The organism is Streptomyces colwelliae (genome assembly GCF_048158785.1).
Classification (GTDB): Bacteria; Actinomycetota; Actinomycetes; order Streptomycetales; family Streptomycetaceae; genus Streptomyces.
Genome location: NZ_JBLTJC010000042.1, coordinates 1 through 44699 on the forward strand (window position 1 = coordinate 1; position 44699 = coordinate 44699).

General features: G+C 70.9%; 33 protein-coding genes and 2 pseudogenes. 8 read left to right on the top strand and 27 right to left on the bottom strand.

The annotated features are described in order from the left end of the window. The 4 genes from ACNFOC_RS11835 to ACNFOC_RS11850 form a co-directional block, all read right to left on the bottom strand. Window positions 1-932 (bottom strand): family 1 glycosylhydrolase (locus ACNFOC_RS11835; protein ID WP_416959058.1); only part of this gene is annotated, 932 nt, incomplete at its 3' end. Window positions 933-970: 38 nt separating this feature from the next. Then, window positions 971-1831, bottom strand: a complete 861-nt coding sequence (locus tag ACNFOC_RS11840) for a carbohydrate ABC transporter permease (RefSeq protein ID WP_416959059.1) — start codon at window positions 1829-1831, stop codon at window positions 971-973. Continuing rightward, window positions 1824-2819: a carbohydrate ABC transporter permease gene (locus tag ACNFOC_RS11845; RefSeq protein ID WP_416959060.1), complete on the bottom strand. Its 996-nt coding sequence runs from the start codon at window positions 2817-2819 to the stop codon at window positions 1824-1826. The genes ACNFOC_RS11840 and ACNFOC_RS11845 overlap by 8 nt, the downstream gene beginning before the upstream one ends. A gap of 8 nt (window positions 2820-2827) precedes the next feature. Beyond that, on the bottom strand, window positions 2828-4144 hold the full coding sequence (locus ACNFOC_RS11850) for an ABC transporter substrate-binding protein (RefSeq protein ID WP_416959061.1): 1317 nt from the start codon (window positions 4142-4144) through the stop codon (window positions 2828-2830). Window positions 4145-4354: 210 nt separating this feature from the next. Between ACNFOC_RS11850 and ACNFOC_RS11855 the strand changes: the two genes are divergently transcribed. Beyond that, window positions 4355-6121: a pectate lyase-like domain-containing protein gene (locus ACNFOC_RS11855; RefSeq protein ID WP_416959062.1), complete on the top strand. Its 1767-nt coding sequence runs from the start codon at window positions 4355-4357 to the stop codon at window positions 6119-6121. Window positions 6122-6248: 127 nt separating this feature from the next. Here ACNFOC_RS11855 and fusA read toward each other — a convergent pair whose 3' ends face one another. The 15 genes and pseudogenes from fusA to ACNFOC_RS11930 all read right to left on the bottom strand — a co-directional run bounded on the left by fusA (window position 6249) and on the right by ACNFOC_RS11930 (window position 24595). After that, window positions 6249-8303 carry an elongation factor G gene (fusA, locus tag ACNFOC_RS11860; protein WP_416959063.1) on the bottom strand — a complete coding sequence of 685 codons (2055 nt, stop codon included), beginning with the start codon at window positions 8301-8303 and terminating at the stop codon, window positions 6249-6251. Between the two features lie 284 nt (window positions 8304-8587). After that, on the bottom strand, window positions 8588-9457 hold the full coding sequence (locus ACNFOC_RS11865) for an NlpC/P60 family protein (protein ID WP_416959064.1): 870 nt from the start codon (window positions 9455-9457) through the stop codon (window positions 8588-8590). A gap of 155 nt (window positions 9458-9612) precedes the next feature. Beyond that, entirely contained in the window at window positions 9613-13476 is a 3864-nt protein-coding gene (locus ACNFOC_RS11870; protein WP_416959065.1) for an nSTAND1 domain-containing NTPase, read from the bottom strand. A 168-nt stretch (window positions 13477-13644) separates the two neighbouring features. Next, complete coding sequence (locus ACNFOC_RS11875; RefSeq protein WP_416959066.1) at window positions 13645-14022, bottom strand: hypothetical protein; 378 nt, start codon at window positions 14020-14022, stop codon at window positions 13645-13647. Window positions 14023-14182: 160 nt separating this feature from the next. Further along, entirely contained in the window at window positions 14183-15088 is a 906-nt protein-coding gene (locus ACNFOC_RS11880) for an ABC transporter permease (protein ID WP_416959067.1), read from the bottom strand. Next, window positions 15085-16128 carry an ABC transporter substrate-binding protein gene (locus ACNFOC_RS11885; RefSeq protein WP_416959068.1) on the bottom strand — a complete coding sequence of 348 codons (1044 nt, stop codon included), beginning with the start codon at window positions 16126-16128 and terminating at the stop codon, window positions 15085-15087. Before ACNFOC_RS11885 ends, ACNFOC_RS11880 begins: the two co-directional genes overlap by 4 nt. An 11-nt stretch (window positions 16129-16139) precedes the next feature. Next, a complete protein-coding gene (locus ACNFOC_RS11890; RefSeq protein ID WP_416959069.1) occupies window positions 16140-17729 on the bottom strand; it encodes a carboxylesterase/lipase family protein in 1590 nt (529 codons plus the stop codon). A gap of 33 nt (window positions 17730-17762) precedes the next feature. After that, complete coding sequence (locus ACNFOC_RS11895) at window positions 17763-18467, bottom strand: GntR family transcriptional regulator (protein WP_416959070.1); 705 nt, start codon at window positions 18465-18467, stop codon at window positions 17763-17765. Between the two features lie 70 nt (window positions 18468-18537). Beyond that, on the bottom strand, window positions 18538-18921 hold the full coding sequence (locus ACNFOC_RS11900; protein WP_416959071.1) for an amidohydrolase family protein: 384 nt from the start codon (window positions 18919-18921) through the stop codon (window positions 18538-18540). Window positions 18922-18950: 29 nt separating this feature from the next. After that, window positions 18951-19343, bottom strand: a pseudogene (locus ACNFOC_RS11905) (ATP-binding cassette domain-containing protein); the annotation flags it as partial. A gap of 37 nt (window positions 19344-19380) precedes the next feature. Next, a complete protein-coding gene (locus ACNFOC_RS11910) occupies window positions 19381-20517 on the bottom strand; it encodes a lactonase family protein (protein WP_416959072.1) in 1137 nt (378 codons plus the stop codon). Window positions 20518-20671: 154 nt separating this feature from the next. Beyond that, window positions 20672-21364: a response regulator gene (locus tag ACNFOC_RS11915; RefSeq protein ID WP_416959073.1), complete on the bottom strand. Its 693-nt coding sequence runs from the start codon at window positions 21362-21364 to the stop codon at window positions 20672-20674. After that, window positions 21361-22725 (bottom strand): sensor histidine kinase, encoded by a 1365-nt coding sequence (locus ACNFOC_RS11920; RefSeq protein ID WP_416959074.1) that lies wholly within the window; start codon window positions 22723-22725, stop codon window positions 21361-21363. Before ACNFOC_RS11920 ends, ACNFOC_RS11915 begins: the two co-directional genes overlap by 4 nt. Before the next feature lie 92 nt (window positions 22726-22817). Further along, on the bottom strand, window positions 22818-23663 hold the full coding sequence (locus tag ACNFOC_RS11925) for an ABC transporter permease (protein ID WP_416959075.1): 846 nt from the start codon (window positions 23661-23663) through the stop codon (window positions 22818-22820). Continuing rightward, on the bottom strand, window positions 23660-24595 hold the full coding sequence (locus ACNFOC_RS11930; protein WP_416959076.1) for an ABC transporter ATP-binding protein: 936 nt from the start codon (window positions 24593-24595) through the stop codon (window positions 23660-23662). The genes ACNFOC_RS11925 and ACNFOC_RS11930 overlap by 4 nt, the downstream gene beginning before the upstream one ends. Before the next feature lie 305 nt (window positions 24596-24900). Between ACNFOC_RS11930 and ACNFOC_RS11935 the strand changes: the two genes are divergently transcribed. After that, window positions 24901-26013 carry a glycoside hydrolase family 53 protein gene (locus tag ACNFOC_RS11935; protein ID WP_416959077.1) on the top strand — a complete coding sequence of 371 codons (1113 nt, stop codon included), beginning with the start codon at window positions 24901-24903 and terminating at the stop codon, window positions 26011-26013. A gap of 99 nt (window positions 26014-26112) precedes the next feature. Here the strand turns inward: ACNFOC_RS11935 and ACNFOC_RS11940 are convergent, their stop codons facing one another. Continuing rightward, a complete protein-coding gene (locus ACNFOC_RS11940) occupies window positions 26113-27126 on the bottom strand; it encodes a glycoside hydrolase family 26 protein (protein WP_416959078.1) in 1014 nt (337 codons plus the stop codon). Window positions 27127-27391: 265 nt separating this feature from the next. Between ACNFOC_RS11940 and ACNFOC_RS11945 the strand changes: the two genes are divergently transcribed. Together ACNFOC_RS11945 and ACNFOC_RS11950 are read left to right on the top strand one after the other, a co-directional pair. After that, window positions 27392-28093 (top strand): alpha/beta fold hydrolase, encoded by a 702-nt coding sequence (locus ACNFOC_RS11945; RefSeq protein ID WP_416959079.1) that lies wholly within the window; start codon window positions 27392-27394, stop codon window positions 28091-28093. A gap of 78 nt (window positions 28094-28171) precedes the next feature. After that, on the top strand, window positions 28172-29176 hold the full coding sequence (locus ACNFOC_RS11950) for a phosphotriesterase family protein (protein ID WP_416959080.1): 1005 nt from the start codon (window positions 28172-28174) through the stop codon (window positions 29174-29176). Window positions 29177-29302: 126 nt separating this feature from the next. Here ACNFOC_RS11950 and ACNFOC_RS11955 read toward each other — a convergent pair whose 3' ends face one another. Beyond that, window positions 29303-30247: a helix-turn-helix transcriptional regulator gene (locus tag ACNFOC_RS11955; protein WP_416959081.1), complete on the bottom strand. Its 945-nt coding sequence runs from the start codon at window positions 30245-30247 to the stop codon at window positions 29303-29305. 158 nt (window positions 30248-30405) lie between these two features. Between ACNFOC_RS11955 and ACNFOC_RS11960 the strand changes: the two genes are divergently transcribed. Both ACNFOC_RS11960 and ACNFOC_RS11965 read left to right on the top strand, forming a co-directional pair. After that, the gene (locus tag ACNFOC_RS11960) at window positions 30406-31722 is read left to right on the top strand and encodes an amidohydrolase family protein (RefSeq protein ID WP_416959082.1); all 1317 of its coding nucleotides are present in this window, start codon (window positions 30406-30408) and stop codon (window positions 31720-31722) included. Between the two features lie 82 nt (window positions 31723-31804). Next, entirely contained in the window at window positions 31805-34603 is a 2799-nt protein-coding gene (locus tag ACNFOC_RS11965; protein WP_416959083.1) for a helix-turn-helix transcriptional regulator, read from the top strand. Window positions 34604-34613: 10 nt separating this feature from the next. Here ACNFOC_RS11965 and ACNFOC_RS11970 read toward each other — a convergent pair whose 3' ends face one another. The 6 genes from ACNFOC_RS11970 to ACNFOC_RS11995 form a co-directional block, all read right to left on the bottom strand. Continuing rightward, complete coding sequence (locus tag ACNFOC_RS11970; RefSeq protein WP_416959084.1) at window positions 34614-35465, bottom strand: GNAT family N-acetyltransferase; 852 nt, start codon at window positions 35463-35465, stop codon at window positions 34614-34616. Window positions 35466-35577: 112 nt separating this feature from the next. Further along, on the bottom strand, window positions 35578-36267 hold the full coding sequence (locus ACNFOC_RS11975) for an alpha/beta fold hydrolase (RefSeq protein WP_416959085.1): 690 nt from the start codon (window positions 36265-36267) through the stop codon (window positions 35578-35580). 97 nt (window positions 36268-36364) lie between these two features. Further along, on the bottom strand, window positions 36365-37288 hold the full coding sequence (locus ACNFOC_RS11980; protein WP_416959086.1) for an alpha/beta fold hydrolase: 924 nt from the start codon (window positions 37286-37288) through the stop codon (window positions 36365-36367). An 85-nt stretch (window positions 37289-37373) separates the two neighbouring features. Then, entirely contained in the window at window positions 37374-38342 is a 969-nt protein-coding gene (locus ACNFOC_RS11985) for an RNA polymerase sigma factor (RefSeq protein WP_416959087.1), read from the bottom strand. A gap of 248 nt (window positions 38343-38590) precedes the next feature. Further along, entirely contained in the window at window positions 38591-39973 is a 1383-nt protein-coding gene (locus tag ACNFOC_RS11990; protein WP_416959088.1) for an MATE family efflux transporter, read from the bottom strand. 65 nt (window positions 39974-40038) lie between these two features. Continuing rightward, window positions 40039-41052 (bottom strand): LacI family DNA-binding transcriptional regulator, encoded by a 1014-nt coding sequence (locus ACNFOC_RS11995; protein WP_416959089.1) that lies wholly within the window; start codon window positions 41050-41052, stop codon window positions 40039-40041. Window positions 41053-41189: 137 nt separating this feature from the next. On the opposite strand from ACNFOC_RS11995, the gene ACNFOC_RS12000 reads away from it, so the two are divergent. Together ACNFOC_RS12000 and ACNFOC_RS12005 are read left to right on the top strand one after the other, a co-directional pair. Further along, on the top strand, window positions 41190-42344 hold the full coding sequence (locus tag ACNFOC_RS12000; protein ID WP_416959090.1) for a Gfo/Idh/MocA family protein: 1155 nt from the start codon (window positions 41190-41192) through the stop codon (window positions 42342-42344). Between the two features lie 142 nt (window positions 42345-42486). Further along, a pseudogene (locus ACNFOC_RS12005) lies at window positions 42487-44595 on the top strand (ATP-binding protein); the annotation flags it as partial. Between the last annotated feature and the right edge of the window lie 104 nt (window positions 44596-44699).

The window sequence follows — 44699 nt, forward strand, 5'->3', positions numbered from 1 at the left end:
GTGTAGGGGGCGGGGCCGGTGGGGTCGTCGGCCACGGTCGCCGGGAAGTAGTAGTTCAGGCCGAGCCAGTCGAGCGGGGCCGCAATGGTCGCCAAGTCGCCCGGCTGTTCCGGGAGTTCGACGCCGTATGTCTCGACCATGTCGGCCGGGAAGCCCCGGCCGTGGACCGGGTCGAGCCACCAGCGGTTGACGTGGCCGTCCTGCCGGCGGGCTGCCCGCACGTCCTCGTCGCGGTCGGAGGCGGGGTACACCGTGGAGAGGTTGTTGACGATGCCGACCTGGGCGTTCGGGACGGCGGCGCGGATCGCCTGGGCGGCGAGGCCGTGGCCGAGCAGCAGGTGGTACGAGGCGCGGACGGCGGCGGTTAGATCGGTCCAACCCGGGGCCATCTTGCCTTCGAGGTGGCCGATCCAGGCCGAGCAGGACGGCTCGTTGAGGGTCGTCCAGTGGGTGACACGGTCGCCGAGGCGTTCGGCCATGACCGAGGCGTACGCGGCGAAGTGCTCGGCGGTGGCGCGCTCGGGCCAGCCGCCGCGGTCCTGGAGCGCCTGGGGCAGGTCCCAGTGGTAGAGGGTGACGGAGGGGGTGATGCCCGCCTCCAGGAGTCCGTCCACCAACTCGTCGTAGAACGCGAGGCCCTTGGGGTTGGTCGGGCCGTCGCCGCCGGGGATGACGCGGGGCCAGGCGATGGACAACCGGTAGGCGTTGGCGCCGAGTTGGCGCATCAGGCCGAGGTCCTCGCGCCAGCGATGGTAGTGGTCGCAGGCGACGTCGCCGTTGTCGTCGTTCGCGATCTTTCCGGGAGTGTGCGAGAAGGTGTCCCAGATCGACGGCGCGCGTCCGTCCTCGGCGACGGCTCCCTCGATCTGGTACGCCGCTGTGGCCGTGCCCCACAGGAAGTCGTGCGGGAGTGCGGCGAAGTCGATGGTCACTGAAGTCCCTTTACGGTCAGCGGAGTTGGTCGGGTCGGTCACTTGACGGCGCCCGCCGTCAGCCCGGCGACGAGATAGCGCTGCAGCAGCAGGAAGCCGGCGACCACGGGCACGCTGACGACCAGCGAGGCGGCCATGATCTGGTTCCAGTACACGTCGTTGAGCGTGGAGTAGCCCTGGAGTCCGACGGCCAGCGTGCGGGTCGCGTCGTTCGTCATGACGGAGGCGAAGAGCACTTCTCCCCACGCGGTCATGAAGGCGTAGACGGCGACCGCGACGATGCCGGGGATCGCGGCCGGTACGACGACACGCAGCAGTGCGCCGAGCGGTCCGCAGCCGTCGACCAGCGCCGCTTCGTCCAAGTCCCGTGGCACGGAGTCGAAGTAGCCGATCAGCATCCAGATGGAGAAGGGCAGGGAGAAGGTGAGATACGTCAGGATCAGGCCGCCGCGCGAGCCGAACAGGGCGATGCCCGTGGCGTTGCCGATGTTGACGTAGAGGAGGAAGAGGGGGAGCAGGAAGAGGATGCCCGGGAACATCTGCGTCGACAGGACGGTGACCGTGAAGACGCGCTTGCCGCGGAACTCGTAGCGGCTGACGCCGTACGCGGCGAAGACCGCGATCACCACCGAGCAGAGGGTCGCGGCGACGGACACGATCAGCGAGTTCATGAAGTACTTCGCGAGCGGGACCGTCGACCAGATGTCGATGTACGGGCGGATCGTCAAACCGCTCGGCAGCCAGCGGAACTTGCCCGTGACGTCCGAGAGCGGTTTCAGGGAGCTGGAGAGCATGACGTATACCGGCACCAGGACGAAGCCGGCGAGCAGGGTGAGGAAGATCCGCCGCGACCAGATGAAGGAGCGGGGCGGGGCCATGGGTGAGGTGGGGCTAGACATCGGCCGTTTTCCGTCCGCGTGAGGTGAACACGAGATACACGCCGGTGACGACGAGCAGGAACAGGAGCAGCAGGACCGACATCGCCGAGCCGGTGCCGAAGTTCCAGGTGACGAACGAGGCTTGGTAGATGTGCACCGAGATGAGGTCGGCCGCCTCGGGTGCCGCCCTGCCGAACAGGACGTACGGCGTGTTGAAGTCGTTGAACGTCCACAGGAACAGGACGAGGACCAGCACCTGGTTGACGGGGCGCAGCGACGGCAGGGTGATGCGGCGGATCTGCTGCACCATGCCCGCGCCGTCGATCGACGCGGCCTCGTACAGCTCCTTGGGGATGTTCTGCAGGCCGGCCATGACGATGAGGAAGGCGAACGGCCAGCCCTTCCACACGTGCACGATGAGCAGCGCGTAGAAGCTGTTGTCGCCGATCAGCCAGAACGACGGCTTGCTGGTGATGTGCAGCTGGTCGTGCAGGACGTGGTTCACCAGGCCGTTGTCGTGCTGGAACATGAACACCCAGGTGATGACGGCCGCGTAGACCGGCAGCGCGTAGGGGATCAGAAAGAGCGCTCTCAGGAAACCCCGGCCGCGGAAGTTGTCCTGCATGTAGATCGCGGTGACCGTGCCGAGCAGCCAGCAGAAGGCGACCGACAGCAGGGTGAAGCCGACGGTGACGAAGAAGGAGTGGAGCAGCGACTTGCCGACGGGGGCGCTGAAATCCACCGAGACCTTGTAGTTGCCGAAACCGGTCCAAGGCGCGGTGCCCCAGTCTCGGATGTAGAACTGGGTGAGTTCCTTGAAGCTCATGACGATGCCGATGACCATCGGCACCAGGTGGACCAGGAGTTCAAGGATCAGGGCGGGCAGAAGGAGCAGGTAGGGCAGTCCGATACGGCGGATCCGTTCGCCGCGCCGCCGGCGCGGGCCGGGGGCCGCCGGGTCGGAAGGGTTCTTCCGCACGGCGGCCTCCGGGGTGACAGTGCTCGTCACAGTCGCACTCACTTCGCCGGCATCTGCTGCTGAGCCTTTTCGAGCTCCGCCTTGACCGACGCCGTCGTGACCGCGCGGCCCGCGGCGGCGTCGGCGAACAGGTTCTTGACGGCCGTACCGACCGCCGTCTCGAACTGCGACTCGTCGGCGACCTGCGGCAGCGCGGCGGCGCTCTTGGCGAGGGTGTCCTTGAGGACGGCGTTCGCGGGGGTGTTGAACGCGGTGTCCTCCTGCGCGGTCTTCACCGGCGGGATGGAGCTGTAGGCGGTGTTGAGGATCTTCTGCTCGGCGTCGCTCGTCATGAACTTCACGAACTTGGTGGAACCGTCCAAGTTGTTCGTGTTCTTGAAGACGGCGAGGTTGATGCCGGCCACCATCGAGTTGGTCTGCGCGCCGGTGCCCGGGGTGCCGGACTGCACGGGGATCGGGGCGATGCCGTACGAACTCTCGCTCATGCCCTGGGACTTGAGGTTGGCGGAGGCCGACTGCCACATCAGCATCGCCGTCTTGCCCTTGGCGAAGTCGCTGACGGACTGGTTCTGCGCGTACTCGGCGTTGCCGACCGGGATGACCTTGTCCTTGGCCATCAGGTCGACGTACTGCTTGACGGCGGTCACGACACCGTCGTTGGTGAAGTCGGCCTTGCCGTCGGCGGTGAAGAACTCGGCGTTGTGCTGCTTGGCGAAGACGAAGGTGTGGTGGATGTTCTCGGAGACGTTGGCGCCCTCGGCACCGAGCGCCTGCTTGCCCTTCGCCTCTATCTTCTTGCCGTCGGCGACCAACTCGGCCCAGGTGGTGGGCGGTTGCGATATGCCCGCGTCGGCGAAGATCTGCTTGTTGTAGTAGAGCGCGTACGCCATCGAGTACAGCGGGACGGACGCCGGGTCCTTGCCGGTGGCGCCGGTGGAGCCGAGCGCGGAGTCGACGAAGCGGTCCTTGCCGCCGATCTTCGCGAAGTTGGCCGTGCTCCACGGGAGGAAGGCGCCGGTGGCCTGGAGGGAGGCGCTCCAGGTGTTGCCGATGTTCAGGACGTCGGGGCCCTGGCCTGAAGTCGTCGCCGTGAGGATGCGGTTGAGGAGGTCGGACCAGGGCACGACCTCCAGCTTCACCGTGATGCCGGTCTGCTGCTTGAACTTGTCGAGCTCGGGCTGGAGGACCTTCTTGTCGATCGCGATGCTGGCGCCCTGGTTGGAGGCCCAGTAGGTGAGCGTCTTGGGCGAGTCGTTGGATCCCCCACCCGTGGACGAACCGCCTCCGCAGGCCGTGGCCGCGAGGGCGAGTGACATGGTGACGGCGCCTACGGCCGCGGCTCGGATGCTGCGCATACTCCGGGTGTCCCTTCAGGGAATGCACTCACGACTTAATTTAGGACGTGAGTTAAACCTCGGAAGCCAAAGGCGTCAAGAGTTTGGACGCCACTCGTCGAACTCGGTCGTACCTCTTGACGGCCGCGTTCACGGACCTGAAGCATTCCCCCGCGAGAGAGCGCTCCCAACCCCACCGGCGTTCATTTCATGAACAAGGAGAGCCGCGACATGTCCTCAGTTCGACGCAGAACAGTTCTCGGCGCGGCCGCCGCCGCGTCCGCGCTGGCCGGCCTGCCCACAGCCGCCTCCGCCGCCCCCACAACACCCTCGGCCAACAAGCCACTCGCTCTGCCGGGTGGCGGCGATCTCGGCCCCAACGTCATCGTCTTCGACCCGTCCACCGCCGGCATCCAGGCCAGGCTGGACCAGATCTTCGCCCAGCAGGAGACGGCCCAGTTCGGCACCGGCCGCTATCAACTGCTGTTCAAGCCGGGCACGTACAGCGGGCTCAACGCCCAACTCGGCTTCTACACCTCGATCTCCGGGCTCGGCCTCTCCCCCGACGACACCACGATCAACGGTGACATCACGGTCGACGCCGGCTGGTTCAACGGCAACGCCACCCAGAACTTCTGGCGTTCGGCGGAGAACCTCGCGCTGGTCCCCGTCAGTGGTACGAACAGGTGGGCCGTGGCTCAGGCGGCCCCCTTCCGTCGTATGCACGTGCGCGGCAGCCTCAACCTCGCGCCCAACGGCTACGGCTGGGCCAGCGGCGGCTACATCGCCGACAGCCGGATCGACGGCCAGGTCCAGCCGTACTCGCAGCAGCAGTGGTACACCCGCGACAGCGTGATCGGCAGCTGGCTCAACGGCGTCTGGAACATGGTCTTCTCAGGCGTGCAGGGCGCACCGGCACAGGGCTTCCCGAACCCGGTGTACACCACCCTCGGCACGACACCGGTCTCCCGCGAGAAGCCCTTCCTCTATCTCAACGGCACCGAGTACCGCGTCTTCCTCCCGGAGAAGCGCACCAGCGCGAGCGGCGTGACGTGGGGCAACGGCACGCCGCGCGGTACCTCGCTGTCCCTCTCCCAGTTCTACGTCGCGAAGCCGGGCGTCACGGCGGCCACCCTCAACCAGGCGCTCACGCAGGGACTTCACCTCCTGCTGACCCCGGGGATCTACCACCTGGACCAGCCGATCCAGGTGAACCGCGCCAACACCGTTGTCCTGGGCCTGGGTTACGCAACTCTCGTCCCGGACAACGGAGTTACCGCCCTGAAGACCGCCGACGTCGACGGCGTACGCCTGGCCGGGTTCCTGATCGACGCGGGCACCGTCAACTCGAACACCCTGCTGGAAGTCGGCCCCGCGGGCACGACGACGGACCACTCCGCCAACCCGACCACCGTGCAGGACGTGTTCGTCCGCATCGGCGGCGCGGGCGCGGGCAAGGCGACCACCAGCATGGTCATCAACAACCGCCACACCATCGTCGACCACACCTGGCTCTGGCGCGCCGACCACGGCACGGGCATCGGCTGGGACACCAACCGGGCCGACTACGGCCTCGTCGTGAACGGCGCCGACGTGCTGGCCACCGGCCTGTTCGTGGAGCACTTCAACAAGTACGACGTGCAGTGGAACGGCGAGCGGGGCCGCACGATCTTCTTCCAGAACGAGAAGGCGTACGACGCCCCGAACCAGGCCGCGATCCAGAACGGCTCGATCAAGGGCTACGCGGCCTACAAGGTCGGCGACAACGTGACCGTGCACGAAGGCTGGGGCCTCGGCAGTTACTGCTACTACAACGTCGCCCCGACGATCGTGCAGCACAACGGCTTCGCGGCGCCGAACCGTTCGGGCGTGAAGTTCCACGACCTGCTGGTCGTCTCGCTCGGCGGGCAGGGTCAGTACGAACACGTCATCAACGAGACGGGCGCGGCGACTTCGGGCACGTCGACCGTGCCGTCCACGGTGGTCTCGTACCCCTGAGAACCCGGGAGTCCCCGAGATCCCGAGGAGTTGGTGAAACCCCCCGGGAGTCGGTGAGATCCCCGGAGTCCCTCAGTACGTGGCGGGTGCGGGCCGAAGCTCCCCCTTCGGTCCGCACCCGCCACCGTCACCGGACGGTCACCGCACCCGGCGCGGGCGCGTATCCCGTCGGCCGGGCGGTGAACGTCCCCCGGCCCTGCGTCCGGCTGCGCAACCGCGTCGCGTAGCCGAAGAGTTCGGCCAGCGGCACGGTCGCCGTGACGATCGCCGACCCCGTGCGGGTCGTCGAGCCGGTGACGCGGCCGCGCCGGGCGGCCAGGTCCCCGAGCACTCCGCCGACCGCGTCCTCGGGCACGGTGACGGTGACCTCGACGACCGGTTCGAGGAGGACCGTCGTACAGGCGCGCAGGGCTTCCCGCAGGCCGAGGCGGCCGGCCGTACGGAACGCCTGCTCCGAGGAGTCCTTCACATGGGTCGCCCCGTCGGTCAGCGTCACGCGCAGCCCGGTCACCGGGAAGCCGCCGATCGGCCCCTCGGTGAGGGCGTCACGGCACCCGGCCTCCACCGAGCGGACGTACTCCTGCGGCACCCGCCCGCCGACGACCGCCGAGCGGAACTCGAAGCCGAGGCCCTCCAGCGGTTCGACGTCGAGCACGACATGCGCGAACTGCCCTGATCCGCCGTCCTGTTTGACGTGCCGGAAGACCAGTCCGGACACCCCGCGCACGACCGTCTCGCGGTAGGCGACCCTCGGGCGGCCGACGTTGACGTCCACGCCGGTCGCCTGGCGGATCTTCTCCACCGCGACCTCCAGGTGCAGTTCACCCATGCCGGACAGGACCGTCTGGCCGGTCTCGGCGTCGGTCCGGACGACCAACGAGGGGTCCTCCTCGGCCAGTCGGGCCAGTGCCGACGCCAGTCGGTCGGTGTCGGTGCTCCTGCGCGCCTCGACCGCCACGGACACCACCGGGTCGGCGACCGTGGGCGGTTCGAGGACGAGCGGGGCGTCCGGCGCGCACAGGGTCGAACCGGCGCGGGCGGACTTCAGCCCGACCACGGCGACGATGTCCCCGGCGACCGCCCGGTCCAGCCGTTCGTGCCGGTCGGCCTGCACCCGCAGGATGCGCCCGATCCGCTCGGTGCGCCGCGCGCCCGGGTCCCACACGGTGTCTCCCTTCTCGATCGTGCCCGAATAGATCCGCAGATACGTCAGCCGCCCGGTCGCGGTCGCACTCACCTTGAACGCCAGTGCGGCGAACGGCAGTTGAGGATCGGCCGCCCGCTCCTGCTCGCCGCCGTCGTACGTCCCCCGCACCGCCGGTACGTCCAGCGGCGAGGGCAGATACGCCACTACGGCGTCGAGCAGCGGCTCGATGCCACGGTTGCGGTAGGCCGAGCCGCACAGTACGACCACACCGTCGCCGGTGCGGGTGAGGTCGCGCAGGGCGGCCCTCAACGTCTCGGCGGACAGGGCCGACCGGTCGTAGAACTCCTCCAGCGCACCCGCGTGCAGCTCCGCCACCGCCTCCTCCAGCAGCCGCCTGCGCCGTCGCGCCTCCTCCAACAGGCCTTCCGGTACCGGGACTTCCTCCGCCGTGTCGCCGCCTTCGGTCCACACCAGGGCCCGTAGGCGCAGCAGGTCGACGACTCCGGTGAAGCCGTCCTCCGTGCCGATCGGCAACTGCACCACCAGCGGCGCCGGATGGAGCCGTTCGCGGATCGAGGCGACCGCCGTGTCGAGGTCGGCGCCCGCGCGGTCCAGCTTGTTGACGAAGGCGATCCGCGGCACGCCGTACCGGTCGGCCTGGCGCCACACCGACTCGCTCTGCGGCTCCACGCCCGCGACGGCGTCGAACACCGCGATCGCGCCGTCGAGAACGCGCAGGGACCGTTCCACCTCGTCGGCGAAGTCGACGTGGCCCGGGGTGTCGATCAGGTTGATCCGGTGACCGTCCCAGGCGCAGGTGACGGCCGCGGCGAAGATGGTGATGCCACGGTCGCGCTCCTGGGGGTCGAAGTCGGTGACGGTGGTGCCGTCGTGGACCTCACCGCGCTTGTGGGTGGTGCCGGTGAGGTAGAGGAACCGCTCGGTGACGGTGGTCTTGCCGGCGTCGACGTGGGCGAGGATGCCCAGGTTGCGGACGGCAAAGAGCGGGTTGGTGAGAGGGCGTTCGGTGCGCACGGCCCGTGGCCTTTCGAGAGTGATTCCATGCGGGGCGGCGCGATTCCCATGCGGGAGAGGTGAATTGACGGAGCGTCAAAAAGCTGTCACGTCACGGGCGTTCCGGTGCCGGCCGCGCAGCGGGCACCGGACGGCCGGAGACACGAGGATCACCTCGTACCGGGAGCGGGGAACGACGACAGCGGTGCGGTGACGCACGGCCGGGCTCCCCTCACTCGTCAACGGATGTGGCGAGTGTAGGGAAGCCCGGCGTGTGGAGCACGGGATTTATCAGGTTCGGGTGGTCAGGTGCAGGTGGGAACGCCGTCCAGCCAGGCCGGTCCCTGGATGTAGATGTTGGTCATCCAGGCCTTGTAGTCGGGCAGGTAGGCCCAGGCGTCGTTGGTGTAGCCGTCGGAGGTGACGGTCTCCGCGTGCTTCTGGCACTCGACGCGGATGCTGGTCGGGCCGGGGAAGGCGTAGACGCGCGTGGCACTGACCGAGGGCGCGGTCTTCGTCCAGACGCCGGTGCCCCAGGTCTGGAAGACATGCCCGGTCACCGCACCGGTGTTGACGCGGACGGCCCCGAAGTAGTCGGGGCTCAGGCGGACATCACTGACCATCAGACGCGTGCCGGACTGCTTGGCCTCGACCATCTTGCCCGCGCCGAGGTAGATCGCGATGTGGTGCAGGTCCGCCGAGTCGCCGTAGGCCAGCAGGTCGCCGGGGAGCAGCGGGGCGAGTCCCTGGGCGGCGGTGAAGCGGGCGGCGGCGCGGGTCGTGTAGTACTGCCGGCTCGCGTCGCCGTTGAGGATGTCGGAGCCGGCGGCCTGCGCGTAGGCGTAGCGCACCAGGCCCGAGCAGTCGAACCCGAGCCGCTCGGGGTCGTGTTCGCTGGCCGGGTCGGTGGGGTCGACCTGGCCGTAGGTGGCGCCGGGCTGCGCGCCGTGTCCGCCGCCCCACGTGTACCAGATGCCCGCGTCGACCTGGGCGCAGGCCGCGGCGATCGCGCTCTGCGCGGCGGCCGAGGCGCCGGGTGCGAGGACACCGCAGCCGCTGGCCGCCGGTGTGGCTGGTGCGGCCGGTGCTGCCTGTGCGGCGACGGCCGCCGGCGCCCAGAGCAGGAGGGCGAAGAGCCCGATGAGTGTGCCGATGATTCCGGTCCGCCGGAGCATGCCGGGACCCCCGTTTTCTGTGGTCCGAAACTGGTCGTGCACCAGCCTGCCGACCCCGGCCCGACCGGTCGAGGACCCGGCGTCACCCCACCCGGAAGGGCAACGGGAAACCCTGGGGAAACCCACTCCCACCAGGGGAAGTTGGCCCTCCTCGGTCAGGGCTTAGCACACGCGGCCGTGAACGACACGGGCAGCCCCGGCATCAGCGTCTTCCGCTCCTGGGGACCGACTCCCGTGCGCAGGCGGCAGATCCGGGTGAGCCGGTCGCCGAGGTCCAGGTCCCACAGGCGTACGGTCCCGTCGTTGCTGCTGCTCGCGAGAGTCCGGCCGTCGGGGGCGAACGCGACGCCCCACACCGCGTTCGTGTGCCCGGTGAGCGTGGCCCACGGCCGCCGTCCGGACACGTCCCAGAGCCGGACCGTACGGTCGCTGCCGCTGCTCGCGAGGAAGTGGCCGTCCGGCGAGAAGGCGAGGCCGCGCACGGATCCGGTGTGGCCGGTGAGGGAGGCCGAGAAGCGGCGGTGGCGGACGTCCCACAGGCGGACGGTGCCGTCGTTGCTGCTGCTCGCGAGAGTCCGTCCGTCGGGGCTGAAGGCCACGCCCCGCACCGCGCCGGTGTGTCCCGTGAGGGTGGCGAGCGGGCGGTGGGTCGCCGTGTCCCAGAGGCGGACCGTCAGGTCGTCGCCCGCGCTGGCGAGGGTGCGGCCGTCGGGGCTGAACGTGACATCGTTGGCGGAGTCCGAGTGGCCGTTGAGGACGGCGAGTTGACGGTGGCCGTGGACGTCCCAGACGCGGACCGTGCGGTCGGCGCCGGCGGAGGCGAGGGTGCGTCCGTCGGGTGCGAACGCGACGGAGAAGATGTCCCCGGTGTGGCCGGTGAGGGTCGCGAGCGCGCGATGCGAGCGGACGTCCCACAGCCGGACCGTGCCGTCCGAGCCCGCCGACGCGAGGGTCCGCCCGTCCGGGGCGAACTCCACCGAGAACACGCTCTCGCGGTGGCCCGTGAACGTCGTCACGACCCGGTGCCGGGCCACGTCCCACAGCCGTACGGTGTGGTCCGCGTCGGCGGTCGCGAGGAGTGTCCCGTCCGGGCTGTACGCGGCCTGCGAGACCTCGGTGAACGGGCGGCCCGTCAGGACCGGTCCACGCAGGTCCCACAGCACCACCGACTGGTCGAAGCCGCCGGTGGCGAGCGTCGTCCCGGCGGAGTTCACGGCGACGGACATCACGTAGTCGGTGTGCCCGGCGAGGATCGCGGCCGGCCGCCCCGTGCGCACGTCCCACAGCCGGGTCGTGCCGTCGCCGCCCGCGCTGACGACCGTGCCGCCGTCAGGGGTGTAGGCGACGGCGTTGACGTCGTCGCTGTGCCCGGTCAGCGTCGCCGTGGACCGGTGCGAGGCCACGTCCCACAGGCGCACGGTCCGGTCGACGCCCCCGGAGGCCACGCTCCGCCCGTCCGGGGCGAACGCCGCCCCGAGCACTTCGTCGGTGTGCCCCTTGAGCACGGCGAGTGCCCGTCCCCGGTCGGTGTCCCACAGCCGTACGGTCCGGTCGGAGCCGCCCGAGGCCAGGGTCTTGCCGTCCGGGGCGTAGGCCAGCGTGTTGACCCGGCCGGTGTGTCCGACGAGCCGCACCACGGTCGGGTCGTCGCTGCCGATGTCCCAGAGTTGGACCGTTCCATCGTCACCGGCGACCGCGAGGCTACGGCCGCGGGGGTCGAAGGCGAGCGCGCGGGCGCCGGTGGTGCTCGCGGGCAGCAGGGCCCGCACCCGGTGGTCGGCGGTGCCCCAGATCCGGACCGGTCCATCGCTCGACGTCGCCGCGAGGGCGGCCCCGTCGGGGCTGAAGCCGACCGACCGGACCCGTCCGGGAAGGGTGAGCGTGGCGGTCGTACGGTGATCGGTGGTGCGGCGCAGTTGTACGGTCCCGTACGAGCCGGCCGTCGCGAGGAGCTTGCCGTTCGGGGCGAAGGCGACCGCGTTGACCGGGCCGTGCCGGCCGACGAGGCGGGCGGAGAAGGCCTGGGCCTGGGTGCTGAGCAGGGCGCCGCGGGCCTCGGGGGTGCGGTCGGCGCGGTAGGCCTCCTCGGCGAGGAGCATCGAGGCCTCGGGCTGGCTGCCGGCCAGGGAGGTGGACTGCACGGCGAGGGCCTGGGAACGGGCGACGCGCTCCTGGTCGAGGGCACTGGCGCGCTGCTGGTAGGCGAGGCCGCCGGCGGTCACCGCGAGGCCGAGGAGGACGGCGAGGGTGGCGAACAGGGCCTGGCGTAACCGGATCTGACGTCTCGCCAGATGTTGACGCGTGTCCTCCTCGGCCTGGCTGGCTTCGAGGAAGGCCTCTTCGCGGGGGCCGATACGGCTGCGGCCGTCGAGTTCGTCGGCCCAGGCGCGGACGGTGTCTAGGCGGGTGCCGCGGTAGAGGGCGGACGGGTCGCGGTCCTCGCGCTCCCATTCGGCGGCGGCGTGGGCGAGTTGCTGGTGGATGAGGAGTCCGGCGCGGTCGGCGTGGATCCAGTCGCGCAGCCGGGGCCAGGCGTGCAGCAGGGCCTCGTGGGTGATCTCGACGGTGTCGCGGTCCACGGTGATCAGCCGGGCTTGGACGAAGACGTCGAGGGCGGCCGACGCGGCGTCGGCGTCGGCGAGTTGTTCCATCAGGGCACTGCGGCCGGCTCTGCGCCGGGTCGCGGCGGTCCCCTCGTCGGACACGTGGACGAGCCGGGACAGGACGCGCCGGATGGTCTTCTGCTCGGCCGGGTACAGCTGGGCGAACACGGTCTCGGCGGTGCGGGCGATGGCGCCCTGGATGCCGCCGGTGCGCTCGTATCCGGCCACGGTGAGGGTGGTGTCCTCGCGCTGCTGCCAGGTGGCGAGGAGGGCGTGGGAGACGAGGGGCAGGGCGCCGGACGGGGTGTCGTCGGGGGTGTTGGAACGGTCCACGGTGCCCGGTTCGTCGCGCAGGCCGGCGTCGCGCAGGAGGAGGGGGACGAGGCCGGGTTCGAGGGTGACGCCGGCGAGTTCGGCGGGGCGGGTGATGGACGCGCGCAGCTCCGCCACGGACATGGGGAGCAGGACGAAGAGTCCGTCGGTGAACACCGGTGCGAGTTCGGGGAGTTCGAGGCATTGGCCGGTGAAGTCGGCGCGGACGCCGAGCACGACGACGGCGGGGTCCGGGCCGGTGGACAGTGCCCCCAGGACCCGTACGAAGGCCCGTCTCTCGCTCTCGTCGGAGCAGAGGGTGAACAGTTCCTCGAACTGGTCGACCAGCAGCACCGGCCGGACGGGCGGCGGGCGGCGACCGTCCGCACCGGCCGGGGCGCCCTCCGAACGGGCCCGGACCGCCTCTAGCAGCACCTCGGGACGGTCGGCCAACTGCCGTGCGGTGAGGTCGAGATCGCTGCCGAGGACCTTCGCCGTACGTTCGAGGAGTTCGTCCAGCGGATGGGCGGTGGGCGTGAGCGCGACGACGGGCCAGCGCTCGGCGCCGGGCATCGGGAAGCCGCCGGGGCGGCGTAACGCCGGTACGAGACCGGCGTTCAGGAGCGAGGACTTGCCTGCGCCGGACGGGGCGACGAGCAACAGCGGTCCGCCGCCTACTCGTTGGAAGACCCGCTCGACAAGTGCGGCCGTGGCCCGCTCCCGGCCGAAGAACCAGGCCGCGTCCTGCGGGGTGAACGCGGACAGTCCGCGATACGGACAGGCGGGCGTACCGGTGTCGGCGGTCGCCCCGCCGCCGCGCTCGGCCGGGCCTGCCTCGCGCACCAGCCGGAGCAACTCGCCCTCGGCGCGCAGGATGTGGTCGCACTGACGGGCCACGTCGACGGTCGCCCGCTTGACGCCCGTCTCGATCTTGCTGAGATAGCCCTTGCTGTAGTGCGTCTGACGTGCGAGATCGGCCAGCGACAGTCCGCGCTCCCGGCGCAGCCGTCGCAGCTGCGCGGGAAAGGACGACGTGGCCTGTGCGGTGCTTCCCGGCTGGTCGGTCCGGTCGGCGCCCGCGTGGTCGTACTGCTGATCCCCCAAGGCGTCCCCCCTGGCACCGGCCTGCCCGGATCGTGAGACGGCGGATGCCCAGGTTACTGCGGGGGTCGGACAGGGAGACAGGACTTTCACCCGGAGTGGCGAAAAAGCGGGACTGCCGGAACCGGCGTGGACCGGTCCCGGCAGTGCTCCCCCGTGGCGAAGATTCCGCTACGGCCTGTTGAGGGTGATGGAGTTGATGGGGGTGAGGTCGTAGTAGACGTAGTAGTCCTGCGGGATGTTCCAGACACAGCCGGTGCCGCCGTAGTTGTTGCACAGGCTCGCGGAGGCGCCGCCGTACTGGTTGTTGAGAACGATGTGGTAGCCGACCTGGTTGCTCAGGTTGTGGGCGCCGTAGCTGTAGTAGACGTTGGTCGGGTGCGGGTTGGCGACCGGGTCCACGCCCTGGCCGTAGATGCACACCGCGCCGGACGGGCAGCCCCACACGGTGCTGTTGCTCGCGGGCGCGGCCTGGGCTGCGCCGCTCATCGCGACCACCGCGGTGGCCGCGGTCGCGAGTGCGGCGAAGGCGCTCATCATCTTGCGCATGTCTCCCCCTGGTGAGTCTTCCTGCGTTGTCGCAGGCCGTCCTTCGTGCTGACGGGGATCAGCCTGTCCCGGGGGAGTTCCGGGGTCGACGGGTTTCCCGTTGCCCGTCCGGGGGACGACCGGGAAACCCGGTGTGAGCAGGGGTTCTGTGGAGTGGTGGTCAACCGGCGCGCCGCTCGGTCGGCCTCCGCGGGCTGAGCCCGAGCCGTTTCAGCGCGTACTTGTCGAGCCAACTCAGCAGGCCGTTGAGGATGAGGGTCATCACCACCAGGACGATCAGGCCGGCGAACTCGGTCGCGGCGTCGAGGTTCATGGCCGAGGTGAACAGTTCATGGCCGACGCCTTCGGAGGAGGCGATGAACTCGCCGCCGATGACACCGAGGATGGCGAGCGGGCCGCCGGTCTTGAGGGCGGCGAAGAAGGGGGCGGCAAGGGTGGGGATCGTGACGTAGCCGAGGACGTGGTGGCGGCGGCCGCCCATCACCTGGACGATCTCGACGAGTTCCCGCTCGCGCAGGCGCAGGCCGAGGTAGACGTTGTAGAAGACGACGAAGGACACGCCCGTCACCGCGATGTTGATCTTCGACCAGGGGCCGATGCCGAAGAACAGCAGGAAGAGCGGGGCGAGGGCGATCTTGGGGATGCCGTTGACTGCGGCCACCAGGGGTTCCAGGACCCGGCCCGCGAGCGGGAAGGAGCCCAGGAGCAGGCCCATCACCGTGCCGAGGACCACGCCGATGGCGAAGCCGGCCGCCACCTCGATCGACGTCACCTTTATATCGGTCCAACCGGAGGAGGAGCCGAGCAGCTTCCACAGGGCGTGCGACACATCGGTCGGCTTGCTGACCGCGTACTCGGGGACGACCGGTCCGCTCATCACCTGCCAGAGGACCAGGCAGAGCGCGATCACCGCGAGGCGCAGGGTCACCACGGTGGCGGTGTCGCGCCAGCGGTCGTTGTTCCCGCGGCGTCGTTCGGTCGCGACCGCGACCTCGGTCGTGCTCTCGGAGGTGTCGGTGGCAGTCGCCGTCCTCTGCTCCTTCCGCTCTCGCGCCGGCCGTGTCATGGCAGGTACTTGTTGGTCCAGTCGCTCGTGGTGACCTTCGCTCCGTCGGGGAGCGCGCCTATCGCGTCGATGAAGGCCGTGGTGGTGTTCCAAGTGGCGGCGTCCATCGAGGACTTGGCCGGCCAGTCGACCTGTTCGAGGCTGCCTTCGAGAACCTTGGCCGGTACGCCGGGCAGCGCCTTCTGCGCTACGGCCAGCACCGTCTTGTCCTGCTTGTCCGCGAGGTGGGTCCGCATGTAGGCGGCGCCCTGCTGTACCGCCGTGACGAACTTCTTCACGACGTCGGCGTGCCCGCTCGCGTAACTCTTCTGGGCCACCACGAACTGGCTGTATCCCGAGTGCGTGGCGTCCCATTCGGGCACCGTCAGCGGCGTCGCCACGACGATGCCGTCGCCGGAGTCCGCGATCTGGAGGGGCAGCGGCTCCGAGGTGACGAACCAGTCGATCTCATGGTTGTTGAGCGCGGCCTTGTCGGCGGCCGGGCTGGGCAGCGACACCCACTTCAGCTCGGTGGGGTCGACGCCGTGGGACTTGAGGAAGATCCCGGCCTCGGCCTTGGTGTTGGCCGAGCTGGCGCCCGCGGTGGAGTCGGCCAGTGCCTTGGCCACGTCGGCGGCCGGGGTGGAGGCGGTCAGGTCGTGGTCCTGGGCGAACTTCTTGCTGACGACGAGCCCGAGCGGGTTGCCCAGCCCGTCGGCGGCGACTGCGGTCTCCGGAAGGCCCTTGGAGAGCGCGGTAACGAACCCGGTCGGACTGTCGTGGAGGAACTGCACGGAACCCGCCTCGAGGGCCGAGGGTCCGGTCGCTGCGGTCAGCGTCACGTACTTGATCTTGAGCCCCTGCTTGCGGAAGTAGCCGTTGGCGTCGGCCACTTTGAGGGGCACGTCGAAGATGTTGCCGCCGGTGCCGACCGTGACGGTGGTGAGTCCGTCGGCGCTCGCCGAGGAATCGCCGCCGCACGCGGTCAGCAGGGCCGTGCCGAGCGCCATGATGGCCGCCAGGGCGACGGCGGTACGGGTGTCCGCGGTGCGTAGTCTCATGAGGTCTCCTGTCACCATGCCTGTTGCGTACGGAAGAAGCGCTTCCAGAAGTCGAGCCGGGCGGGCTCCGCGACCGGGACCGGTCCAAAGCCCTCGCCGACCTGCATGACCGTGGCCGAATCCGGTGTGTACGGCGGCCAGTCGGGCAGTCCGGGCCCGTTGGGGTCGCCGGTGGCGACGAAGTTGGCCCAGTAGCCGGACATGGTCGCCGCGACGGCCCGGTCCTCGTCGGTCCACTCGGCGTCGTCCTGGTCGAGGTTGTCGAGGACGAAGTCGATCTCGGAGCCGTGCGAGGCGCGCCGCGGGTTCTGCCCGCGCGCCGGGGAGCGGTGGGTCCAGAAGTACGTGTAGACCGGGTGGTCCGCGTGCCGGGTCCAGTCCGTGCCCCAAAGGAACGTGGAGACACGGGCGTTGTCGCGTACGGCCGCGCTGTGGGCCCGGCCCGCCGTGTCGTCGTCGGCCGCCGGGTACAGCCGCAGGAACTCGTCGGCCATCTCGCCGAACTTCTGCCGGGCCGCGTCCGTGTAGTCGTCGAGGGTGACGTGGACGGGTGGCATGCCCGGGCGCCAGGCCTTCCTGCCCGCGGTGCGGTAGGCGGCGAAGGTGCTCTCGGGGACGGCTCCGCTCTCGTCACGGTTGTTGCCGGCGAGGTAACCGACGTTGTTCTGAAGGCCTTTGGCGTACGTCTCGTCGTAGCCGGCGGGGAGCACCCAGCCGTCGACGACGGGCCGGAACAGCGGCGGCTTCGCCGAACTGCCGGTCTCCACAAGGGAGTCGACGGCCGCGTCCCCGTCGACGAGCTTCTGCCAGGGCAGTGACCGCAGCCGTGCGAGCGAGGGCCCGCCGCGCTCCTCGGCGTACCGTGCGCCCGCGCTCTCGGCGTCGGCGAGGGTACGGTACGACGTTGCCAGGTACCGGAGTTCGGGATCGCGCGAGTGGCGGGCGTGGCTCTGGGCGACGGCGCGGTGGAAGAGGCCCTGGGCCAGGGGGGACATGGCCAGGAAGTTGACGGCGCCGGCACCGGCGGACTGCCCGGCGATGGTGACGCGGCCGGGGTCGCCGCCGAAGTTGGTGATGTTGTCGCGGACCCAGCGCAGGACGGCGACGCAGTCGAGGAGGCCGTAGTTGCCGGAGGCGTGGTGGCCGGACTCGGCGCTGAGTTCGGGGGTGGCGAGGAAACCGAAGGCGCCCAGGCGGTAGTTGAAGGTGACGACGACGAGACCTTCGCGGGCGAGCGCCTCGCCGTCGTAGCGGGGGCTCGCGCCGGTGCCGACGCGGAAGCCGCCGCCGTAGATCCAGACCAGGACCGGGCGGCGTTCCTCGGTGGAGGTTGCACCGGTCCAGACGTTGAGGTTCAGGCAGTCCTCGCTCATCGGGAGGTCGATGCCGGCGAGCTCGCCGCCCGGGACCTGCGGGCACATCGGGCCGAAGGCGTCGGCCGTGCGCACACCGGGCCAGGTCGGCGGGGGCTGGGGCGGGCGCCAGCGCAACTCCCCCACCGGGGGCGCCGCGTAGGGGATTCCGCGGAACACGGTGAGCGCGTGGTCGCGGCCCGGTATGCCCTCCACCAGCCCTGCTTCGGTTTCCACTGGGTGGCGCATGAAGAACCTCTCTCGTGTGTGGCGAGTGTTCGGTCAGTCGGTGGCGTGGGCGGGGCTGTCGCGGTCCGAGCGCAGCAGCAGTGCCTGGCGGGCGGAGGCCACGTGGTGGCGCATCGCGGCGACGGCCGCCTCGGGGTTGCGGGTGACGATGGCGAGGAGGATCGCCTGGTGCTCCTCCAGCGATCCGGCGCGCGGGTGCGGCGCGGAGAGGTTGCGGTACTGGCGCATGACGAGCGGGTAGAGCAGCGTGTCGTAGGCCTTGGCGAGGGTCTGCTGGTGGGCGGCCTGTTTGACCTGCTGGTGGAAGAGGCGGTTGCCGCGCGAGTAGGCGGCCTGGTCGCCGCGTGCCTTGCACTCCTCCATCTCCCGGAGGGTGGCGCGGAGTTGGGCGATCTCCTCGTCGGTGGCGCGTTCGGCGGCCTTCCCCGCGAGGGCGGACTCCAGCGTCTCGCGGGCCTCCAGGATGTCCGCGGCCTCCTCGACCGTGAAACTCCGGGTGCGCACCCCCCGGTTGACCTCGCTGGTCACGTAACCCTCCTGGGTCAGCCGGACCAGCACCGCCCGCATGGTGCTGCGCGAGACGTTGAACATCCTGGTCAGGTCGGCCTCCGTGAGCCGGGCGCCCGGCTCTACGCTGCCCGACAGGAGCAGGGAGCGCAGTCCGTCGTAGGCCTGGCTGTGCCGGGTGGGCGACGTCCGGCCCGGATCCACGACGTCGTCGTAACCGCTGATGTCCACCTTGATCACCTGTGTGTTCTCGGAAGGGTTGCCGGCCGCTGATGTCGGCCGTTCCGGGAGTATGTCCCGTTCAGGCGCCGTCTTCGGTCAGCCCGGGGTACAGCCGTCGTGCCGTACCGGCGAAGATCGCCTGCCGGGCCTCTGCCGGGAGTACGGCGAGGACGTCCGCGGCCGGACGCAGCAGCTCGGGCAACGACTGTTCTGCGGCAGGGCAGTTGGAGCCCCAGGCGATCCGTTCGGCACCGAAGGCGGATACGACGGGTTCGAGGAAGTCGGCCGCCGCGTCCCCGGCGTCGTGCAGCCGCTCCGGATTGCGGTGGGTGAGCTTCAGGAACAGGCCCGGATGCTGGGCGAGTTCGGCGACGTCGGCACCGGCGCGGGCGGGCGAGGCGGCGATGTCCGGGTAGCCGATGCGGTCGAGGAGGACCCGGACGTCCGGGAACCGCTCCAGCACCTGCCGGAGTTGTTGACGGCGTTCACGGGCTCGCCGTCGAAGTGGACCCGCCCAAGGGGCGGGGAGAGCAGTCCGGCGGCCAGGTTGAGGATCGTGCTCCTGCCGCAGCCGCTGGGTCCGATGACGGCGACGAACCTGCCTCGCTCGACCGGGAACGACACGTCCTCGATGGCCGGCCTCCGGCTTACCGGGAACGGGAGGGTGACGTGGTCGAAGCGGAGGGCTTCGGAGTGGGATGGGCGCTGATTGTTCGACAACTTGGTCTCCTTGCCCGGCCTACACGTAGGGGTTGGAGGGAGGGGTGGACCTGCGCTTGCATCAGATTGTCCGACAAGCGATGCAGTGAACGTAACAGCGGCGACCCATGGCGGCAAGAAGTGTGCAGCAAGAACGTCACATCTCTTCGCACCCAAGATCCTCACCGCGCGGGATTGATGGACAATCCCGCGCAGCCGGACCTCAGCGTGCGCAGACGGTGATGCAGTCGGGGTTCGGTATCGCGAGGGAGTTCCCGGTGGCGGCCAGCAGCCCGGAGCGGAGGTCGACGGCGAACACGTCGACGGTGCTGCTCACCTCGTTGGCGACGAACAGCCAGCGCCCGCTCGGGTGCACGGTGAAGCTCCAGGGCTTCAGTCCCCCGCAGGGGATGCGCTGGAGGAGGGAGAGCAGTCCGGTCCTCCGGTCGACCGCGTGCACAACGAGCGTGTTCTCGCCACGACTCGAGGCGTAGACGAAGCGTCCGTCGCGGCTGATGGCCAGTTCGGCGCCGCTCTTGGTGCCGGTGAAGTCCGGTGAGTCGATCGCCAGACTCTGACGGTGCGTCAGCTCTCCCGATCTCCCGTCCCAGTCGAGGAGTTGGAGCTCCGCCGTCAGCTCGGTCAGCAGGTACGCCCTGCGTCCGTCGGGGTGGAACACGATCCGTCTCGGGCCCGCACCGGCGTCGGTGGCGTAGGCGCCGGGTCCCCCCTCACCGGGCGACAGCGCACCCGTCGTACCGTCGAAGCCGTAGACGAAGACGCGGTCGGCGCCGAAGTCGGGGACCAGGGCGTGGCGGCGGCCCGGTGCCACGACGACCTCGTGCGGGTGTGGGCCCAACTGCCGTGGGTTGGGCCCCGATCCGGTGTCGGCCACGACCGAGACCGGCGCGCCGAGACTCCCGTTTCTACGGATCGGGAGGGAAACGGCAAGGCCCGCCTCGAAGTTGGCGACGAGCAGGGTCTCGGAGGACCGGTCCACGCCCAGGTACGACAGACCGCCGCCGGCCGTCCCTCCGGCGTCCGTGCTCACCTGACCGGTCTCCGTCAGGGCGCCGGTGGTGCGGTCGACGGCGAGGACGTGGACGATTCCGCCGTCCAGCTGGCTGCCGACGTAGAGCACCGGGCGGTCGGGGTGCGCCGTCACCCAGCCCGAACTGACCTGGGCCACCGGCCCGATGGAGGTCAGGGTGCCCTGGACGGGGTCGAATCGAACCCCGTAGACCTTGCCGCCGTTCCAGGTGCCGACGTAGAGAAGATCGGGTCTCACCTGCGGTGCGGCCTCGGCGCTCGGTGCCGCGACGGTCAGCGGCACGGTTGCCGCGGTCGCCGTCGCCGTCATGGCGCCCAACATCGTTCTGCGGGACACAGCCCTTTTGATCTCGACCATGGGAAGCAACAGTTGTCCCGATGTGCCGCAGCGTCCACAGCGTGTACGAAGCTGTGCGTGCGGACCGTGCAACCTAAGGTTTCACGATGCCCCAGGACAACTCGGTCTACTGGTCGGAGGAGTTGGGGCGGGCCAGGCCGAGGTCGTAGGCCAGGATCACGGCCTGGACGCGGTCGCGGGCGCCGACCTTCGCCAGGACGCGGCCGACGTGCGTCTTCACCGTGGACTCGGAGAGGAAGAGGCGTTCGGCGATCTCGCCGTTGGTCCAACCCCGGCCCATGGCGACGAGGATCTCGCGCTCGCGTTCGGTGAGGGAGCGGATGCGGGGGTCGTCCATCGCGGGCGCCGCCGCGGGCCCTTTCGGTGACCTCCTCGGCAGGTGCTGGGCGTAGGCGTCCAGCAGGCGGCGGGTGAGCGCGGGGGCGATGACGGCGTCGCCGGAGGCCACCGCGCGGATGCCGGCGAGGAGTTCCTCGGGGTGGGCGTCCTTGAGGAGGAAGCCGCTGGCTCCCGCGCGCAGTGCCTCGTGGGCGTACTCGTCGAGGTCGAAGGTGGTCAGGATGAGGACGCGGGAGCGGTCGCCGGCCGCGACGACCCGGCGGGTGGCCTCGATGCCGTCCATGCCGGGCATCCGTACGTCCATCAGGATCACGTCGGGACGCAGTTCGGCGGCCATCCGCACCGCCTCGCCGCCGTGCCCGGCCTCGCCGACCACCTCGGTGTCGGGGTTGGCCTCCAACAGCATGCGGAATCCCAGGCGTTGGAGGGGCTGGTCGTCCACGATGAGCACGGTCGTCATGCCGCGCCCCCGGTCCCAGTTCCGGTCCCAGTCCCGTTCTCGCTCCCGCTCCCGCTCCCGCTCCCGGTGAGCGGGGTCGGGTCGAGGGTGGCCCGTACCGTCCAGCCGCCGCCGGGGGCGGGGCCCGCGGTGACGGTGCCGTGGTAGAGGGCGGCGCGTTCTCTCATGCCGGCGAGTCCGTGTCCTTCGTCGTGGCTCGGTGCGGGTCCGGTGAGGGGCCTGGCCGGGCCGGTGTCGTGGCAGTCGATGCGCACCCGTGACTCCTCGACGTTCACCGCGAGTTCGACGCGGGTGTCGTGACCCGCGTGCTTGAGGGCGTTGGTGAGGGCTTCCTGGACGATGCGGTACACGGTGAGCTGGACCCCGCGGTCCAGGGCGGCGGGGTCGCCGCCGGTGCGGTACACGACCTGCGGACCGGCCGCGCGGATGCGGGCGCACAGGGCGTCGAGGTCGGCGATGCCCGGTTGCGGGCTGAGTTCGGGGGCGTCCCGTGTGGCGGTCTGGACGCGCAACACGCCCAGCATGCGGCGCAGTTCACCGAGTGCCTGACGTCCGGTGTCGCCGATCAGGAGCAGGGCCTGCTTGCCGCGCTCGGGGGCGAGGTCGGTGGCGTAGGCACCGCCGTCGGCGAGGGTGATGATGACGGAGAGGTTGTGGCCGATGATGTCGTGCATCTCCCGTGCCACACGGGTGCGTTCGGCGGCGGCGGCGAGTTTGGAGCGTTGGTCGCGTTCGATCTCCAGGCGGGCCGCGCGGTCGCGCAGTACGGCGAGCTGGGCGCGCCGGATGCGGACGACGAGGCCGAGCGCGACGGCCGCGGTGATGGTGCTGAACAGGACGAACAGCGCGTCCAGGACGGGCACTTGGGACGGCAGCCGCAGGGCGAACAGCCCGAGGGCGGTGAGGGTCACGGCGCAGGCGATGGGCAGCCGACGCAGTTGCCCGTGCAGGACCAGGCTGTAGAGGGAGATGAGCAGGGCGACGTCGGCGCGCAGCCAGACACCCAGTCCGGCCTGGACGAAGAACACCGCGGCGATCAGGGCGAAGGCCAGGGTCGGCCGGCGGCGCCGCCACAGCAGCGGCAGCACCAGACCCGCCTGTAGGGCGACGGTCGCCGGCCAGGGCAGGTGGATGAAGCTGTTGTCGAAGCCGCGCCGCCGGCCGTCGTCGTCGTCCACCATGTCCGGCACGCAGAACGCCATCACGACCAGGGCGATCAGGGCCGCGTCCAGCACCCACGGGCGTGTCCGGTCGGCCTGCTTGATCCGCCGGCCGAACCGGGACAGCCCGCCGGCCACGGGGTGACTCCACGGGAGGTCCGTCTCCGTGAACAGCACGCGGGCGGGGTCGTCGAGGCTCATCGGTGTCACCGGTCCGGGTTCATGGAGGTCACCTGTCCATTGTGGGGCCGCATGCGAGACGTTCGGGCGTCGGACACCCGGCCCCACGTACCTCAGGCGTCCGTCCGCACCAGCCGGTAGGCGGCCCCGGCCAGCGCGAGCGCGGTCCAACCGAGGAAGACCAGGAGTCCGGCGGTGGGTGACAGGGTCGTCGAGTCGTGGGTCAGCGCGAACATCGCCTGGCCCGCGTTGCTCGGCAGATAGGGGCTGATGTCGTCCTGCCAGGAGCTGGGCAGCAGCGAGATCAGGCCCGGCACCAGCATGAACGTGGCGACGAGGACCGAGATGCCCCCGGCGACCGAGCGCAGCAGCGCGCCCAGCGCGGTGCCGATCACACCGACCAGGCCGAGGTAGAGACCGGCGCCGAGCAGGCTGCGGACGACTCCGGAGTGGGAGAACGTGAGGGCGGCCGGGGTGCCGGAGACGATGCCGCTCACGATCGGGAACGCGACGAACACCCCGACGAGGGCGATGCCGAACGCGACCACGCCGAACACGGCGGCCTTGGACCACAGCACCGGCAGCCGGCGCGGCACGGCGGCCAGCGTGGAGCGGATCATGCCGGTCGAGTACTCGCCGGCGGTGACCAGGACGCCCAGTACACCGAGCGCGAGCTGCGCGAAGTTCGTACCGAAGAGGGAGAGGTCGAGCGCGGTGGAGTTCGCGTCGTCCTGTCGCAGATGTCCGTCGCTGTAGGACGACTTGTAGTGCGCGGCCGCTATCAGACCGAACGCGATCAGGAACAGCAGGCCCAGGCCCAGGGTGATCCAGGTGGAGCGCAGGGACCACAGCTTGGCCCACTCGGAGCGCAGCACCCGGCGCCCGGTGACCTTGTACGGCGGACGGGCCGGCTTCACCGGTGCGGGTGCGGCGCTGTCGGTCGCGGTGATGGTGCTCACGCGGCCCTCCCGGGGGTCTCGACGGTGGTGGAGCCGTGGTACTCGACGGCGTCCCGGGTCAGGTCCATGAACGCCTGCTCCAACGAGACGGTCCGCGCGCTGAGTTCGAAGAGCGGGATGCCGTGCTCGGCGGCCTTGAAGCCGATGGCCCGCGCGGTCAGCCCGGTGACGTGCAGCTCCTCGGAGCCGACCTCGCCGCTGATCTCGACACCGGGACCGGCGAGGACCTCGCGCAGCCTGGCCGGTTGCTCGGAGGCCACGGTGACGGTGTCGCCGCCCGCGTGCCGGACCAGGTCCTGCACGGTGGTGTCGGCGAGCAGCCGCCCCCGTCCGACGACGATCAAGTGGTCGGCGACCAGCGCCATTTCACTCATCAGATGCGAGGAGACGAAGACAGTACGGCCGTCCGCCGCGAGCCCGGTCAGCAGGTTGCGGATCCACAACACTCCTTCGGGATCAAGGCCGTTGACCGGTTCGTCGAGCATCACGGTCGCCGGGTCGCCGAGCAACGCTGCGGCGATGCCGAGCCGTTGGCCCATGCCGAGGGAGAAGGCGCCGGCCCGCTTCTTGGCCACGGACTGGAGCCCGGTCAGCTCGATGACCTCGTCGACCCGGCGACGCGGGATGCCGTGCGTGTGGGCCTGTGCCATCAGGTGGTCGAACGCGGAGCGGCCGGGGTGGATGGACTTGGCCTCAAGGAGTGCGCCGACCTCCTGGAGCGGCGCACCGTGCTCGGCGTAGGGCTTGCCGTTGACCGTGACGGTGCCGCTGGTGGGTGCGTCCAGGCCGACGATCATGCGCATCGTGGTGGATTTCCCGGCGCCGTTGGGGCCCAGGAAGCCGGTGACGGTGCCGGGCCGGACGACGAAGTCCAGCCGGTCGACCGCCGTCTTCTCCCCGTACCGCTTCGTCAGTTGGTGTGCCTCGATCATCGGTTTCCCTCACGCTCACGTGCCGCCGCCCCCACTGGGCTTTCCCACCGGCAACGCTAGGAGCGCGGGGGGCTCGAAACCGTCGTACCGGGGGGTCATTGAGGGCGCGGGCGTAGTACCGCGGTACCACTGTGCGCTCCTGGTTGTGTACGTTCCCACCCCACTCGCACACACGTCACGCCCACCAACTGCGGGAAATACAACCGACACACATATTTACAGTGCCTGTTACCTCTCCTACTGTGAACGTTCTCAGAACCAACCCGCATGCGCATGTCAGTCGACCCAAGGAGGTCGGGTACCCCGTGAAAATCCCGGGCCGCATAGTGAAGGCCGCCTTGCTGCTGGCCGCAGTCGCCCTGCCGGCGGCGATGCTCACCCCCACGAACGCCGCCGCCGCGAACTCGCTCACCATGCTCGGCGCGGACGTCTCGTCCGCACAGCGCGCCATCGACCTGGGCGCCAAGTACTACGACTCCAGCGGGACCGCCAAGGACCCGCTCGACATCCTCAAGGGCGCCGGCGTCAACTACGTCCGCCTGCGGATCTGGAACAACCCCGCCAGCGGCTACAACAACAAGGCCAAGGTGCTGGCGTACGCGAAGCAGGTGAAGGCCAAGGGCCTCAAGCTGCTGATCGACTTCCACTACTCGGACACCTGGGCCGACCCCGGCAAGCAGTACAAGCCGGCGGCCTGGTCGAGCCACGGCATCAGCGCGCTCCAGACCGACGTCTACAACTACACCTACGACGTCTGCAACAGCCTCAAGTCCCAGGGGACCACCCCGGACAGCGTGCAGATCGGCAACGAGATCAACGTCGGCATGCTGTGGGACGACGGCAAGGTCGTCAACAACAGCTTCACCAACCTCGGCCTGCTGCTCAAGTCGGGGTACAACGCGACCAAGGCGTGCAACAGTTCCACCCAGGTGATCATCCACACGGCCGACGCGGACAGCGACTCGAACGCCCGCTGGTTCTACGACGGCATCAAGGCGCAGGGCGTCAACTGGGACATCACCGGGCTGAGTTACTACTGCATGTGGCACGGCACGCTGGCCAACATGGGCAGCGTCGTCTCGGACATGAAGTCGCGCTACGGCAAGGACGTCATCATCGCGGAGACGGCCTACCCGTTCACGACGTCCGACGCGGACAGTACGGCGAACTCGGTGACTTCGGGCTGCTCGGGCTATCCGCTCACGTGGGCGGGCCAGGGCGCGGAGTTCACGGCGGTGCAGAACACGGCCCGGAGCGCGGGCGCGATCGGCGTCTTCTACTGGGAGCCGACCTGGTACGCGGTCACGGGCAACGGCTGGGACCCGGCCAACATCTCGGGCAGCGGGGACGGCTGGGACAACATGGCGATCTTCAACTGGACCGGCCAGGTGAATCCGAACGTGAAGTGGACGCCGTAGCAAGGTAGTTGGGAGCTCTACCTCTACTTCTGCGTCTACTTCCGCGTCTACGACGGAGAGCGGTACCGCCGGTCCAGGCGGTGCCGCTCTCCGCTGCGCTCACGGCTGATGATCCGTCAGTGCCCTGTATACGGCCGAGGACTTGGGGTTGTCGCGGCAGCGCCAGACGCCGTGGGGGCAGTAGTCGCTGATGGTCTGGTAGAGCGGGCGCCGGCCGGCCATCCAGGTGAGCATGCCGCGCATGTAGGTGGGGTTGTCGCCGTTCTCGAACAGGCCCCACTCGGGGTAGGCGATGGGCTTGTGGTGGGCGCGGGCGAAGTCGACCTGGGCCAACAGCCCGTAGGGCTCGGTCAGTTGCTGCGAGAAGGGCAGACCGCGCGGGGCGTCGTACGCGTCCATGCCGATGACGTCGACGTAGTCGTCGCCGGGGTAGCAGTCGGTCCAGGGGATCGCGTCGCGGCCGCGGGTCGGGGTGAAGTCGAAGCGGAAGCGCTGCCCGGGGACGGATCGCATCGCGGTGACGATCCGCGTCCAGTAGCGCTTCCAGGAGGCGGGATCGGGCGCGCAGCGGTGGGTGTAGGTGGTGCCGTTCATCTCCCAGCCGAGGACGATCTCCGTGTCGGACACGCCTAGTTGGACCAGCCGCCGGGCGAGGGCGCGGAAGTGGTCGTCGTACCGTCCGTCCGCCCCGTCCCTCAGTTCGGCGCGGACCACGCTGTCGGGCAGGTGGTCCTCGTTGCGGTCCAGCATCGGCACGTTGAGCACGAGCAGCCGGTCCTGCTCCTCCCGGCGCCAGTCGGCCCACGGGGCAAGGTCGTTGGAAGCGCCCTCGATGTCGCTCCAGTTCTCCCCGGGCAGATAGGCGTGCCCGACCCGGGGTTCGGGCCGCCCGAGCCAGGCACCGAACTCCGCGACCCGCCGCACGGCGTCGGCGCCGTAACCGACGTAGGCGCCGTAGACCGTGGGCGGGCCGGACGCCTGCGCCGGGGCGGTTCTCGCGGGCGGGGGCGGGGATTCGACGCCGGGTACACAGGCCGGGCCGGCCAGCAGCACGAGCGCGAGGGCGACGGTGAACAGGGCCGGCAGGCCGCGGCGCGTCCCGTGCGGGGCCACTCGGCTCTCCTTCTTCGGGGGGAGGTGTGGGGGCGTCGGATGCGGCGCGTGTGGGGTTGCTCCGACGCCCGAGCAACGTATCAGCGTGGGGCGGAAGATGGTGACGTAGCGCCCTATGGGCGATATGACCGCCGAACGTGAAGGACTGTGTCGGCCGGGGATTCCTCGCGACCTCTTTCCGCCTCTGCCGGGATCACGCTCCCGCGAAAGGACTGCGCGCCGACGCGAAAGACCGCACCCGTGTGCCCTTGGAAGAGTCGGCTCCATGAATGCGGAACGGGTGAAGAACGTGGTGCTCGTCCACGGCGGGTTCGTGGACGGCTCCGGGTGGCGGGAGGTGCACCGGCTGCTGACGGGCGACGGGTTCCGGGTGAGCGTCGTACAGCATCCGACGCTGTCCCTCGCGGGCGATGTCGCGGTGACCGAACGGGTCCTGAACGCGCTGGACGGGCCGGCGATTCTGGTCGGGCACTCCTACGGCGGGGCCGTCGTCACCGAGGCCGGCAATCACGAGCGGGTCGCCGGGCTCGTGTACGTCGCGGCGTTCGCGCCCGACAAGGGCGAGTCCGTCACCACGTTGATCGCCGACCCGGCGCCGGGCGCGCCGGTGCCGCCGATCCTGCCGCCGGTCGACGGGTTCCTGCTCTTGGACCGGGACAAGTTCCACGCGTCCTTCGCGGCCGATCTCCCGGTCACCGAGGCCGAGTTCATGGCCGACTCGCAGGTGCCGTGGGGGCTCGACGCACTCGGCGGCGCCATCGGCGAACCTGCCTGGCGGCACAAGCCGAGCTGGTACCTCGTCGCGACCGACGACCACATGATCCCGCCTTCCGCGCAGCGGGCCATGGCCCGGCGGGCGGGCAGCACGGTCACCGGGACCGACGCCAGTCACTCCGTGTACGTGTCCCGGCCGGACGCCGTGGCCGACCTCATCAGGCAGGCCGCGGCCGGCTGCGCCGACGACTGACGCTCCCTGCCCACACAACTCCCCACCCTCGGCCGCCCGTTCACCGGGCGCATACCGGGCACGCACAGAAGGATCAGCATGACGACCCCTCAAGTCCCCCAGTCCGCCTCTCCAGTCCCCCAGGTGCAGACCATTCGTGGCCCCGTTCCCGTGACCGACCTCGGTTCCGTCCTGATGCACGAACACGTCTTCGTCGTCAGCGAAGAGCTCCGGCAGAGCCTCCCCGAGACCTGGGACGAAGAGGAACGCGTCGCCGACGCCGTCTCCCGGCTGAAGGCGCTCGCCGCGACCGGTGTCTCCACACTCGTCGACCCGACCGTCATCGGACTCGGCCGCAACGTGGCCCGCGTCGCCCTGGTGAACGCGCAGGTGGACCTCAACATCGTTGCGGCGACCGGCATCTACACGCTCGCCGACATCCCGGACTTCTTCCGGTACCACGGCCCGGGCACCCTGCTCGGCGGCCCCGAGGGCATGACCGACCTGTTCGTCCGCGAACTGACCGAGGGCATCGCGGACACCGGCATCAGGGCCGCGTTCCTGAAGTGCGCGATCGAGGGCGAACTCACCCCGGGCGTGGAGCGGGTGATGCGCGCGGTGGCGCAGGCCCATCTGCGCACCGGCGCTCCGATCACGGTGCACACAAGTGCCGTCGCTCGTACGGGACTTGTCGCGCAGGACGTGCTGCGCAGCGAGGGTGTGGACCTGGGGGCCGTCGTCATCGGGCACAGCGGTGACACCGCCGACCTGGACTATCTGCACCAGCTCATCGACAACGGCTCGTACGTCGGTATGGACCGCTTCGGTCTCGACGTCCTGCTGCCCGAGGACCAGCGGGTGGCGACCGTCGCGGCCCTCGCCCGGGAGGGGTTCGCGGAGCGGATGGTCCTGTCGCACGACGCGTCCTGCCACATCGACTGGTTCCCGCCGGGCGTACGGGAGCAGATCGCGCCCAACTGGCACCACACCCATCTGCACGACGCGGTACTCCCGGCGCTGCGCACCGCCGGTGTCACGGAGGCCCAGCTCACCACCATGCTGGTCGACAATCCGCGGCGGTACTTCACCCCGGCCGACTCCTAGCCACTACGCCTCGCTTGGCCAACTCCCAGCCGTTGCACCCCACTTGGCCGACTCCTGGCCGCTACGACGCACTTGGCCAACCCTCCGGCTATCGCCCCCACTTGGCCAACTCCCAGCTGTCGCGCCTCACTTGGCCGACTCCTGGCCGTTGCGCCGCGCTTCGCGCGGAGTCATCCCGAACTCCGCGCGGAACGCGGTGGCGAACGAGGCGTGGCTGCCGAAGCCGCTGGCGTGGGCGATCTCCGCGATCGAGTACGTCGTCCAACTCGCGCTCGCCAGGCGGGTTCTGGCGACGTTCAGCCGTTCGCGGCGGATCAGGTCGCGCGAGGTGGTGCCTGCGGCCTGGAGCACCTGCTGGACGTAGCGCGCGGACCAGCCGAGCGCCCGCGCGATGCCCACGACGTCGAGGTCACGGTCGCTGGCGTGCTCGCGAATGTGGCGCCGGATCGCGGCCTCGACGCTCGCCCGCTGGCCGGTGGGCGCCGAGTCGACGCCGCCCTCCACGGCCAGGCACACCATGTCGAGCAGCCGGTCGCAGGCGACGTCGAAGGTCGTCTCGGATAGGTGCTCGCGCTCCTCGTGCAGGGTGGTGATCAACCGCCGTACGACACGGCCGAGTCCGCGGTCGCCGTGGAGCAACTGCGGTCCCCCGGCGGCGAGCGGGCTGCGCGCGGAGAGGTTCCGGCCGGTCACGATCAGGGAGATGCTGCGGAGGTCGGTGCCGTGCGCGAACGTCAGGGGCCGGTCCATGTCGCACAGCGCCATGACGCCGGGCCTGATCTCGCCGGACGCCCCGGCCTGCTCCACCCAGGCCGACCCGGCGAGCGGGACGAGGAGTTCGTGCGTGCCGCGGGGATCGGTGCGGATGTGCCGGGTGTCCCGGTGGACCACTTCCTCACCGCCCGAACACTGCGCGAGACCGTAGGTCTTCGACCGCTGCCACTCCAGCCGCCCGGTCCACGGGGCGTCGCGATCGGGCACTTTGATGCTGCTCGCGCCGTGGAAGTCGGTGAAGACCTCGTCCCAGGCACTCGCGGAGGAGAAGGTCAGGGCTTGGCTCCAGGAGGACACACCTCATCCTATGCACCCGAATCCGGCGATGGTCATGACAGCGGAGCGCTCCGTTTCCCTGCCCCTGTGATCGAGTTCACGCCGCCGGGATCGAACCTTTGGACCGGTCCCGCATCGTGTTCGTGTTGCCAGTACTCCATCCGGAAGCGAGCTCTCCCATGTCCGTACCACGGCGTTTCCTCGCCCCCGTGGTCCTCCCGGCCGACCCGTCCTGTTCCGTCCTGCGCGACGCCGTGGTCGACGTCGGCGCGGACGGCCGCATCACCTACTGCGGTACGGCCGCCGCCGCTCCCCCGCTCCCGTCCGGCGTTCCGGTCGTCTCCCTGTCCGGCATCCTCGCTCCGGGCCTGGTCAACACCCACGCGCACTCCCCGATGACCCTCCTGCGGGGACTCGGCGGCGACCTCCCGCTGGCATCCTGGCTCCAGGACGCCGTCTGGCCCGCCGAGGCCCGCATGCGCCCCCGGGACGCCCGCGCGGGCATGCTCCTGGGCTGCGTCGAGATGCTGCGCTTCGGCGTGACGACCAGCGCCGAGATGTACGCGCACGCCGAGCAGGTGGCCGACGCGGCTCTGGAAGCCGGGAGCCGGGTCCTGATCGCGCCCGCCTACTTCGACCGGCCCGGCGACGACTGGAACACCGATCTCGCGGCCATCGGCAAGTGGATCGACACGGACGGCCTGCGCTTCGGGCCCGGTGAGCGCGTCGAGCTCTGCTACGGGCCGCACTCCGCCTACACCCTGCCGCCGGAGGCACTGCGCGCCACGGCGGAGGAGGCGGCACAGCGCGGCGCGCTGGTGCACATCCATGTCGCCGAGACCCTCGCCGAGGACGCCGCCCAGAGGGAGTTGCACGGCTCGGTTCCTCAACTGCTCAAGGAAACGGGCCTGTTGGACGGGCGGCTGCTCGCGGCCCACGCCGTGCATCTCTCCGCCGACGACGTCCGGCTGCTCGCCGAGGCGGGTGCCGGTGTCGCGCACTGCCCGGGCTCGAACGCCAAACTCGCCTCCGGCATCGCCGACTTGCACGCTCTGCGCGCCGCGTCCGTCCCCGTCGGCCTCGGCACCGACGGGCCCGCGAGCAACGACGACCTCGACCTGTGGGAGGAGTCCCGCCTCGCGATGATGTTCAGCCGGCTCGCCACCGCCGACGCCATGGCGCTCACCGCCGCGGACGCCTTCCTCATGGCGACCTCGGCCGGAGCCGCGGCCCTGGGCCGGACCGACATCGGGGCCCTCCGCCCGGGAAACTGGGCGGACATGATCCACCTCTCCGTGGACGGACCGCACTTCACCGCGGGCCTCGACGTCGAGGACGGCCGGCTGCTCGCCAACCTCATGTGGGCGGCCGGTTCCCGCGCGGTCCAGGACGTCTGGGTCGCGGGCGAGGCCGTCGTCGTGGGCGGCGAGACGGTCACGGTGGACCGCGCCGCCGCCCAGCACGCCGCCTTCGAGGCAGCCGCACACCTCGTGTAGACCGGCACCGGACGTTTTGGCAGTTCCTGTTCCCGCTCGACTTGGCAGTTCCTGTTCCTGCTCGACCACTACGGGAGGCGTCATGGCATCGGCATCCCTCACCCCGCCGGCCCTCGTCGGACGTTCGGCCGAACTGGCCGTCCTCGACGCGCACTTCGGCACCGCCCTCGTGCGGCAGACCGCGCTGATGCTGACCGGGGAGGCCGGGGTGGGCAAGACCGCGCTGCTGGACGCCGCGGCGCTGCGCGCGGCCGAGGCCGGCTTCCGGGTGCTGCGGGTCGCCGGCTGCCCGTTCCGGCGGGGCGTCGGCTTCTCGGCGTTGAACCAGTTGCTGCAACCGCTGGCCGACGGGCTTCCCGCGTTGCCCGCGCGGCAGGCGGAGACCCTCCAGGCGGTCCGCGGGCTGTCCGAGGAGCAGCCGGCCGAACTGCTCGCCATCGCCAACGCCGTGCACGCCCTGCTGGCCCGGACCGTCGCCGGGACCGGTCCACTCGCGCTGATCGTCGACGACGTGGCGTGGGTGGACCGGCCCAGCGCCACGGTCCTGGGGACCGTCGCCCGCTCCCTGCACACCGAGCCCATCGGTCTGCTGGGCGCGGCCCGGACCGGCGACGAGTCCTTCCTGAGCAACATCGGGATACCGGAGTACGAGGTCGGGCCCCTGGACGAGGTCTCGGCGAACGAGCTGGTGGCCGAGCGGTTCCCGGCGATGGCGGCCAGGGTGCGCCGTCGGCTGGTCGCGGAGGCCCGGGGCAATCCCCTGGCGCTGCTGGAACTGCCCGTCCCCCTCAACGACTTGCAGCAGACGGAGCGGGGCACCCTGCCCGCCGTACTGCCGTTGACCGAGCGCCTCAAGGGCATCTTCTCCACCCGGGTCGCCGCGCTCCCGGCCGCGACCCGCAAGCTGCTCCTGCTCGCCGTGCTGGACGGCTCGGGTGAACTGCACATCCTCCAGCGGGCGTTGGGACTGCCGGACGGTCTCGCCGGGCTGTCCCCCGCCGAGCGGGCCGGACTCGTGCAGGTCGACGGTGTCACGGGCAGGCTGGAGTTCCGGCATCCGCTGACCCGTTCCGCGGTGATGGAGCTGGCGACCAGCGAGGAGCGCCGGTGGGCGCAACTGGCCCTCGCCGCCGAGCTCCCCGAGGGCTCCGAGCACCGGGCCCGGCACCTCGCCGACGCGGCCGTCGGCCCCGACGACGAGGTCGCCGCCCTGCTGCACGAGGTGGCGTACCGCACCCTGCGCCGCGGTGACGCCGTCGGCGCCATCACCACCCTGCTGCGCGCCTCGGAGTTGAGCGGCACGGGCACGGCCAAGGCCCGTCGGCTGGCGGAGGCTGCCTGTCTGGGCGCCAACATCACCGGCGATCTGCGCAATGTGCGCGCGCTGCTGGACAACGCCGGCCACGCCGACCCGTCCGGCGTCGGCTCCCTCGCCGCCGCCACCGCCGCGGCCAGCCGGCTCCTCAACGGCGAGGGCGATGTGGACACCGCCCACCGGCTGCTCATCGGCGCCATCGAGACCCATGTCTGGCCCGGGGACGGGGAGTCGGTCGAGGACATCTTCCGCGAAGCCCTCAACACCCTTCTCATGGTGTGCTTCTACGGCGGCCGGCCGGAACTGTGGCACTCCTTCGAGGACGTCGTGAAGCGTCGGCGTCCGCCCACGTCGCGTCGTCTGCTGCCGGTGATCCTGGGCGCCTTCGCCGATCCGGCGTACGGCGCGCTGCCCTTCCTCGACCGGCTCGACCACCTCGTCTCCGGCCTGCACCAACAGACCGATCCCGTACGGGTCTTCGGCGTCGCGCTGTCCGCCTCCTACATCGACCGCCTCCCGGGCTGCCGCAGCGCGCTGCGCCGGGTCGTCGACGACGGCCGCGACGGCGGGGCCGTGGCTCTGGCGATCCAGGCGCAGTTCCTGCTGGCCAACGACGCCTACGCCGGCGGCCAGTGGGACGAGCTGCTGGAGATCACCGAAGAGGGCCTCGGCTGGTGCGAGACGTACGACTACCGGCTGACGGCCTCGACAGGCCACTTCCAGCGAGGACTTGTGGCCGCCGCGCGCGGCGACGGCGACACCGCCCGCGAGATCGCGGACCGGCTCGTGTCCTGGGGCAACCCGCGGGGGCTGGGGGCGTTGCGGGTCTACGCCGCGCACATCCGGGCCCTGTCGGCGCTGGGCGACGCGGACTTCGACGCCGCTTATCGCCTGCTGCGCGCCCTCGTCGCACCCGGCGAGGTGCCGAGGTTCATGCCGCACGCTCTGTGGCTCCCGCTGGACTTCGCCGAGGCCGCCGTGCACACCGACCACCACGAGGAGGCGGCCGCGCACATCGCGGCGGTCCGCGGGACCGACATCCCTTCGCTCTCACCCCGGTTGGCCATGCTGACGGACGCCTGCGAGGCGATGTCGAACCCGGACGTCATCGACCACAGCCTGTTCGAGGCAGCCATCGCGACGCCGGGCGCCGAGCGCTGGCCGTTCGACTGGGCGCGGATCTGCCTGGCGTACGGCGAGCGACTGCGCCGTGCCAAGGCGGGTGGCGCGGCCCGTGTGCACCTGGACGCGGCGCTCGGCACGTTCGAGCGGCTCGGCGCGGCCCCGTGGAGTGCGCGGGCGGCGGGCGAGCTGCGGGCGAGCGGAATCCCCGTCAAGCCGCTCAGGCCCGTCGAGTCCGAGGACCGGGACCGGCACGCGCTGCTGACTCCGCAGGAGCGGGTGGCGGCCCAACTGGCCGCCACCGGGCTGACGAACAAGCAGATCGCCGCGCGGCTCTTCCTGTCGCCGCGCACGGTGGCGGCCCATCTCCGCAGTGTCTTCCGGAAGTTGAACGTCACCTCTCGGGGCGGCCTGCGCGACGCGCTGACCGGCCCGATGCCGTGACGTCTCCCGCTCAGTTCGCGTCGGGTGCCGACTTCCAGGTCCAGTTGGGGCGTTCGTAGGCCACCTCGAAGCCGAGGCGGAGCATGTTGTGCAGGGAGCTGTTGTGGGTGCCCGGCTCCTCGGTACCGGTCTCGGCGATGAGGACACGGCACCCCGACTTCTGTGCCTGGCGGGCCCGGGCGGCGAGCAGGGCGGTCTGGCCGCCGCGTCCGCGTGCGTGGGGCAGTACGGCGCCGGCGAACATCTGCGCGGTGTCTCCGCGGACGAGCATGGTGCCGGTGCCGACCAACTCGCCCTCCAGCCAGGCCCCGTAGGGATGCCAGCCAGGCTGGGACACGGTCGCGGCGCCCATCTCGGCGTAGTGCTCGACCGGCATTCCGAAGGCCCGCATCATCACCGTGCCCCATTCCAGGGCGTGTTGGGCCTCCAGCGGGGTGACGCTGATGCCGTCGGGCGGTACGTCCAGGGCGTCGGCGCGGGCGACGGCTTCCTCGGTCGAGCAGACGAGTTTCACCCAGGACGAGGACTGGACGATGCCCTCCCGCGCGCAGATCTCCGGCCAGTCCTCGGGCAGGAAGGCGGGCGCGATCTGGAAGGCGGCCTGCGGGGTGCGTGCCGCGCGGTAGAAGTCGCAGACCTCTTCGACGAGTCGGGCGGTGACGGGCTCGGTGACGCCGAAGCCGAGGGCCTTGCTCCAGAAGCGGGTGATGTCGTCGCGCATGGACAGCACGACACCGCCGCCGATCCGGGTGGCGGTCATGCCCAGCGCGGTACGGACGGACTCGGGGGTCTCCGTCTGGAATCGGTAGAGGGCCTCCGCCTCGGACTGTTCGGCGACGGACGGCTGGACGACGGTCGTCATGGTTCTGGTTGCCTCTCGGTCATCCCGGGGTCTCCCGGGAAGCGACGCGGACAGCCCGCCTGTGAACAGGCGGGCTGAAGCGGGGAGTTGACAGGTGGTCAGGGATGGGACATCAGGCCTGGTGGGCCGCGGCCCGCTTGATGAGGTCCGCCACCGCGGCGGGCTGGGAGACATAGATCGCGTGGCTGCCGGCGGCCTCGGTCACGGTGGCGCCGGCGCGCTCGGCCATCTGGTGCTGGACCGGCGGCGGGATCATGTGGTCGTCGGTCGCGACGAGGTACCAGCTGGGCTTGGTGCGCCAGGCGGGCTCGGTGATCGTTCCGCCCAGCGCCTCCAGGCCCCACGGAACCTGCGAGTCGGCCAGGAACGCCGCGTCCTCGGCCGGCAGGTCGCCCGCGAAGGACGCGGCGAACTTGTCACGGTCCAGGAAGAGGAAGCCGTCGACGGGCGGCAGGATCGGCGGCACGGGCGCGCCGGGCGCCGGGTCGGCGACCAGCGTGCCGACGGACTCGTCCTTGTCCGGCGCGAAGGCCGCGACGTAGACGAGCGCGGCGACCCCCTCGTGCCGGCCGGCTTCGGTGATCACGGCGCCGCCGTAGGAGTGGCCGACGAGGACCGCCGGGCCGTCCAGGGCGTCGAGGACCCGCTGCGTGACGGCGACGTCGTCGACGAGGGACACGGTCGGGTTCTGCACGACGCTGACGTTGTACCCGTCCTGGGTGAGCAGGCGGTGCACGGACTGCCAGCCGGAACCGTCGACGAATCCGCCATGCACGAGAACGATGTTCTTCACGGCACTCATGCCGTAGCTCCTTGTTTGTCGGAAACCCTGCTGACACGTCCACGCTAGGCCGGACCGTCCGTCGAGGCTTCGACCAAATGACCTAGTTGCACATGGCCTAGTTGCCGGCGGGTGTCCCGGCGTCGCCGACGCGGGCCTCGACGAAGGCCGTCACCGCCTTCGCGAAGGCGTCCGGTTCCTCCAGGTGACCGAAGTGCCCGCTGTTCTCCAGGATCACCAGCTCCGAACCCGGGATGAGCTCGTGCAGCTCCTCCGCCCAGCGCACCCCGCAGATGAAGTCGTGGCGGCCGACGAGGACGAGGGCCGGCACGGTGAGCGAGCCGAGATCGGCGCGGTCGTCGATGACGTCCGGGGTGAGGTCCTCGTCCAGCCCGGAGATGTGGGTGGCCACCACGGCTGCGCGCGCGGGGCCGAACTCGGCCTCCCGGCCCCAGAAGTCGGCGAAGTACGCGGGGAACAGCCCCCGGGCCACGGCGGTCATCTGCGCGTCGTCGGAGATGGTGGGGATGTTCTGGAACGCCTCGACGACCTCGGGGAGCTTGGGGTTGTCGGCGTGCCGGGCGGCGAACTCCTGCACCAGGCGCATGGCCTCGGCGCCGTGCTCGGGACCGGTCACCGGAGCGCTGTCGTAGAGGATCACGCCGGCGATGCGGTCGGGGTGGTGCAGGGCGTGGTACTGGGCGACGAAACCGCCGTGCGAGTGCCCGAGGAGGTGCACCTCGGGGACGCCGAGGTGCTCGATCAGCTTCGTGAGGAAGCGGCTGTAGCGGGCCCGGGTGTAGCCGTGCGGGTGGGCGGGCAGCCGGCCGGAGGCGCCGGTGCCGACGGGCTCCGGGTAGACGACCGTGAGGTGCTCCTCCAGCTCGGGCATGCGCAGGTACTCCCAGAAGATCCCCGGTCCGCCGGAGTGCGCGACGCAGACCGGTCCGGTGCCGTGGACGTGGTAGCTCTGCGTGACTCCGTCGATCTCGACGGTGTGGGTCCCGGTGGCGAGCGGGTCGGTCGAGGCGGTGGTGCTCATGGGATCTCCCTGTTCGGCATACGGCGATGACACGGACAGGACGCGGGAGGGAGGACGAAGTTCGAAATGAATCGCGTGACGCCGGTCACACGAGAAGGGAACGGGGGACGGGCACCGGCCGGGGATGGACGAGACGCAGCCGATGCACCCGCCCGGCGCCGTCCAGACTCATGAGCCAGGCCACGGCGGGCGGGCAGTGCTCGGGGTCGTCGTCGGGATTGCTGATGTCCATCTCCCAGACGACGAGCGACCGTCCGGCCACGGCGTGCACGAGGTGCTGCCGTACGCCGGCCTCCAGGTCGCACTCCATCCCGCGCACCAACAGGCTTCTGCCGCCCACTGGTTGGTTCCCCCGGACCAGCGCGGCCTCGGGCGACCAGCGCTCGGCGAGCAGCTTGCCGAAGTGTCCGCTCTCGGCCGCGTCCAGCGTCTCGCGCGCCTCGACCCGGCTGGCACGGGTGCGCCGTCCGACGTCACCGTGCGGGGCGTCGGCGGTGGCGGCGAGGGCCAGCGCGAGCTTGGCCCGCCCCTGACTGAGCCTGCTGCGGACCGTTCCAACGGGAACCCCGCAGGCCTCGGCGATCTGCTCGTACGACGTGACGCCGACGCTGAAATGCCGCAGCACGAGCGGCAACCGCAGCGCGGGCGACAGCTCCTCGATCGCCTCCCAGATCCAGTCCCGCATGGCGTGCCGCTCCAGCCACCGCTCGGGACCGGACTCGGTGACGGGCACATGCGGATCATCGAGCGGCCGGAGATCGACGGCTCCCCGCAGCAACGAACGGGCATGGTTGCGCACGATCATCCGCAACCAGGCCCCCACGGCCTCCGGGTCCCGCACATCCCCCACGCGCCGGAGCGCGGTCACCGCCGCGTCCTGGACCACGTCGTCGACATCGGGCCCCGGCCCCAGCACACTCACCGCGACGGCCCGCATCCCGGCCCTGTGCCGCTCCAGCAGCAGCCCCAGGGAGGCGACGTCGCCGGCCTGCGCGGCCAGGGTGAGCGCCCCGTCCTCGATGCGCGTGATCTCACCCAGGTCCCGGCTGCTCATGCTGCCCCTCTTCCGGTGCCTCCGTCGTCCGTACGACCGTAATGGGCGCGCCGCGTGACGTCACATCGCGCGAACACTCGGCGGGGCGGGCGTCGCACCAGGTGTCCGTTGCCGGCAACCGGGTCCCGCACACCGCCGATACGCCCCGGACCAAGGACGTTCAGCGACTGTTCAACGATTTACTTGGACCGGTCCCTACGACCGTTGCGGGCATGCCCTGTTGACGGCCAAGGAGCTTCAGGAACCGTTCAGCGCCCCCGACCGGGCTCCCGCGCCGCACCCGTGCCGGTGTTCGCGCCCCGCACTCCCGCCGGGACGACCGCACCGACGATCCGCCCACTGTGCCGCCGGAAGGAGACGAACTTGGTCACGGCCTGGAGGAGGTTCGCGCAGGCCAGCGCGGTCCACAGGCCGGCCAGTCCCGCCGCGTCGGCTACCGGCACGGCGAGGGCCGCGAGCACGCCGAACCACACCGCCGTGGACACCAGGCTCGGCACGGTGCGCTTGAGCCCGACGAGCCCGAAGCCCGCCACGGCCTGGAGGGCATCGGTGACGACCACCGCGAGGACCAGCGGCAACAGCCGTACGACCTGGCCCGCCAGCTCCCGGTCCCTGGTGAACAGGCCGATCACCGGGTCCCGCAGCACGACCAGGACGGCCCCCAGCACGCCCACCGCGCACAGGGCGACCCCGATCCCGGCGTCCACACTGCGCCGGATCCGGGCGAGGTCGCGTTCCTCGGCATATCCGGCGATCAACGGCACCGTCGCCTGCCCGACCGACACGGCGGCGGTGAAGACGACGTTCACCAGAGACTCGGAGACGCCGTGCACGGCTGCGCTGTCGGTCCCGATCCGGGCGGCGGCGAAGGTCAGCACGCCCAGCACGGAGAACTTCACCAGCACGGTCCCCCCGAGCGGCACCCCGACCCGGGCCAGCCGCAGCACCTCGCGCGGATCGGGCCGCCCGGGCCGGACCGGCCGCCCGGCGAGCACGGTACGGCGACGCAACGCGTACTGGTTGAGCCCGGCCCCGACCGCGCTGGACACCAGCATGGCCACCCCGGCCCCCGCCAGCCCGAAGCCGGGCAGCGCCCCCGGTCCTCCGACCAGCACCACCGACAACGCCACGGACACGCCGGTCCCCACGAGCCCGGACCGCATCACCTGCGCCGACCGCCCCAGCGCCACCAGCACGGACGAGGCCGACGAGTTGACGGCGATCAGCAGCACGCTGCCCGCCAACATCCAGGGAAACAGGCCCAGTTGGTCGAGGACGGCGCCCGGCACTCCGAACGCCCCGCCGAGCAGCGGCACCCCGGCCACCGCCGCCGCGCACACCCCGCCCACGGCGAACGCCAGCCACATCCCGCTCCGCACCAGCGGCAACAACCCCTCGGGGTCGTCCCGTTGGGGCACCACGAACGGCATCACCCCGCGCAACGCCCCCGCCACGGTGGCGGTGGCCGGGCTGAACACGGCGATCGTCACGGCGAACGCGGCCAGCGAGACGGTGGCGTGCCGTCCCAACAACGCGGTGTCGACGAGCGATCCGGCCGACGCGGCGAGGGAGCTCACGTACAGCGGCGCGGCGGCCCTGGCGATGGTCATGAAGGCGGTGCGTCCACTCACGCCCGCCCATCCTGCCAGTCAACCACCGCGCCATGCGCATGAGTTACCGCCATGCGCACGAGTCACTACGGCGTCACGGTCGCGGGCGGCGGCCCCGTGCTCCCCCGCACCTCGATCCGCGGCTCCGACAACACCGTCTCCGCGACCCTCCGCGGGTCCCTCATCCGGTCGACCAGGAGCTGCGCGGCTCGGCGGCCGATGTCGTGGCTGCCGTTGTCGACGGTGGTGAGCCAGAGGTGTCGTAGGCGCGCGAGGTACGTGTTGTCGTAGCCGACGAGGGACAGGTCCCGAGGCACCTGGAGGCCCAATTCCTCGGCCGCCGAGAGCGCGCCGACGCACGCGATGTCGTTGAAGGCGAAGACGGCCGTGGGGCGTTGCGGGGCGGTGAGCAGGCGGACCATCGCGCGGTAGCCGCCCTCCTCCGTGTGGTCGCCCTGTTCGACCGTCGCGAGGTCGGTCAGGCCGTGGTCGTGCATGACCTCTTCGAAGGAGATGCGGCGGAGTTCGCCGGCGACGCCCTGGCCGGCGATGTGGGCGATGCGGCGGTGACCCAGGTCGACGAGGTGTTCGGTGGCCAGGGCGGCGCCGTACGAGTCGTCGCCGGCCACGACGTCGACGTGGGGCAGAACCGGCTCGACCGCGCCCGCGACCACCGTGGGGATGTGGGTCGCGGCGGCGAGGAGTTCGTCGGAGCCGGGGAGGGTGCCCACCACGATCAGGCCGTCGACGCGGAGTTCCGTGAAGATGCGGGTGAGGTCCTCGCCGAGGTGACGGTTGAGGCGGCCGTCGGCCAGCATCATGTGCAGGCCGCGCTCGTGGAGGCGGGAGCCCAGGCCGTCGAGGAGTTCCACGAACCAGGGGTTGCGCAGGTCGTTCAGCAGGACGCCGACCGAGCGGGTGCGGCGCTCACTGAGGCTGCGGGCGGCGGCGTTCGGCCGGTAGCCGAGTTCCGCCACGGCGGCCAGCACGGCCTGCCGTTTCTCCGGTCGGACCTGCTCGGAGCCGCGCAGCACCAGGGAGACCAGGGATTTCGACACACCGGCCCGCTCGGCGACATCACGGATGGTCGGAGCGCTCATGGCTGGACCGTTCCATGCGGTCGCGCCCCCTGTCAAAGGCGCGGACACTCAGTGTTGACAGTCAGGTATTGACATCAGGACGAACGGGTTCCAGTGTGGCGGGGACAGTTTATGGACCGGTCCATAGAAGGGCAGTCATGGTGACCTCGCTCGGTGTTGCCGTCGTGGGCTTCGGATGGATGGGGCGGGTGCACACGCAGGCGTACGCCCGTGTCCCGCACCACTTTCCGCAGCTGACCGTGCGGCCGCAGCTCGTGACGGTCGCCGAGGAGGTCCCCGGGCGGGCCGAGCAGGCCGCCGAGCAGTTCGGCTTCGCGTCCTCCACCCGTGACTGGCGCGAGGTGCTCGCCGACCCGCGCGTGCAGGCGGTGAGCATCACCGCGCCGAACTTCCTGCACCGCGAGATCGGCGTCGCGATGGCGGAGGCCGGCAAGCACATCTGGATCGAGAAGCCGGTGGGCCTGTCGACGGCGGACGCGTCCGCCGTGGCCGACGCGGTCGGCAAGTACGGCGTCCAGGGCGCGGTCGGCTTCAACTACCGCAACGCACCCGCCGTGGAGGCCGCCCGCGACCTGATCGCCTCCGGCGAGCTGGGCACGGTCACGCACATCCGCGTCCGCCTCTTCAGCGACTACGCGGCCCACCCGGACGGCGCCCTGACCTGGCGCTACGAGCTGGAGCGCGGCGGTCACGGAGTCCTGGGCGACCTGGCCTCGCACGGCGCGGACCTGGCCCGCCACCTTCTCGGCGACATCGCGTCCCTCACCGCCGACACCGCGATCTTCCTGCCCGAGCGGGCTCGTCCCACCGGCGCGACCGCGGGTCACGCCCTGGCCACCGGGGGCGAGTTGGGCCCGGTCGAGAACGAGGACTACGTCAACTGCCTGCTGCGGTTCGCCTCCGGTGCCCGGGGTGTCCTGGAGGCCTGCCGGGTCTCGGTCGGCGAGCAGAACAACTACGGCTTCGAGGTGCACGGCACCAAGGGCGCGGTGTTCTGGGACTTCCGCCGGATGAACGAGCTGGCGGTCAGCCGCGGCACGACCTACCAGGACCAGCCCGTCACCACCGTGTATGTCGGCCCGGGCGACGGCGAGTTCGGCGCGTTCCAGCCGGGTGCGGCGAACGCGATGGGCTACGACGACCTCAAGGTGATCGAGGCGTACCGCTTCCTGCGCTCCGTCGCCGAAGGCGTGCCGTACGGCGCGACGCTTCCGGACGCCGTGCGCAGTGCGGCGGTTCTGGACGCCATGGTGCGTTCCGTCGAGACCGGCAGCTGGGTGAGCCCGGCGTGAACGGCGCACGCGTCGCCTGATCGGCGCGCCTCCGGGCGCCCGCGCGATCTCGCGCCCACCCGCCGGACTCGACTACCGTTCACGCTCGGGAGTCACTCGCCTACGCTGTGGTGACCGGTTGGCGGACGGGTATGGGGGCGGCATGGGATACGGCTTCGGACAGCGGCGGGGCGGTCAACTCCCCGTGGAGTTGACCAGCTTCGTCGGACGCACCGAGGAACTCGCGGTGCTGCACGCCGAGTTGGCGCGGTCGCGGCTGGTCACGCTGGTCGGTCCGGGCGGGGTCGGCAAGAGCCGTACGGCACTACGGGCGGCCCGCGCGGTCGCGGACCGGTTCGCCGATGGAGTACGGCTGGTGGAGCTGTCGGCGCTGCACGACCCGGAGTTGGTGCCGCCGACGCTCGCGGGCGTCCTCGAACTGCCCGAGCAGTCCGGCATGACGCCGTTGGACGCCATCGTGGAACATCTGCGCGGCCGGCGGATGCTGATCGTCCTCGACACCTGCGAACACCTGGTCGACGCGTGCGCGATGCTCTGCGACATCCTGCTGCGCGAAGCCCCCGGACTGAGCGTCCTCGCCACCAGCCGGCAGCCGCTCGACGTGCCCGGTGAGCGCTGTCTGCCGATCGCTCCGCTGGCCCGCGCGGACGCAGTCGACCTGTTCGTGCAGCGTGCCGCCGCCGTCACCGGCGGTCCCGCCCTGGACGGCGCCGACCGGGAGAGCGCCCTCGCCCTCGTCGACCGCCTGGACGGCATCCCGCTCGCCCTCGAACTCGCGGCGGTCCGCCTGCGGGCCGTACCCCTCTCCGAACTCGTCGCCCGTCTGGACCGCCACTGCGAGGTCCTGACCGGCGGCCGGCGCACGGCACTCACCCGCCACCAGACCCTGCGCGCGGCCATCGACTGGTCCTACGACCTGTGCACGCCCCAGGAACAACTCCTGTGGGCGCGGCTGTCGGTGTTCGCCGGTTCCTTCGAACTGTCCGCCGCCGAGCGGGTGTGCGCGGGCGGCGATCCGGGTGGACCGGTCCAACTCGACGGCGAGCAGGTCGTCGAGGCGCTGATCGGGCTCGTCGACAAGTCGGTCGTCCAGCGCATCGGCGAGGACGGCGGCCGCTACCGGCTCCTGGACACCATCCGCGAGTACGGCACCGCGCGCCTGGCCGCCACCGAGGACGCCGACGCCGTACGACAACGGCACTTCGCCCACTACGAGGAACTCGTCGGCCGCTTCTGGAACGGTCTGATGGGCCGGTCCCAGGTCCAACTGCACCGTGCCGTACGGGCGGAGATCGCCGACGTACGGGCCGCCCTGGAGTACGGCTGCGCCACCGAGGGACGGGCGAGCGACGCACTGTGGCTGGCGACCCGGCTCGGGGCGTACTGGCGGGCGGCCGGGACGCTGTCGGAGGGCCGGTACTGGATCGACAAGGGGCTCGGCCTCGTCCCGCAGGACTCCGCGACGCGGGCCTGGGGGCTGTTCATGACCGGGGTGTTCGGGATCTGGACAGCCGATCTGGAGACGGCCTTGGACCGGTTCCCGCAGGCCCTCGACGTGGCGCGCCGCGTCGGCGAGAGTCGCGTGGAGCTGTTCAGCGAGGGCTACTTGGGCGCCCTGACGGTGCTCGGCGGGGCCGTCGAGGAGGGAGCGGCGGCGCTCGAAGCGGTCCGCCGGCGGATGATCGCGGCGGACGACGCGCTGGGCATCGGCGTCGTCCACTACGAAGGGGCCCTGCTGTACGCCGCGTTGGGCTTCACGGACCGCGCGCTGGAGTGGTGCGAGACGGGCCTGGCGTATCTGGAGGGCCGCGGCGAACGCCAGTTGTACGGCTCCACCCTCACCGTCCAGGGCATCATCCTGTGGCTCGTCGGCCGGCCCGAGGAGAGCGCGGTCGCGTTGCGCCGGGGCCTGGAGGCGGCGAGCGAGATCGGCGAGGTGCTGGTCGCGGCGCTCGCGTCCCTGGGCCTCGCCTGGCACGCGGCCGGGCAGAAGCGCTACGTCAGGGCCTGCTGGCTGCTGGGTTACGCGGAGCACGCGCGACGGCTGGGCGGCGACCCGGTCGGCATGCTGCCCCGGCTGCTGGAGGAGCAGGAGTCCCAACAGCGGTCGGTACGGGCGGCGTTGGGCGCCGAACCGTACGAGCGGTGGCGGGAGGCGGGCGCCCGGATGTCGGGCCGCGAACTCCTGGACGCCGTACGCGCCGACGCGGACGAACCGCCCGGCATCCCCACGGCGCGCCCCGCCACCGCGGCGGTCACCGCCGAACTCGACGATCTTGCGGACGAGCGTCCCCGCGATGCCGGTCTCGTCGAGGAGTTTGCCCAGCCAGGAGCCCAGAATGATCGCGATCATGG

Coding starts and splice junctions, on each gene's coding strand:
- ACNFOC_RS11840 (WP_416959059.1), bottom strand. CDS start 1,831: ATGTCTAGCCCCACCTCACCCATGGCCCCGCCCCGCTCCTTCATCTGG.
- ACNFOC_RS11850 (WP_416959061.1), bottom strand. CDS start 4,144: ATGCGCAGCATCCGAGCCGCGGCCGTAGGCGCCGTCACCATGTCACTC.
- ACNFOC_RS11855 (WP_416959062.1), top strand. CDS start 4,355: ATGTCCTCAGTTCGACGCAGAACAGTTCTCGGCGCGGCCGCCGCCGCG.
- ACNFOC_RS11865 (WP_416959064.1), bottom strand. CDS start 9,457: ATGCTCCGGCGGACCGGAATCATCGGCACACTCATCGGGCTCTTCGCC.
- ACNFOC_RS11875 (WP_416959066.1), bottom strand. CDS start 14,022: ATGCGCAAGATGATGAGCGCCTTCGCCGCACTCGCGACCGCGGCCACC.
- ACNFOC_RS11880 (WP_416959067.1), bottom strand. CDS start 15,088: ATGACACGGCCGGCGCGAGAGCGGAAGGAGCAGAGGACGGCGACTGCC.
- ACNFOC_RS11885 (WP_416959068.1), bottom strand. CDS start 16,128: ATGAGACTACGCACCGCGGACACCCGTACCGCCGTCGCCCTGGCGGCC.
- ACNFOC_RS11890 (WP_416959069.1), bottom strand. CDS start 17,729: ATGCGCCACCCAGTGGAAACCGAAGCAGGGCTGGTGGAGGGCATACCG.
- ACNFOC_RS11910 (WP_416959072.1), bottom strand. CDS start 20,517: ATGACGGCGACGGCGACCGCGGCAACCGTGCCGCTGACCGTCGCGGCA.
- ACNFOC_RS11915 (WP_416959073.1), bottom strand. CDS start 21,364: ATGACGACCGTGCTCATCGTGGACGACCAGCCCCTCCAACGCCTGGGA.
- ACNFOC_RS11920 (WP_416959074.1), bottom strand. CDS start 22,725: ATGAGCCTCGACGACCCCGCCCGCGTGCTGTTCACGGAGACGGACCTC.
- ACNFOC_RS11930 (WP_416959076.1), bottom strand. CDS start 24,595: ATGATCGAGGCACACCAACTGACGAAGCGGTACGGGGAGAAGACGGCG.
- ACNFOC_RS11945 (WP_416959079.1), top strand. CDS start 27,392: ATGAATGCGGAACGGGTGAAGAACGTGGTGCTCGTCCACGGCGGGTTC.
- ACNFOC_RS11950 (WP_416959080.1), top strand. CDS start 28,172: ATGACGACCCCTCAAGTCCCCCAGTCCGCCTCTCCAGTCCCCCAGGTG.
- ACNFOC_RS11960 (WP_416959082.1), top strand. CDS start 30,406: ATGTCCGTACCACGGCGTTTCCTCGCCCCCGTGGTCCTCCCGGCCGAC.
- ACNFOC_RS11965 (WP_416959083.1), top strand. CDS start 31,805: ATGGCATCGGCATCCCTCACCCCGCCGGCCCTCGTCGGACGTTCGGCC.
- ACNFOC_RS11970 (WP_416959084.1), bottom strand. CDS start 35,465: ATGACGACCGTCGTCCAGCCGTCCGTCGCCGAACAGTCCGAGGCGGAG.
- ACNFOC_RS11975 (WP_416959085.1), bottom strand. CDS start 36,267: ATGAGTGCCGTGAAGAACATCGTTCTCGTGCATGGCGGATTCGTCGAC.
- ACNFOC_RS11980 (WP_416959086.1), bottom strand. CDS start 37,288: ATGAGCACCACCGCCTCGACCGACCCGCTCGCCACCGGGACCCACACC.
- ACNFOC_RS11985 (WP_416959087.1), bottom strand. CDS start 38,342: ATGAGCAGCCGGGACCTGGGTGAGATCACGCGCATCGAGGACGGGGCG.
- ACNFOC_RS11995 (WP_416959089.1), bottom strand. CDS start 41,052: ATGAGCGCTCCGACCATCCGTGATGTCGCCGAGCGGGCCGGTGTGTCG.
- ACNFOC_RS12000 (WP_416959090.1), top strand. CDS start 41,190: ATGGTGACCTCGCTCGGTGTTGCCGTCGTGGGCTTCGGATGGATGGGG.